Raw genomic sequence first — 54328 nt, 5'->3', positions numbered from 1 at the left:
GCAGGCCGACCCCAGGGCCGAGAGCAAACCGACTTGCCCCGAAATAAGCCAGCTCGCGAAGACTTTCCGCATCTCTGCCGGTTCGCGCAGCAGCAGGTAGCCGCCCTGCATCAGAGTCTGGAGCGACACGGTGGCCGCCAGCACGATGAGGGCGGCCAGGATCGGGTCGCTGCCGCCGACTTCCTGCGTCGCGCGCCTGATGCCGATGGCGGTGAGGGCGAAGAAAAAGCCCGACGCGATGCCGGTCAGCGCGGCGGGCTGACTGAGCGCCTTGAGGAAATCGGCTGGCCCCATGCGCTTGCCGCCGGTCGACAGCAGCATGACTCCGGCAACGCCGCAGCCGATGCCCGCCCAGGCGAGGGGGCTGAGCCGCTCCCCCATCAACAGGAAGGACAGCGCGGCGCCCTGCACCGCCTCCGTCTTGGAATAGGCGGTGCCGACCACGAAATTGCGGTGGGCGAAGGCCATGATCAGCAGGTTGGTGGCGATGATTTGCGCAAGGCCGCCGCCGATGCAGAACAATAGGAAGGATGGGTCGGGGTGAGGCAAGGGCACCCTGCCTATCGAAACATATCCAGTCAGCAGCAACAGCGCGAAGGGCAGACCGTAGAGGTAGCGGACCAGCCCCGCCGCGTTGATCGACAAGCTATGGCTGACCCGCCGCTGCACCGCCGTGCGCCAGGCCTGCATAGCACCCGCGAACAGGGTGGCCGGGAGCCAGATGGGAGAGGTGATCACTTAATCCTCCCCATCGAAAGATGGGGAGGGGGACCATCCGCAGGATGGTGGAGGGGAAAGGCGCGGCAGTTGTTCAGGATATGCCGCATCACGCTATCCAGATCGGTCAGAACATCGATAGCTTTGATCCTCAGAACCTTAATCCCTTGTTCCCTCAGCCAATGATCTCGCCGTTCATCATGAGCAATCTGTTGGGCGTGATCATGCCCGCTGCCGTCCACCTCAACTGCCAGCCGCGCTGAAGCACAGTAGAAATCCAGCACATAAGGCCCGGCTGGATGTTGGCGGCGGAATTTCAATCCGCTTGGCCGTTGCCGCAGCCATTGCCACAGCGCGACTTCTGGTGGCGACATCTCTCGCCGGAGTCCGCGCGCGTTCTCGACCGTCTTCCTTCGCGGAGGCATGGCGCATTTCCCCTCCACCACTCGCTATGCGAGCGGTCCCCCTCCCCATCATCCGATGGGGAGGATTTGGATGCCTCACGCCTTTTCGAGAAGGCCTTCCTTCTTGATCTTCTCCTGCCACACCAGCGGGGCGAGGCGGTGGACGTTCTGGCCTTCGCTGTCCACGGCGACGGTGACGGGCATGTCCTGTACGTCAAATTCGTAGATGGCTTCCATGCCGAGGTCTTCAAAGCCGACTACCTTCGCGCCCTTGATCGCGCGGGCGACGAGATAGGCCGCGCCGCCGACCGCCATCAGATAGGCGCTCTTGTGCTTGGCGATGGAATCGGTCGCCGCCGGGCCGCGTTCGGCCTTGCCGACGCAGGCGGCGAGGCCCTGTTCCAGCATCATGTCCATGAACTTGTCCATGCGCGTCGCGGTGGTGGGACCAGCCGGGCCGACCACCTCGTCGCGTACCGGATCGACCGGGCCGACATAATAGATGACGCGGCCCTTGAAATCGACGGGCAGCTGTTCGCCTGCGGCCAGCATGTCGGCGATGCGCTTGTGCGCGGCGTCGCGGCCGGTCAGCATCTTGCCGTTCAGCAGCAGGCGGTCGCCATGCTTCCAGCTCTGCACGACTTCGGGCGTCAGCGTGTCGAGATCGACGCGGATCGCTTCCTTGCTCGGCTTCCAGTCGACCTGCGGCCATTCGGACAGCTTGGGCGCTTCCAGATAGGCCGGACCAGACCCATCCAGCGTGAAATGCGCGTGGCGCGTGGCAGCGCAGTTGGGGATCATCGCGACCGGCTTGCCCGCCGCATGGCAGGGATAGTCGTAGATCTTGACGTCGAGGATAGTCGATAGCCCGCCCAGCCCCTGCGCGCCGATGCCGAGCGCGTTGACCTTGTCGAAAATCTCGATCCGCAGCTTCTCGATGTCATTCTGCGGGCCGCGCGCCTTCAGCTCGCCCATGTCGATGGGTTCCATCAGCGATTCCTTGGCCAGCGCCACCGCCTTTTCCGCGGTGCCGCCGATGCCGATGCCCAGCATGCCGGGCGGGCACCAGCCAGCGCCCATTTGCGGGATCATTTCCAGCACCCAGTCGACGATCGAATCGCTGGGGTTCATCATCTTGAACTTGGTCTTGTTCTCCGAGCCGCCGCCCTTGGCGGCTACGTCGACGGTCACCTTGTTGCCCGGCACCATTTCGACATTCAGCACGCAGGGCGTGTTGTCCTTGGTATTCTGACGCGAGAAAGCCGGATCGCGCAGGATCGAGGCGCGTAGGCGGTTTTCGGGGTTGAGATAAGCCTTGCGCACGCCCTCATCGACGACGTCCTGCATCGAGCGGCTGTTGTCGTCAAAGCGGCAATCCATGCCCCATTTGATGAAGACATTGACGATGCCGGTGTCCTGGCAGATCGGGCGATGCCCCTCCGCGCACATGCGGCTGTTGGTCAGGATCTGGGCGATGGCGTCCTTCGCCGCCGGATTGGCTTCGGCCTCATAGGCTTTGCCCAGCGCGCGGATATAATCCATCGGATGATAGTAACTGATGAACTGGAGCGCGTCGGCGACGCTCTCGATCAGATCGGCGGTCTTGATGACGGTCATCTTGCCTGCATGTCCCTAATTAGCGCCCGGCCCTGCACGGCGGGTCTTCGCAGGCGCGGCTAATAGGGATTGGGCCGAGAGTCCAGATATCGCGAGCTATCCGTTGGCATAGGGGAACATGTGCCACCAGGGCTCTTTCTCCTCCAGCACCCGGGCAAAGCTGGGCCTTGCCTCCAGCCGGTCGAGATAAGCGGCCAGCGCCGGAAAGCCGCCGCGCATCGGTTCCACCTTGTCGGCATAGAAAAGGGCGGGGGCAGCGGCGCAATCGGCGAGCGTAAAGCTGTCTCCGGCCGCCCATTGGCGCGCGCCGATCCGTTCTTCCAGCAGCGCATAGGCCTTGCCCAGCAGGATGCGCGCTTCGCCCACGCCATGGGCATCGCGCGATTCTTCCGGACGCAGCCGGTCGCCAACAATCTTCTGCATCGCGGTCATGACATAATTGTCGAACAGCCGGTCGATCAGCCGCACCTCCAGTGCTTGGGCGGGATCGGCGGAGATCGGGCGAAAGGCGCCGGGATATTGCTGCCCCAGATATTCGATGATGATGCTCGCCTCGGCGACCGTCTGGTCCCGCGCCTCGTCGCGTAGCACCGGGAATTTGCCCAGCGGCCACAGCGCGAGCCACGCCTCCGCCACGCCGGGGTCCTCCATCATCGCGCGTTCGAATGGCGTGTCATTCTCATAAAAAGCGATCAGCACCTTCCAGCAATAGGAGGAAAGGGGGTGATAATAGAGAATCATCGGCTCTGCCTCTTTGCATGGTCCGGGCGGTAGGATCGTGCCTCTTACCATGGTTTCCGGGTGGTTTCTTGGCGGTTCCTCATCCACAGTTGATCCACATCAGCTTGTGGATAAGTTGTGGCCGAACCACCATCCTTAGCGGAACAGGGCAGGGGTGCTGACCTGATCCCGGCGATTTCGGGCCTAAGCGAAAATTATTTTCGTTCTCAAATTGTTTCCCTTGCCTTTTGCAAGAGCGCCGGAAGTTGGCGCGTCGCTGCAATGCAGGATGACCGCCATGCCATGCAGATGGCATCTCCTGCGCCACCGGGAGTCTTCATACCGTCATTTACCCTCTTGCAAGCATATGAAGCTGTGGCACTATCCCTTGTATCGGGTTAACGGGGGTTACCCAACAGATTGTGATTGTACCGGCCGGACCATTTTCCGGGCGAGAGGCGTTTTGTCTCATGCGATCCGCTGCTGGCGCACCCCGCTGCCGTTCCGGGCGGCCTTACAAGATGAGGCTTGACCGAATCGAACGAAACAGGAACATTCGGGGGCTCGGAATGGATTTTCGTGACAGCGAACAGACAGGTGCAAGTGACGTGGCGACGGTAATCGACGAAGTGGTGGAAGCAGTGGCGGAAAAGAAGGCTGCGCCAGCCAAGGAAGCCGTGCGTTCGTCTTCGTCCATCCAGGCGCGCCGGTTCGACGTGGTCACGGACGAAAGCCGCGATGCGCTGCTTACCGAGTTCGGCAAGGATACGCTGAAGGACCGTTATCTGCTGCCCGGCGAAAATTATCAGGACCTGTTTGCCCGCGTCGCCGCCGCCTATGCCGATGATCAGGGCCATGCCCAGCGCGTCTATGACTATATCTCGCGCCTCTGGTTCATGCCCGCGACGCCCGTGCTGTCGAACGGCGGCACCGGGCGCGGCCTGCCGATCAGCTGCTATCTGAACAGCGTCGATGACAGCCTGGAAGGCATCGTCAACACCTGGAACGAGAATGTGTGGCTCGCTTCGCGCGGCGGCGGCATCGGCACCTATTGGGGCAGCGTGCGCGGCATCGGTGAACCGGTCGGCCTTAATGGCAAGACCAGCGGCATCATCCCCTTCGTCCGCGTGATGGACAGCCTCACGCTGGCCATCAGCCAGGGCAGCCTGCGCCGGGGTTCGGCCGCCTGCTATCTCGACGTTTCCCACCCGGAGATCGAGGAGTTCCTCGAAATCCGCAAGCCCAGCGGCGACTTCAATCGCAAGGCATTGAACCTCCACCACGGCGTCCTCTTGACCGACGAGTTCATGGAAGCGGTCCGCACCGGCGCTGAGTTCTCGCTCAAATCGCCCAAGGACGGCTCCGTCCGCGGCACGGTCGATGCGCGCAGCCTGTTCCAGAAGCTGGTGGAAACCCGCCTTGCCACTGGCGAACCCTATATCGTTTTCTCCGACACCGTGAACAGCATGATGCCCAAGCATCATCGCGATCTCGGCCTTAAAGTTTCGACTTCCAATCTTTGTTCAGAAATCACTTTGCCGACGGGTCGCGACCATCTCGGCAATGACCGGACGGCGGTCTGCTGCCTTTCGTCCCTGAATCTGGAAACCTGGGACGAATGGAACAAGGACCCCGTCTTTGTTGAGGATGTCATGCGCTTCCTCGACAATGTGCTGCAGGATTATATCGATCGTGCGCCGGACGAAATGGCGCGGGCGAAATATTCCGCAGGACGTGAACGGTCAGTGGGCCTGGGGGTGATGGGGTTCCACTCCTTCCTCCAGGCCCGTGGCCTCCCCTTTGAAGGGGCGATGGCCAAGAGCTGGAACCTGCGCATCTTCAAGCATATCAGCGAGAAGGTGAACGACGCCTCGATGCAGCTCGCGGTAGAGCGTGGTCCATGCCCGGACGCAGCCGACATGGGCGTCATGGAGCGCTTTTCCTGCAAGATGGCGATCGCGCCGACCGCGTCGATCAGCATCATCTGCGGCGGCACGTCGGCCTGTATCGAGCCGATCCCGGCGAACATCTACACGCACAAGACGCTGTCGGGCAGCTTCGTGGTGAAGAACCCCTATCTGGAAAAAATCCTGCGCGACAAGTCGAAGGATTCGACCAACGTCTGGAACACGATCCTGGAACGCGGCGGGTCGGTCCAGCATCTCGATTTCCTCAGCCAGGAAGAAAAGGACACGTTCAAGACCAGCTTCGAAATCGACCAGCGCTGGCTGCTCGAACTCGCGGCGGATCGCACGCCCTTCATCGATCAGGCGCAGTCGCTCAACCTGTTCATCCCGGCGGACGTGGAAAAGTGGGACCTGATGATGCTCCACTTCCGCGCGTGGGAGCTGGGCATCAAGTCGCTCTACTATCTGCGGTCAAAGTCGGTGCAGCGCGCCGGTTTCGCAGGCGGGGTGGAAGCCGACAACACGATCGACGCACCGAAATTCGAGCTGGCTGGGGGAAGCACAGACTATGACGAATGTCTTGCGTGCCAATGAGGTAATGGGGGGGATGGGCGCGGCGGTGGCAACACTGACCGCGCCCACACAATCGCCCCCTGAGCCGTCACCCCTCGTCCTGTTCTTCTTCAAAGAGGACAGCGTTGGCACCGGTCGCAGACAGCCTCACAGTGCCATCCTCATCAACCCCGGCGATCAGTCCCTGACTGATATAATGATGATGCCCGGAGTGACTTCCCTGGCCGCTATCCGCCTTGATCAGCTTGATACGCTGATGTCCTTCGGCACCCTCGACATGATCGACAGTGCCGACATGGACGCCATCAGCGCCGATAACCTCAGCATGTTCCTTGATGCTGGTAAGATCAACCATCATATTGCTCCTGTGCCGGGAATGACGGGGACCAAACGTCCCGCGCCCGCGCAGGTTGCGCTTGTCCATTAATTCGCGGAGCCGACCCAATGCCCCTTCTTCAAGCCAGCAAGGTCTACAAGCCTTTCGAGTACCCTTGGGCCTATGAATTCTGGAAGCGTCAGCAGCAACTGCACTGGCTGCCCGAAGAAGTGCCGCTAGGCGAGGATTGCCGCGATTGGGCGCAGAAGCTGTCCGATCATGAGCGCAATCTGCTGACCCAGATCTTCCGCTTCTTCACCCAGGCCGACGTGGAAGTGCAGGACTGCTACCACGAAAAATATGGCCGCGTGTTCAAGCCGACCGAAGTGAAGATGATGCTGACCGCGTTCAGCAACATGGAAACGGTCCATATCGCCGCCTACAGCCACCTGCTCGACACGATCGGCATGCCCGAAACCGAATATTCGGCCTTCATGCAGTATAAGGAGATGAAGGATAAGCATGACTATCTGAGCCAGTTCGGCGTCGATACGGACGAGGATATCGCCAAGACGCTGGCCATGTTCGGCGGCTTTACCGAAGGGCTCCAGCTCTTCGCCTCCTTCGCCATGCTGATGAACTTCCCGCGCTTCAACAAGATGAAGGGCATGGGCCAGATCGTCACCTGGTCGGTGCGCGACGAGACGCTGCACTGCGAAGGCATCATCAAGCTGTTCCACGCCTTCACCAAGGAGCGCGATTGCCTGACGCCGTCGGTCAAGGACGACATCATGGACATGTGCCAGAAGACGGTGCGGATCGAGGACGCGTTCATCGACCTCGTCTTCGAAATGGGTCCGGTCCCCGGCATGACGCCCAAGGACATCAAGAAATATGTCCGCTATATCGCCGACTGGCGCCTGGGGCAGTTGGGCCTGAAGCCCATCTACATGATCGACGAGCATCCGCTCCCCTGGCTGACCCCGCTGCTGAACGGCGTGGAGCACGCGAACTTCTTCGAAACCCGCGCGACGGAATATTCGAAGGGCGCGACGCGCGGCCAGTGGAACGAGGTGTGGGACGCGTTCGACCGGCGGAAGCAGCTTAAGGCTGGCGATGCGGCCAATGCTGACGAGGTGAGCGATCCGGATATGTTCAAGGCTGCGGGGATCGCTGCGGAGTAGGATATGCTCAACCCACTCGACGTTTTGCCCGAAGCCGCCGGAGGGGTAGGGATCATACAAGAGGTTTATAAAGATCTCGCACAACCGGGCGTCCGGCAAGTTGGCAAGGCCTTAAAGACAGTACTTGAGCTGGCAAACAATGCATTATTGCCAGTTCGAATCCTAAATGAGACCGCTCGTCAATTTGAGGAGGCAAAATTCAGAAAGATAAAGGAACGATTTTCTAAAATTCCAGAGGAAAATATTGTCGAAGTCGCCCCGGAAATTGGCGTACCAATAATGGAACGGCTGTCTTTTACATCTGATAAGACCCTGGCGGATATGTTTGTAGAGTTGCTCGCAAAAGCAGCTGAGCTAGGGAAGGTGGATCAGGCTCATCCAAGTTTTGTAACCATTATATCATCGTTGTCGCCAGACGAAGCGCATCTCTTACGCAGCTTGATGGGAAGTCGATATCACCCATTTATATCAATAGATCTTAAGAGCGCAGACGGCGTGGGCACAACGACGCCGCATGAGTTTATTTTAAAACCGCCTCGCACTGTGGTTCATCATCAAAATCTTCCACTTTACCTTTCAAATTTGATAGGATTAGGGTTAATTGAGGCCCGGCGGGGCGTCCATCTTACCGAACCTGGAGCATATGATGAGGTCATCAATTATGCGAAAAAGGTTTGGAACGTCGGGGAAACGATGCGAATAGGTAATGAAGAAAGAAAAGTATCGTACGGGCAGCATGTTTTAGTGATGCTTCCATATGGCGAAGCATTTTTGAATGCGTGCATTACGACGAACTAGCATATATTCTGCACATTCAAGCCGAATTCAGAAAGTCCGATCAAATTCGGAATATGTTAGCTACAGAATTTTTGAGTGAGCATATGCTAAGCTCGTGTACGAGAGTTGAACACCCGTTTTTATTCCGTTCATGCAACGGTCGCCTAGCTCATGTGTTTATCTTCACAGCCTGACAAATATGGCAAGGAGCATCACATGAACTTCTCGATCAAGCGCGCCATTGCCGCTTTTTCGCTGGGGGCGATGACGCTGACTGGCGTTGCTGCGACCCCTGCTTTTGCTCAACCCGGCCACGGTCGATATGATGAGCGCCATGGCGGCAAGCATGACCGCGACTGGCGGGGTGATCGTGGGGACCGCGACTGGAAGCGGGAAGGCCGCCACGACAATGGTCGCCACAAAGGTCATTGGAAGCGTCCCGGTGGCGTCGTCTACAGCTATGACTGGAACCGCCCGGATCGCCGCTATGGCAGCCGCTATCGGCCCGACCGTTATTATCGCAGCGGCTATGAGCCGATCCGCGTGACGCGCGGCACCCGCATCTATCGCGGTTATGACGATCGCTATTATTGCCGCCGTTCGGACGGCACGACCGGCCTGATCGTTGGCGCGGCGCTGGGCGGGTTGCTCGGCGGGCAGCTGGATCGCGGCTATTCCAATACCGCTGGCATATTGATCGGCGCGGGTGCGGGCGCTCTGCTCGGTCGTGAGATTGATCGCGGCGGTCTGACTTGCCGCTAACTACGGCACCATGGCTGGCGCGCTCCGGTCCAGGGGCGCGCCAGACCTTCGGTGACCAGCAATGCACCGATCGACTGGCCCTGCCGCGTCACGATGCGCAGGGTTCGTCCATAGCGATCCCGTTCCCGCTCTACCGGCATAAGGGAAAAGGCGCCTGCATTGAGCAGCGCCCGTAGCCGCTGCGTTGCCCGCATGCCCAGCGCCCCTTCTGCGCTGCAACGCGGGCCGTGGGTTTCCGGCGTGTCGATGTCGGCGATGCGGATTTTGGTCCCCTCCAGCCAGAAGGTATCTCCATCGACCACGCAATCCGGCCCGCCCATGCCGTGGCACAGGCCGAAGCGTGGCAAAGGATTTTCCGCCCGGAGAGGCGCCGCTGATCCGATCAGCAGGATGGGGAGGGCCAGGAGGGGAGAGAGCAGCTTGCATAGGCGGATCATCCCGCCAGCCTAGGCTGCGCTGCTGGCGGCGCGCGGTGAAGCTGATCCGTTTACCCTCCGATATGGCGGCTTTGGGCCTTTGGCGCTTCGTGATCTTTATCTGGATCACTCAATTCCGTTCGGACTGTCCGAACGAGTCACTTGCCTCATTAGGATGTCGAAGCCCTTTTCTTTCAAAAAAAGAAGTAGAACCCTTCGACAGGCTCAGGGCGAACGGTAACAGGGGCAGTGCCAATTTAGGGCCCGACGCTCCAGCGGCTGGAGCCGGAAGGCGCGTGAAGGGGAGCGCGCGCCTGGTCCCGCGTCGGGGCTATTCCTCGTCCTCGGTGCGGCCGAGATATTCTTCTTCGTCGTCCATCTGCGGTTCGCCCGCGAAGGCGTCATTGTCGATCCGTCCGGAACGGTTCATTTCCTCCATCCGCTCGACCAGGTCGGGTGTGTCTTCGGGAATGATCTGCGCGGGGTTTGGGGTTCCGCCCCGTTCGCTGTCCTCCGACAGGTCGGTGCTGCGAGCGCGGGCGTCATCGGCAACATCCTGCGCCTGCGATCCCCGGTCTCTCTGCTCGTCATTTTCCTCGATATCGTCGGGAAAGCGGTCCTTGTCTGACTGATCCTTTGGCTGGTCCATGGCATGTCTCCTTGCCTGCCCAACCGATCAACCGGGGCGCCCGTTCCATGGCTGTCCAAAAGGCGCTGGACAGGGGAGACGGCAGGGGGCAAGAGCCGCCCGATCCCTTTCATCGCTACCCCTTCGAAGGAAATCCCATGTCCCGCAAACTCATCTCCTCGGGTTCGCCTTTCGAGGCGCAGGTCGGCTATTCGCGTGCCGTTGTTCAGGGCGACTGGTGCTTCGTCGCCGGTACGACCGGGACTGACCCTGAAACCAAGACGATGCCTGAAAGCGTCGTCGATCAGGGTGTCAATGCGCTGAAGGTCATTGGCAAGGCGCTGGAGGATGCAGGCTTTTCCTTCGCCGATGTCGTGCGCGTGACCTATTATATCACCGACCCGGCCTATTGGGATGAACTGGGCAAAGCGACCGCGCCCGTGTTCGGTGAGATTCGCCCGGCCGCAAGCTGCGTCGTCGCTGGCCTCATCAAGCCGGAGATGAAGATCGAGATCGAAGTCACCGCGTACCGCGGCTAATTGGGGGCTGACACCCATGATCACCATGTATGGCATCAAAAATTGCGACACCATCAAGAAGGCTCGCAATTTCCTGGATAATGAGCGCGTCGCCTACAGCTTCCACGACTATAAGGTTTCGGGGGTGGATAAGGCGAAGCTGGAGGAATGGGTGATGGAGCATGGGTGGGAAACCATCCTCAACCGTTCCGGCACGACCTTCAAGGCGCTGGACGCGGGCGACAAGGCGCATATCGACGCGGAAAAAGCGATCCTGCTGATGAGCACCAACCCGTCGATGATCAAGCGGCCGATCCTGGATGTTGGCGGGCGGACCGTCGTTGGCTTCAAGGCTACCACCTATGAAGAAGCGTTGAGCAAGGTGAAGGCCTGATCGGCCTCGCGGCGGCTTGTCAAATGAGGCGCGGGGGCGAATAACGGGAATATGCTTTCGCAGAAGACCCGTTACGCCATCCGTGCTCTCCAGCATCTTGCAGACCGCTACCGCCAAGGCCCCGTGCCACTGAACGAAATCGCGACGCGGCAGAATATTCCGGCGAAGTTCTTGACGGTCATCCTGTCCGAACTCTCCCGCGAAGGGCTGGTGGCGACGCAGCGGGGGCGGGACGGGGGCTATTGGCTCGCGCTGGCGCCGGTCGACATCAGCTATGGCGACATCGTGCGGCTGACGCGCGGGTCGCTGGCGCTGACACCCTGTGCCAGCCGATTCGCGCATGAAACCTGCACCAATTGCCTGCCCGAATCGGAATGCAGGTTGCATCGCGTTATGCTGCGCGTGCGGGACGAGACGGCTAAGGTGCTGGACGGCATCAGCCTCGCCGAACCGCTGGGGCTGGAGGAGGTGGGCTAGCTCTTGCGCCTCGCGCCCGGCTTCGCCACATCTCCGCCCATGACCACGCCACCGCTAAAAGCCGCTCTGATTCCCGTCACTCCGTTGCAGCAGAATTGCACGCTCTTCTGGTGCACGGCCACCAATCGGGGCGCTTTCGTCGATCCGGGCGGAGACTTGCCACGGCTGAAGGCCGCCGCCGAGCAGCAGGGCGTGACGATCGAGAAGATATTGGTGACCCACGGCCACATCGACCATTGCGGTGAGGCGGGTACGTTGGCCAAGGAACTCGGCGTACCGATCGAGGGGCCGCATGAGGCGGATCGCTTCTGGATCAGCCGCCTGGAAGAGGACGGCCGCAATTACGGTGTGAACGGAAAGATCTTCGAGCCCGATCGCTGGCTGGCCGACGGCGATCAGGTGACGGTCGGCAATCTGGTGCTGGACGTCTATCATTGCCCCGGCCACACGCCTGGCCATGTCGTGTTCCATCACGCGCCCAGCAAGCTGGCGATCGTGGGAGACGTGCTGTTTCAGGGGTCGATCGGCCGCACGGACTTTCCGATGGGCAATCACCAGCAGCTGATCGACGCCATAACGGGCAAGCTTTGGCCGCTGGGTGGCGACACCGCCTTTGTCCCCGGCCACGGTCCGATGAGCGATTTCGCCCATGAGCGGCGCACCAATCCCTTTGTCGGGGACGCCGTGCTGGCCTGACGCTTTACCGCGCGGCCATGGCTGGCGGCGCAGGCACCGCGCGGGTCGCATGATAGGCAACATAGAGGGCAGCGACCGCTAGCGCTGCCGTCACCACCCAGGTGAGCAGCGCGCCGCCTGCCCGCCAGGCGTTAGGGCGATCCGCGTCCATGCCTATCCCGTGCGAAGCGCGCGCGATGACATAGGTCAGCGCGCCTATCCACAACCACAGCGGCGACCCGATAGCCAATTCGACCAGCGCGAAGAGGATGAGGATGATCGGCGTATATTCGATAAAGTTCGCGTGTGCCCTTATCCGCCGTGCGAGCAGCGGATCGCCGCCATCGCCATGCAGCACCTTGCTGCCGACGCGAATCCGGGCGCAGCGAAATGCGAGCCACAGGTTGAGAAGCGCGCAGGCAGCGGCCAAGGTCAGCGTGATCGGCAACAGCATCGCATGTTCTCCCCATAATTATGTTGGCGGTACAATAGGCGGCCATCGTTTCGGGGCAAGGAAGGACTTGCGCACCTGCCAAAAAACGCTATAGGCGCAGGGCTTCGCGATCACCCGGGCCGCATGGGTCTGCGGCGCCTGTGGCGTCGATGTTCATCGGATTTCGGCCAGTCGCTTAACCAGATCTAATTATGGAATAAGGTGCCGACATGGCTGTCCCCAAGAGGAAAACTTCCCCGTCCCGTCGCGGCATGCGTCGCAGCCACGACGCGCTGCGCGTTGAAGCGTTCCAGGAATGCTCGAACTGCGGTGAACTCAAGCGCCCGCATAATCTGTGCGACGCCTGCGGCCACTATAACGGCCGCGAAGTCGTTGCCGTCGGGGCCTGACGACACACTCCCTCCTGCAAAGGTGTCCTGAAGTGTCCAGTCAACCGCGAATCGCAATCGACGCGATGGGCGGGGATGAAGGTGTGCGCGTGATGATGGCGGGTGTAGCGCTCGCCCGTCACCGCCACGAAGGGCTACGCTTCACCCTTTTCGGAGACGAGGCGCGGATCAAGGCCGCCCTCGACAATCATCCGAATCTGCGTGCTGCTTCCGAAGTGGTGCACGCCAGCGATGTCGTGTCTGCGGGGGATAAACCCAGCGCCGCCATTCGCAAGAAAGCCAGCTCCATGAGCATGGCGATCGCGGCGGTGAAGGCTGGCGAGGCGGGTGCTGCGGTTTCATCCGGCAATACCGGCGCGTTGATGGCGATGGCCAAGCTAGCGCTGCGTACCATGCCGGGGATTGATCGGCCCGCTCTGGCGGCTTTGTTGCCTACGCTCGGCGACAATGACGTCGTCATGCTGGACCTGGGCGCCAATACGGAATGCGACGCCCGCAACCTGGTGCAGTTTGCGGTGATGGGCGCGGCCTATGCGCGCATCGCTTTCGATCTTGAACGCCCACGCGTTCGCATCATGAACATCGGCACGGAAGACATGAAGGGCACGGAAGAAATCCGTGACGCCGCCGCGATCCTGCGCGCGGCGACGAGCCTGCCCCTGTCGTTCGATGGCTTTACCGAAGGCGACAAGATCGGACGTGGCGAGGCCGATGTGATCGTCAGCGACGGTTTTTCCGGCAATGTGGCGCTGAAGACGGCGGAGGGCACGGCCCGTTTCGTCACCGACCTGCTGCGCACGGCCTTTACCAGCTCGATCCGGTCCAAGATCGGGTTCCTGATTTCCAAGCCCGCCATGCATCTGCTCAAGCATCATCTGGACCCCAACAACCATAATGGTGCGGTGTTTCTGGGCCTGAACGGTGTCGTGGTGAAAAGTCATGGCAACGCCAATGACAAGGGCGTGGCCAATGCCGTCCATGTCGCTGCGCGGCTGTTGGAAGAAGATATTACGCGGCGTATCGCCGCCGACATGGCGGGCGTCAGCGCGCTTTCGGCCGTGGCGTCCAAACAGGAGCTCGCCGCAAAGTGATTCGCAGGTCCGTTCTTCTCGGTACGGGGTCGGCTCTCCCGGTTCGTGCTGTCAGCAATGCTGAACTGGCGGAGACCGTGGACACGAGCGACGAATGGATCGTCGAGCGCACCGGCATCCGCAATCGCCACATCGCGGGCGACGGCGAAACAACCGCAAGCCTTGCGACCGATGCTGCTCGCGCGGCACTGGACGCGGCGGGCCTGGCTGCGCAGGATATCGACCTCATCATTCTGGCCACGGCGACGCCAGACCAGACTTTTCCCGCCAGCGCGACCATTGTTCAGGCTGCGCTGGGCATCGATGATTGCGTGGCATTCGACGTCGCGGCTGTGTGCTCGGGCTTTCTCTATGCGGTGACGGTGGCGGACAGCATGATCCGGTCGGGCGCCGCGCAGAAGGCACTGGTGATCGGGTCGGAGACGTTCAGCCGCATTCTCGACTGGGAAGATCGGACGACCTGCGTCCTGTTCGGGGACGGCGCGGGGGCCATCGTGCTGGGCGCGGAGGAAAGCGCAGACGGCGCGCGCGGCATATTGGCTTCCAAGCTGCATGCCGATGGACGCCATAACCAGCTTCTCTATGTCGATGGCGGGCCTTCGACGACGAAGACGGTCGGCAAGCTGCGCATGAAGGGACAGGAAGTCTTCCGCCATGCGGTCGTCAACCTTGCTTCGGTGCTGACCGAGGTCATGCAAATAGCGGGTTTGAGCACGGACCAGATCGACTGGCTCATTCCGCACCAGGCGAATGCGCGCATTCTGGACGCCACCGCGCGGAAGCTGAAGCTGTCGCCGGATCGGATCGTCATGACGGTGGATCGTCACGCCAATACTTCCGCCGCTTCGGTGCCATTGGCGCTTGACCTGGCCATGCGGGATGGCCGGATTCAGCCGGGCGACCTACTCGTGCTGGAGGCGATGGGCGGGGGCTTTACCTGGGGCGCCTGCGTCCTTCGGGTCTAATCCGGGGCATCTCCCCGGAATTCTTTGACTTTCTTGGGCGAGTCATCTTGCCGAATCACTCAGCTTATCGCACAATTTACCATTGTCGTCGGCAATAACCCGGCGGATGAAGGTGGGGACGTTCGATGACTGGCAATGGCACCCTGACACGCGCAGATCTGGCGGAAAGCGTCAATCGTCATATTGGCCTTTCACGATCCGAGGCTGCGGCGCTTATCGAATCCATATTGGAACATATGACTTCCGCGCTGGAACGCGGGGAAAATGTGAAGATATCGAGCTTTGGCACCTTCGTTCTGCGCGACAAGACCCAGCGCATGGGCCGTAATCCCAAGACAGGGGTTGAGGTGCCGATCGAACCGCGCCGCGTGCTGACCTTCCGCGCCAGCCAGACCATGCGGGACCGCGTTGCCGCATCCTGATGGGTTAGGATAGCTGCCAGTTATTCCTGCGCATGGTTGACCTTTGCGCCCTGATAGGTGCAACATCGGACCCATGGAAAAGGCAGAGGGTGCGTTCCTGACGATTAGCGAGCTGTCCGGGGAACTGGGGCTCCCGCAGCATATTCTGCGCTATTGGGAAACGCGTTTTCCCCAGCTGCGGCCTCTCCAGCGGTCGGGCAATCGTCGTTATTACAGGCCAGCGGATGTGGCGCTGGTCAGGCGCATCAATCAGTTGTTGAACGTGGAGGGCTTCACGGTGCGGGGCGCGCAGAAGGCGCTGGCCGATGGTATAGCCGTGGCGAAGCCTGCCGCTGTTCCAGCTCCTGCTGTTTCGGCCAAGCCTGAGCCGGGTGCGGATTTGCTGGATCGGCTTCAGGCGATCCGGGCGGCCTTGGCGCAGGCTATCGGGGAGTAAGTTCAGCGCCTCGTATTTACGTAGTGCTTCGTGCTCTAATTCAGTGCCGCCCTTTAAACCCGTTCGCCCCAAGCTTATCGAAGGGCTTTACTGCCCCTCAAAAAGAAGAGGGCTTCGACAAGCTCAGCCCGAACGGAGGTGGGGGGACGGGTTGAACTCACTCTACGCCAGCAGCCGCCTTGGTCACTTAGAACAGTTGATTTAACGCGATTCTGGACCAAGCGCGGGATCCAGATCGCGCGGGCGGGTGAAGCTGACAAATGATGCCACATCCGGCTTGGCATCTTCCCACCGATCGACATCCAGATCCAGAACCGCGATGCTGGCGGTTGGAAACTTCACTTCGACATCGCTGCGCAGCGGGCTGGCGTCATTGTCCGGCACCAGTTCCAGGATCAGTTCTTCGAGACCAGGATTATGCCCTGCCAGGATCACGTTGCTGGCGGTGTCGGGTAGATCGCGCAGCACATCCAGTAGCGTTGCCACGGACGCCAGATATATGCGGCGATCCCAATGAGGATCGAGTGGCTGGCCGTAGCCTTCAAGGAAAGTATCGAGCGTCTGCACGACCCGGACGGCGGGAGAGGCGACGAGAAAGTCGAACTGCATTTTCCGGTTGCGGGCATATTGACCGATCAGCAGCGCCGCCTTTTCCCCGCGCCGGTTCAGCGGCCGGTCGAAATCCCGCTCTACCGGATCGTCCCAGTCGGACTTGGCGTGGCGCAACAGGGTCAACCGCTTCATCTTTGCTCCAGGTCGGGAATGCCGGATTCGTGTCCCCGTTGCCCTAGCGACATGCCGGCGCCAAGGCCAGCGTGGGAATGGGCGCTGACCGCAATGATCGCTTCGTCAAGGGTAAGGCGGCGAATGGGGGTGCCCGGCGGAAAGGCGCTCAGCAGCCGGCTGGGCATCGCGGCCGATAAGATGACGAAGGCGCCGCGATCCTCGGCGCGGCGGATCAGGCGGCCAAAGGCCTGGGCCAGCCGGGCGCGGATCAGCCGATCGTCATAGGCGGCGCCCCCTCCGGCGAGACGGCGGGCGGCGTGCAGCACTGTAGGCTTCGACCAGGGAACGCCCTCCATCACGACGAGCCGCAGCGAATGGCCGGGCACATCGACGCCGTCGCGCAAGGCGTCGGTGCCGAGCAGCGAGGCACGCGGATCGTCGCGGAAAATGTCGATCAGCGTGCCGGTGTCCATCGGATCGACATGCTGGGCGTAGAGCGGCAGACCCGCCCGTGCCAGACGATCGGCTATGCGGGCATGGACCGCGCGCAACCGCCGTATAGCCGTGAACAGGCCGAGCGTCCCACCGCCCGCGGCCTCGATCAGCCGCCCATAGGCGCCCGACAGTGCGGCAATGTCGCCGCGCTTGATGTCGGTGACGACCAGCACCTCGGCGCGGCCGGGATAGTCGAACGGGCTTGCCGCTTCGAACCGCTGGGCACCGTGCGGGAGATGGCTCGCCCCGCTGCGGCTTTCCGCATTGTCCCAATCGCCGCCGCCCTTGAGTGTCGCGGAGGTTATAAGCACGCCCTGTGCAGGTTTCAGAACGGTTTCAGCGAGGGGACGGGTGGGGTCCAGCCAGTGACGGTGGATGCCGATGTCGAATTCCCGCCCTTCGATGCGGTCGACCGTCATCCAGTCGACGAAATCCGCATCAGCCGGGCCGCCGATCCGCGCGAGCAGCGCCAGCCAGGCGGCGATAAGGTCGCACCGCCAGCCAAGGGAGGCAATCGCGCCTTCGATCCGGGCACGGGCTGCGCCGTCGAGCCAATCGGGCGCATCCTCAATGACTGCCTCCAGCCGTTTGCTGAGCCGGTTCAGCGGCCGCAGCAAAGCGTCGAGGGCCAGCGCCGCCTCCTGCGCGGCTTCGACCAGCGGGCCGTCGGGTTCGGCAACTTCCGTTTCGAGGCCATAGCCCGCGTCCGCTTCCCCCACGTCGGCGGCGCGGGCATAGACCGTGCCACGCACGGCTGCGAGCAGCTGTTCTAGTGGTCCGAAGGGCTCTCCTGCGACGATCCGCTTCAGCCACTCATCGGCTGGCAGCGCGCGCGCGGCGTCCGCCGCTGCGCGGATCGCCTGGCCGCCTTCCTCGTCATAGCTGGCCAGATCCGACAGGCGGGCGGCAAGGCCGCGCCGACGGCCACGCGAATTGCCTTCGGGTCCCATGACCCAGCGGCGCAGCTCGATGGCTTCCTGCCCCGACAAGGCGACGGAAAAGGTGGAGTCGGCGGCGTCGAAGAGGTGATGGCCCTCATCGAAGATGATGCGCTGGGGGCGCTGGCCTGTCTCACGGCCACGCGCGGCGTTGATCATGACGAGGGCGTGATTGGCGATGACGATGTCCGCGTCGGCCGAGGCGCGCGCCGACCGTTCGATGAAGCATTTGCGATAATGCGGACAGCCCGCATAGATGCATTCGCCCCGGCGGTCGGTCAGCGCTGTCGATCCGTTGCGGCGGAACAATGTCGGCAGCCAGCCGGGCAGGTCGCCGCCGACCATGTCGCCATCCTTGCTGAACGCCGCCCAGCGCGCGACAAGTTGGGCGAGGATCGCTGCCCGGCCGGAAAAGCCGCCCTGTAGCGCATCCTCAAGGTTCAGCAGGCAGAGGTAATTTTCGCGCCCCTTGCGTACGACGATGCGCCGCGCTGCCGTTGCCGGATCGGGGAAGAGGCGAAGGCTTTCGCGATCAAGCTGCCGTTGGAGCGCTTTGGTATAGGTCGATATCCAGACCGTGCCCTGCGCTTCCGAAGCCCAGAGCGAGGCCGGGGCGAGATAGCCCAATGTCTTGCCGATCCCGGTGCCAGCCTCCGCCAGCAGCATGTTGGGTTGATCCCGATGCTGGCGCGGGCGGAAGCTTTCCACGGCTGCCGCCGCATAGGCGCGCTGGCCGGGTCGTGCTTCTGCCGCGCTACCGGTCAGATGCGCCAGCCGCTCCAATACCGCCTCTTCATCGAGGGAGATGGTGCGTGGCGCTGGACGCGGCGGCGTTTCCTCCCATTCGGGCAAGCGAGAAAATAACCAGCGCTCTGCTTCGGGCGGTCGGCTTATCCGGGACGCGATGAGCGGCGCCCATGGCCAGCGGAGGCGGTGCAGCGTCTGGGCGGAAGTCCAGCCGCCCTCCCGCTCGGTCCATGAAGGCGATCCGAGCATGCCCAGCAGCGCGGCGGTGGCGGCTTGCAGCAGCTGCGGAATGTCCGCTTCGCTGCCCGGCCGTTCCAGGCCGAGTGCTTCGGCGAGGCCCTTGGGCGTGGGGACAAGAAAGCGAGCGGGATGGACGAAAGCCCAGAGTTCCAGCAGGTCCAGGCCGTTAAGTTCAGGATAGCCGAGCCTTTGCCCCGTCAGCGGCGCATTGAGCAGCAAAGTGGGCGTCTCTGCGGCGCAGGCTATGGCCGCTCCCTTTGCTACCGCCCGGGTGTCTTCACCCTCGCGCAACCAGATCCCACCATGGCTGGCATGAAGGGCGGGCAGGGCAGTGGGGTCGATCACTCCAATCGCTTAGGCGACCGGGAACAAAAGGGAAACCGGAAAAAGGCTCAACTCAGCTTGCGCGGCGGCCAAATCCGGTTGGTGGTGAGGAAAAGGTGCGCGGGGCAAAGCCGCGTCCGCCATGTCTATCCGTCAGTGGCAAGCGCAGGCGGGTGCGCGCCATCTCCAGCAAGTCGAACAGCGGGCCTTCGACCAGTTCATAGGGAAAGCGAACCCCGATGCGGTCGGGTTCGGACCATTGCACCGTTCCGAAAACGATCTGTCCTTCAAACCCGATCTGGCACTGGCTTCGTGCGGGCAGGGTGCAGCCACGGATCTGCGCACCTCCTTCGCTAAGATCGACGATCGTCCCCTCCAGGCTGTCGAGCACGGTTGTGACGACAACGCTGATATCGACCCCAATGCGTTGACGGCTACGTGGTATCTGCATGGTGCCCGCAATCCCCTTTCCGGCGGCTATCAGCGATAAATGTGCCGCATTAAGGTTAATCAAGGTTAAACATAATCTCTCGGCAGTGCGGCCGGTACGCGCGCCGCTGTGCGGAAAGGCGTTCCATTTCCGGCCTTCCAAGGCTAGGGGCGTGTGCATCATGACCGTGTCCGATATCCTCCGCACCGCCGCTCAGGCGTCCAAGGCCTGGCCCTATGAAGAAGCGCGCAAGCTGCTGAAGCGCTATCAGAACGGCGCTCCCGACAAAGGCCATATCCTGTTCGAGACCGGCTATGGCCCGTCCGGCCTGCCGCACATCGGCACCTTCAACGAAGTGTTGCGCACGACGATGGTGCGCAACGCCTATCATGCGCTGTCCGACATACCCACGCGCCTGATCGCGTTTAGCGACGATATGGACGGGCTGCGCAAGGTGCCCGACAATGTGCCGAACCAGGCGATGCTGGCGGACCATCTTGGCAAGCCGCTGACTCAGGTGCCCGATCCGTTCGAGAAGTTCGAAAGCTTCGCGCACCACAATAACGCCATGCTGCGCGAATTTCTGGACCGCTTCGGGTTCGATTATGAGTTCGTGTCCACGACCGACCGGTACAAGTCCGGCGCGTTCGACGATGCGCTGAAGAATGTCCTGCGTCACTATCAGGACATCATGGACATCATGCTGCCGACGCTGCGCAAGGAGCGGCAGGCGACCTATTCGCCGGTGCTGCCGGTCAGCCCGAAGAGCGGCATCGTCCTTCAGGTGCCGATCGAGGTGTTGGATGCCGACGCCGGGCTCGTCCGGTTCGAGGATGAGGGCGAGATGGTTGAACAGTCGATCCTGTCCGGCGGCGCGAAACTGCAATGGAAGGTCGACTGGGCGATGCGCTGGGTCGCGCTGGGCGTCGATTATGAGATGGCGGGCAAGGATCTGATCGATTCGGTGACCCAGTCATCCAAGATCTGCCGCGCGCTGGGCGCGCGCCCGCCCGAAGGTTTCAACTATGAGATGTTCCTGGACGAAAAGGGGGAGAAGATCTCCAAGTCCAAGGGCAATGGCCTGAGCCTTGAGCAGTGGCTGACCTATGGGCCGCAGGAAAGCCTGGCCTTTTACGCCTATCGGGAGCCCAAGAAGGCCAAGCAGCTGCACATGGGCGTGATCCCGCGCGCGGTGGACGAATATTGGCAGTTCCGGGTGAACTATCCCAACCAGCAGGTCGAGCAGCAGCTTGGCAATCCGGTGCATCATATCCATGATGGAAAGCTGCCCGACGGCAAGCTGCCGGTGACCTTCGGCCTGTTGCTCAATCTGGTCGGCGTCATGGGCGACGCCAGCCGGGAACAGGTGTGGGGATATCTGCAAAATTACGTCCCTGAAGCGAGCGCGCAGACTTATCCTGAACTGGATGCGCTGATCGGGCATGCGCTCGCCTATCATCGCGACTTCGTGGCGCCGACGCTGAAGCGTCGCGCGCCGGAGGCCCATGAAGCCGAGGCGCTGCGCAGGCTGGACGCGGAACTGGCGGCGCTGGGCGATGACGCCACCGCCGAAGATATCCAGAATATCGTTTATGCGATCGGCAAGGACGAGGCCTTTGGCTTTGCTGAACTGCGTGACTGGTTCAAAGCGCTGTATCAGACGTTGCTAGGTGCCGATCAGGGGCCTCGCATGGGCAGCTTCATCGCCCTTTATGGCGTGGCAAACAGCCGCCGCCTGATCGCAGAAGCACTAGGTTAACGCAGGGGAACATTAGCCTCCGCTAAGCGTTCCTATTCCGGTCCACCCCCTTTCGGACTGATGGTGCGCCCAGTGCGTGCCATCGGCCGCGCCTGCTCGGAGACGGGCGGCGCGGCCAAGGGGATTTCCGAAAATTGAGGTAGTAGCAGGGGCTGCACCGCGACCGCTCTTCTGTGTCGAAAAAATAGCGAACGGCCCCGAACCGAAGTCCGGAGCCGCCGCGTCGTCGTTAGTCCTGCGTTACCAGAAGAAGCCGCGATGGACCTGCATTACGCGCCCGCTGCGGACGTTGACCAGCAGCACATCGTTATAATGCCTTACCCAGCGTAGGTTGCGGTTCGCGGGCCGGGGCAGGCGATAGCGATAGGGATCGCTGATATAATAGCGGGAATTATAGAAGCTCGGACGCAGTCGAGACCCGACTTCCCAGCGATTGTAGCGGAAGGGCGCGCGCCAATTGCCGCCGCGATAGACGTCGCGGTGCGAACGGCGATAGTCGCGCCAATCTTCGCGCAGTTCCTGCCGGGCGTCGCGTACGTCGCGGCGCTGTTCGCGCACATCGTGACGCGAGCCATAGCGTTGCGCGTCGCGCAGTTCGCGCTGCTCCTGACGCAGGTCCCGCGCACTGTCGCGCACTTCGCCGCGCGACTGGGCCATGACCGCGCTTGGCATCGCAGTTGCCGCGATCAGGCCGAGGATGATTAGTTTACGCATATATTTTCTCCCATCAGCTTGGCGGCCTGAACCGGCTGGGATCAAACTTTCATCCCGTAGGCCGGTTCCGTCACCAACAATGGGGTTATGCATCCCGGCCGCTGAACCGTCAGGGAACGGCGCTGTCAGGAATCAGTCATTTATGTCGCAACTTGTATCATGGACATGAAGGGCCGAGGCTGCGGTCAGGCCGTCCAGCGCCGCTCCCGAAACCATTTGGTCACGACATATTTGACGCCGCTTTCTACCGGCCGGGCGGCATGCAGGCTCATCGGATTGGGTGAACCGTCGGCCTTCAGGTTGTTCCAGATCAGGATCATCCCCGCAACGGGAGGCACCATGAACTCGCAATGGGGAAAATGCGTCTCCCCGCCCGCCGCGACGGGCGACAGATAGATCATCGCCGTCCAACTGCGCTGCCCGCCTTTTTTCATCATTGCGGGCCAATAGTCGGCGGTTACCGGGAAATAATCGCAATGCGCCTTATATTCCTGACCAACCGCATAGCGTTGACCCTGCAAGGTTTCGCCATTTTCGGGCGGCAACCCGGTCAGCGCGCAAATCTGGCGGCTGATGCCATCGACCAGTGGGTGCCAGGGGCTAAGGTTGCAGCTGTGGCTGGTGCGGTAATCGGCATTCGCGCTGCCGGAAAACAGCGTGGAGGGCTGGGCGTCCGCGTCGATCAGCGCGCGCAAGCCTTCGCATTCCTCGGCACTGAGGAAGTCATGGCGACCGTAGATTTCAAGGTTCGCGGCGTCGATCCGGCTGACCAAGGGGTTGCGGTCCAGCTTTGCGCGCACCGCATCGCCGATCTTCGCCCGAGTGGCCGAAGCGATGCCGCCATCATCAATCACGTCCGTCATGCCCGCTTCCTGCCGCCCTCGTCCCGCCGGTGCAAATGAAAAGGGCCTGACGCACATGGCGCCAGGCCCAGATGAAATCAGCGGATATGATCCTGCGCTTACCAGAAGAAGTCGCGGATCACATCTACGACATAGCCGTCCCGGATATCGACCAGCAGGGCATCGTCATAATAGCGCACCCAACGCAGCGTGCCGTAGGCAGGCGGCAGGCGATAGGACCATGGATCGTTGATCCAATAGTTGTTCGAGAACAGCAAGCTGTTCAGGAAGATGCCTGTAGAGAAGCTTCTGTAGCCATAGCTCCATCCGCGCGGCGCATAATAGCGGCCCATCCGGTAGCGGTCGCCATAGCGTGAGCGATAGCTGCGCCAGTCATAGCGGCGGTCCTGCCGCCAGTCATTGTCCCAGCGACGCTGACTGTTCCAGCGGGTGCGATCCTCAAACCGGCGATTGCCCGCCAGGCTGCCACGCCAGTTGTTGCCGCTGTCGAGGCGTCCTTCCGGGCGTCCATCCCGGCGACCATCACGCCAGTCCTGACGCCGGTCGTCGCGATTGCCGCGCCACTCCGCCCGGTTGTTGTCCCGGCGGTCATCCCGCCACTGCGGACGATCGCCAACGGCCCGTTCCCTGATGCGCGCATCGTTGCGCTGCGCATTGCGAGCAGCATCGGCGCGTGATTCCGCAGCACGCCACTGGCGATCGGGTCGTGCCGGAGCGGTTTGTACCCGCGCGCGATCATTTACGCGCTCTTGCCAACGCTGGGTGGAAGCCTGATTACGCACGCGGGCGTTTGCGCGATCGCCATCCTGCCCGCCGCCCCGGGATGCCCGGCCGTCGTTCCGGCCAGACTGTTCACTGCCGCGATCGCGCCATCCGTCCTGCCCGCGTTGCGCATAGGCAGGGGCCACGCCGCCAAGAACTGTCGCGGTCATCAGCCCCGCCAACATCATTTTCCTCAACATGGTCTTTTCTTTCCAAAGGGGCGCCATGCCCCGCATGATTTCCCTTTTATGTCTGCCGCCATGTCGCGACGCTGAACTCGTTCGTCAGCGATTTGAAAGAATCTCACAAATATAGATGGTCATTGGGACCTAGCGTACACAAATCGATTATCTAAGTAGAAAATCGACCAACCGCCGCCGTCGAGCTTAAAAGCTGATCCAGATCAGTGCGCGCCTCGGTGACAGCCTTTAGGAACGACGAGTGAAAAGAACGTCCAACGCCGGCCGAATTCGACAGGCCTTAAGAAAAGCGACGATGGAAAACCATCAGCGGGTGGATGATCTTTTTTCCGGCTTTTCACTGGATTCCCCTGCGGAATATGGTGCCTTTCTGAAAGCGCATGCACGTGCGCTCATGCCGCTGGAGCAGTTGGCGTTGCCCGATTCTCCGCGCTTGCCCCAGTTGATGGAAGACCTTGCTCTATTGGGCGAAACGCTGCCGGAGCCACTGGAAACAACGGCGCATGCGGGCGAAGGGTTTCGATGGGGTGCGCTCTACGCCCTGGAAGGTTCGCGGCTGGGTGGTGCCATGCTGGAGCGGCGCGTGCCTGCCGGGTTGCCCAGGGCCTATCTCAACTCTGTCCACGGCCAGGGAAGCTGGATCGCCTTTCAGCAAGCGCTGGACGAGGCGGCGGATGGTGGTGGCCAGGATTGGATCGACAACGCGATACAGGGAGCGCAAGCCGCCTTCGCTCTGTTCGCGGCAGGTGCTGCGGCGGAACGGGTGAGCAGTCATGGCTGAACGCGATGGACGGGAGATGGCCGACTTCGCCGTCGACATCAGCAATTGCGATCGCGAACCGATCCATGTGCCGGGCACCATACAGCCTTTCGGCTTTCTGGTTGCGCTGACCGCCGACTGGCTGGTTTCCCGTGTCTCGGCAAATTGTGAACAGTTCATCGGGCTGACGCCTGAGCAGATGTTGGGAAAGCCGATCAGCGGCCTGTTCCGGGACGATGCCATCCATTCGCTGCGGAACCGCATCACGCTGCTGCGTGGCCCGGACGCGGTCGAACGAATGTTCTCGCTGGTGTTGATCGACGGCGTTCCGCCCTTTGACATTGCCGTTCATTTTTCGGGCTCGCTGGTGGTGATCGAGGCCGAACCTGCTTTCGCGGACGAGATCGAGGCGACCAGCATGGTGCGCTCCATGGTCGCACGGCTTGCTCAAACGGACAGCATGGCAGCCTTCCTGCGCGATGGGGCGAGGCAGGTGAGGGCCTTGACCGGATTCGACCGTGTCATGGTTTACCGCTTTGCCGATGGTGGCGACGGCGAAGTCGTGGCCGAAGCGCTGCGGCCGGGCATCGACAGCTTTTTCGGGCTGCATTATCCAGCTTCGGACATTCCGACGCAGGCCCGGGCGCTGTACCTGCGCAACATTTTCCGCGTCATCGCGGACGTACAGGCAGAGCCGGTTCCGGTGATCCCCGTGCTTGATCCCACTGGCGCGGCGCTCGACATGTCGTTGTGCCTGCTGCGCGCGGTTTCGCCGATTCACATCGAATATCTCGGCAATATGGGCGTGGGGGCTTCGCTTTCCATCTCGATCATTGTCGAGGGGCGCTTGTGGGGTTTGTTCGCCTGCCACCATTATGGCCCGCGCCTGCCGACCTTCGCGCAGCGTAGCGCGGCTGAGCTGTTCGGACAGATCTTCTCCATGATGCTGGAAAGCCGCGAGCGGGCGGAGACGGCGGATTATGAAGGGGAGGCGCGGCAAGTTGCCGACCGCCTTATGTCCGCCGTGGCGCAGGATCATGATCTGCTGTCCAACGCCCGTTGGCTGGGTGACGTCATCTTCGACACCGTGCCTGCGGATGGCGTCGGCGTGTATATCGACGGGGACGTGACGCTGGCCGGTTTGACGCCGGACAGGTCCGCTTTTGCGGCGATCGTCTCGATGCTCAATCGTGCGGCAGCCAGCCAGGTGTTCGCGACCGACTGCCTCGGCCGGGTGATGCCGGAGGCGGAAGCCTATGCCGATCGCGCTGCGGGCCTGCTCGCCATTCCGCTATCACGGCGACCCCGCGACTATGTCGTGCTGTTCCGCGCCGAGCAGATGCGTTCGGTGCGCTGGGCAGGTAATCAGGAAAAGCATATCGAATATGGCCCCAACGGGCCGCGCCTGACCCCGCGCAAGAGTTTCGAGGAATGGTCGCAATTGGTGAAGGGTAGGTCGGTGCCTTTCACCCCGGCAGAATTGCGCGTCGCCGAAGCACTGCGGACGGCTCTGCTGGAAGTGGTGCTACGCCTTTCCGATTCCGCCAATGAGGAACGGCAGAAGGCGCATGAAAAGCAGGAACTGCTGATTGCCGAGTTGAATCATCGGGTCCGCAACATATTGTCGCTGATCCGTGGGCTTTTGTCCCAGACGCGCGACAATGCCCGGTCGGTGGACGAATTCATCGCCACGTTGGAAAGTCGTGTGCATGCCCTCGCTCGCGCTCATGATCAGATCACGGCGGATCGCTGGGCACCGGCACGGTTGCAGGACCTGATCGAGGTTGAGGCCGGGGCCTATCTGGGTGAGCGGCGCGACCGGGTCAAACAGACCGGCCCCAATGTACTGCTGACGCCGTCGGCCTTCACCGTGCTAGCACTGGTGATACATGAGCTACTGACCAACGCCGCCAAATATGGCGCGCTTTCCGATGGTGGCACGGTTGCGATCGACTGGCGTGTCGATGCGGAGGGCAGCTTGCTGCTCGACTGGAACGAAAGCGGTGGCCCGGCCGTCGTCGCCCCGACCCGCCGGGGTTTCGGGTCCACGGTCATCGAACGGTCGATCCCGTATGACCTGGATGGCAAAGCCGAGATTACCTACCGCCTTTCCGGGCTGGAGGCGCATTTCTGCATCCCATCCCAGCATATCGTGTCGGTTCTGCCGGACGTCACCGTTGGGGAAAGATCGAAGCCCGCGCCCGCGCCTGCTCCCGGCTTGCTCAAGGGGCGCAATGTCCTTCTGGTCGAGGACAATATGATCATAGCGATGGATGGTGAGGATGCGCTGCGCGACCTGGGCGCGGACGTGGTCACCGCCGCCAGTGTCGGCCGGGCACGTGAAGCCATCGATCTGCACGCGATCGATTTCGCCGTCCTGGATTTCAACCTGGGCAATGAAACCAGCCTGCCCATCGCCGACATGCTCACGGAAAATGGCGTCCGCTTTCTGTTCGCGACCGGCTATGGCGATGGCCTGGACCTGCCTGAGCGGTTCAGCGGCGTCACTTTGCTGAAGAAGCCCTATTCCGGCGTCACGCTGGCGCAGGCGATTGCTCCTATTATCGAGGCGAGCGAAGCGTAGGACGGCGAAACGCACTGTTTCATGCCGCTCACTTGCATGGTGAGGGGCGGCGCGCGATCTAACGGTCATGAAACAGCCCAGCCTTTATATCCCGCACGGTGGCGGTCCTTGCTTCTTCATGGACCCCGCAGACCCTGACCGCCCCCACAGCGACCCGATGTGGCAGACGATGCAGGACTATCTGACGCAACTGGTCGAGAGCCTGCCCGAACGGCCGCGCGCGATGTTGATCGTGTCGGCGCATTGGGAGGAGCCGGTCCTTACCGTACACAAGGGGGATCGCCCGGACCTTCTGTTCGATTATTATAATTTCCCGCCGCACACCTATTCGCTGAAATGGGATGCGCCGGGAGCGCCCGCCGTCGCCGACCGCGCTGCCGAACTGCTGCGTGATGCTGGCTTCCCCGTGGCCGAGGAGTATGAACGTGGATGGGACCACGGCGTCTTTATCCCGATGAAGGTCACGCGGCCGCAGGCCGACATTCCTGTCGTGCAACTGTCGTTGAGAAAAGACCTCGACCCACAGGCGCATATCGCGGCGGGCCGCGCGCTTGAACCGTTGCGGGATGAAGGGGTCGTAATCATCGGGTCGGGGATGAGTTTCCACAATATGCGGGTCCAGGATTCGCAGGCGCGAACACCATCGCTATTATGGCATGAGGCTTTGACTGACGCGGTAACGGACCCGGACTCCCAACGACGATCGGCTCGCGTCGCTGCGTGGGAGACTTTGCCGGAGGCGCGCTTCGCCCATCCTCGTGAAGAGCATCTGCTGCCGCTGATGGTGGCGCTGGGCGCGGGCGGCGATGATGTCGCGCAGGTTGACTATGACGACGCCGTGCGGGGATGGCCGGTATCGGCCTATCGTTTCGGTTAAAGTAGAGTGCTTTTAATCTGAATCACTCACCCGTTCGGGCTGAGCCTGTCGAAGCCCTTCTCTTCGTGAAAAAAGTAGAGCCGTTGGCTTCGCCGGCCTTCGGCTCGACAAGCTCAGGGCGAACGGTATTGAGATGTTTCCAATTTAAAGCACGAAGCTCTAGGGACGGCGGAGCGCGGGGACTACGTGCGCAGCCTCTTCAGGCGATACGCCGGGGGGCGGGGCTGCCTCGACCTGCTCCTCCCCGCGCATCACCTTCCCGGCACGTTTGATGGCGCCGCGCAGGCGGGGGTAGATGCCGCAACGGCATATGTTGGTGATGGCAGCGTCGATATCCTCGTCACTCGGATCGTTGTTGCGCTTCAGCAGAACCGATGCCGCCATGAGGATGCCGGGGACGCAATAGCCGCACTGCGACACATTGTCGGCCGCGAAGACCTGTTGCAGCGGGTGGCCGCGATCGGGGGAAAGCGCTTCTATGGTGGTGACGAAGCGCCCTTCGGTCTCCCTAATGCTGACTTGGCATGAGCGCACCGCCTGCCCATCGATATCAACCGTGCAGGCGCCGCAATCGCCCGTCCCACAACCATATTTGGTGCCGGTCAGGTTGGATGCGTCGCGCAGCGCCCACAGTAGCGGCGTGTCGGGGTCCATGCGATATTGGACTGGCCGGTCATTGACCGTGAATTTGGTCATGCGCCGTCTTCCCCCTCCACCTTGTGATAGAGCACTTCGTTGCGGATGTGGATGGTGCGCGATGCCAGACGGATTTCCTGGATGAACGTCGCGAATCCTCCCGCCTGAAGCAGCATGGCAAGACTGAACAGAATGGCGATGGGCGTGCCAAGGTGCGCGCCGAACAAATTGCCCGCAAACAGCAGGATGACGACCAGACAGACCGCGCAGGCGGACGCCACGGAAAGGAAGATCGCGACATTGACCACGCTCATGCGCCGGTCCAGCACGCGGATCTCACCCACCAGGCGGTCATGTTCCTTGCCGCGCGACATGAGTATCTTTTCTTCGACACGTCTGGCCCTGTCGATAATCCGGGCAAGGCGCCCCGTGCAGACGTTAAGAAACGCGCCGATGCCCGCGAGCAGGAACACCGGCGCCAAAGCGAGCTGGATCGTCTGCGCGACCTGCGAAACCTGGGGCAGGGGGATTGTCGAGTGAAGCGACACGCCTAGACTCGCTGCCCCTCCGTCAGGCCGCGCCCTTGGCGGGCGTATTGATGCCCATGGACTTCAGATACTGCTTGATGTTGCGCGCCGCCTGCCGCAGCCGCTGCTCATTTTCCACCATGGCGATGCGCACGAAGCCTTCGCCATCCTCGCCATAGCCGACGCCGGGCGCTACCGCGACCTTGGCGTGGGTGAGGAGCTGCTTGGAAAATTCCAGGCTGCCCATGTCCTTGAGCGCGGGGGGCAGCGGCGCCCAGGCGAACATCGACGCCTTGGGCGCCGGAATTTCCCAGCCAGCGCGGCCGAATGCCTCGACCATCACATCGCGACGCTTGTGATAGAGTTCGCGATTCTTCTGAACAATATCCTGCGGCCCGTTGAGCGCCGCGCAGGCCGCAGCCTGGATCGGCGTGAATGCGCCATAATCGAGATAGGATTTTACCCGCTTGAGCGCCGCGATCAGTTTCCGGTTGCCGACCGCGAAGCCGATGCGCCATCCCGCCATCGAATAGGTCTTGCTGAGCGAGGTGAATTCGACCGCGACATCCTTGGCTCCTGGAACCTGCAGGATCGAAGGCGTCGGATTGCCGTCATAATATAGCTCGGAATAAGCAAGGTCGGACAGGACCCAGACGTTATTTTCCTTCGCCCAGGCGACCAGCCGCTCGTAAAAGGCAAGATCGACCGTTTCGGCCGTGGGATTGCTGGGATAGCCGACGACCAGAATGGAGGGGCGCGGTACGGTGAAAGCCATCGCGCGCTCCAGCGACTTCCAGTAATTTTCGTCCGGCGTCGTCGGAACCGAGCGAATGGTCGCGCCAGCGATGATGAAGCCGAACATGTGAATCGGATAGCTGGGGTTGGGCGCCAGAACGACGTCGCCGGGCGCGGTGATCGCGGTCGCGAGGCTGGCAAGCCCTTCCTTCGACCCCATGGTCACGACGACCTCGGTCTCCGGATCCAGGTCTACGCCGAAGCGGCGGCCATAATAATTGGCCTGCGCCTTGCGAAGCCCCGGGATGCCCATCGACTGGGAATAGCCGTGGGCGCTCGGTTTTTGCGCGACTTCGCACAGCTTGGCGATGACATGGTCGGGCGGCGGCAAATCAGGATTGCCCATGCCCAGGTCGATAATGTCCTCACCCGCGGCTCGCGCGGCGGCCCGCATCGCATTGACTTCAGCGATGACATAGGGTGGCAGGCGCTTCATGCGGTAGAATTCTTCGGACATTATAGGGCTTTCCTGAAAGGTCTCCATGAGGAATAGTGCTGCACGCACTTTCGCGCGATGCGCTCTGGCTATAGCCCGCCAGATTGGCTCACGCCAGCGAAAGCGGCGGACATGAAGGATGCCAAGGGGAGGAAGGTGGCCATGGAAGCGCAGAACCTCAACGAGCCTCATCTGCCGACGCTGGAACAGATGCAGCAATGGACAGAAGTTGTCGGCCGGGCGCAGCAGCTCATTCTGGAGCAGGCTGCCGGGGCCACGGGGAGGGCGATGCCGTTCGATCCGGATGCGGTGGCGCGCATCCAGACAGGCTTTGCCAATGAAGGTCTGGCCCTGTGGCAGCGTTTTCTTGACGCGGGGGGCATGCTTCGCGACCAGCCGGACGCGCCGCCTCCCGAAAGCCCAGCCGCGCGCAAAGATCGCCGCTTTGCCGATCCTGCCTGGACCAAGCATCCTTTCTACGACCTGATCCGGCAAAGCTATCTGCTGATGTCGGACTATCTGCTGAAATTGACGGACGCGGTCGATGGGGTCGATCCCAAGCAAAAGGCAAAGCTGCGTTTCGCCACCAGCGGCATGCTGGACGCGGTGGCGCCCAGCAATTTTCCGCTGACCAACCCCCTCGTCATGGAAAAAACCCTGCAAAGCGGGGGCGAAAATCTGGTCAAGGGCCTCCAGCACATGCTGGCGGACATGGAAAAAGGTCAGCTGACCCAGACGGACGGCACCGTCTTTGAGCTTGGCCGGAACATCGCGACCACCCCCGGCAAGGTGATCAAGGAAACGCCGCTTTATCAGCTGATCCACTATGCGCCGACCACGGACAAGGTGCTGGAAACGCCCCTCGTCATCTTCCCGGCGTGGATCAATCGCTTCTACATACTCGACCTGTCACCGGAAAAAAGCTTCGTCAAATGGGCGACCGACCAGGGGATCAGCGTCTTCCTGCTGTCCTGGAAATCCGCCGATGCGTCGATGAAGGACCTGCTGTGGGATGATTATATCGTCCGGGGCCAGATCGACGCGATCGACACCGTGCGCGAACTGCTCGGCGTACCGAGCGTTCATACGATCGGTTATTGCGTGGCGGGCACCACCCTTGCTGCGACCCTGGCCTATCTTGCCGAACGTGGCGAAGCCGACAAGGTGGCGAGCGCGACCTTCTTCACGGCGCAGGTGGACTTCACCGAGGCAGGGGACCTTGGCCTGTTCGTCGATGATGAGCAGATGAAACTGGTTGACCAGCTTTCGACCGGGGGCTTCCTGGATGGGCGCTATATGGCCGCGACGTTCAACCTGCTGCGCGGCCGCGACCTGATCTGGAACTATGTGGTCAATAATTACCTGCTGGGGCAGGATTATCCACCGTTTGACCTGCTATATTGGAATGGCGACACCACCAATCTTCCTGCCCGCTGGCACAAAAATTACCTGACGCAGCTTTATCGGGACAACCAGTTGGTGGTGCCGGGTGCGCTGACCATCGACGGAACGCCGCTTGATCTGAGCAAGGTGAAAACGCCCGCTTATGTCCAGGCGGGACGGGAAGATCATATCGCCCCTCCGGAAAGCGTGTGGAAAATTACTTCTCACTTCGCCGGGCCGATCCGGTTCCTGCTGGCGGGGTCGGGCCATATCGCGGGCGTGGTCAATCCTCCGGCGGCGAATAAATATCAATATTGGGCATGCGAGGAACTGCCTGCCAGCCTTGCCGACTTCGTGGCGAACGCGAAGGAGACGAAGGGAAGCTGGTGGCCGGACTGGATCGAATGGATTCGCTCTCATGGTGATTCGATGGTCTCTGCCAAAGACGGTGGGCGCGTGCCTGGTGCCGGTTCTCTGAAGGCCATAGAGGATGCGCCAGGCCGCTATGTTAGAGAGCGCTAAGCCTCACAAAACACGCTGATTTCAGGCGGGTAGAACAAGGACCGATTTCTCCGCCAATCTCATTTTGCTGCACTGCACAAAAATTCTTGCGTTTGCGTTTTGAATTATATATTGTGCACTGCAGCAACGGAGAACCTTTTATGCCAGTCACTCCAAAGCCTGCTCGCCGCAAGGCAGCGGCCAAGACGCCCGGCTCTACATTGTCGGCGGCTGAAGCATTGAAGGCTGCGGAAGAAGCGGTGAGTGTCAGCCCGAAGGTTGCGCCAGCGCGGAAGGCCGTGGCGGTCAAGAAGGCGGCGGTTAAAGCCGCAAAGCCTGATCCGGTCGCGATCGTCGCCGCCACCACGGCGGTCGATGCAGCGCCTGAACCGGCTGCTCCGCCAGCAATTGAACCGGCCCCTCATGCACCAGCGCCGCTGGTCGAAGAGGTTGCCATCGAAATCGAAGAAACCAAGAGCCTTTCGTCCGAGGCCGGGCCGGTAGAGCCCACCATGCTGCCTGCCACAGAAGGAACCAAGATGATGAACGACGTGATCGAAACCGGAAAGAAGTTCGCTGAAGAGACCAAGGCCAAGTTCGAGACGGCCTATGCCGGTCTGAACGAGAAGGCCAAGGCTGGCGTCGAAAAGTCGACCAAGGCCATCGAAGAGCTGAGCGACATCGCCAAGGGCAATGTCGAAGCGCTGGTCGAATCGGGCAAGATCGCTGCCAAGGGCATTGAGACCCTGGGCCAGGAAGCTGTCGATTACAGCCGCAAGAACTTCGAGAAGGCGACTGCCTCGCTCAAGAGCTTCTCGACCGTCAAGACGCCGACGGAATTCTTCCAGCTGCAGAGCCAGCTTTTCTCGAGCAGCTTTGACGAGCTGACCAAGGAAGCCGCGAAGAGCAGCGAAGCGCTGATCAAGCTGGCTGGCGAAGTCGCCCAGCCGCTGACGGCGCGGGTTACCGTTGTCACGGACAAGGTAAAGTCGCTCGCCGCCTGATCGGCGGTAAAAGACTAGAAAGAATGAAGCGGCTCTCACCCTGGGGTGGGGGCCGCTATTCTTTTGCGCCGCCCTCCTTTGCACGATGACCTGCAATCTGTGCCCCTTGCCTTGAGGGCCGGAATCGCCATATCCTCACCCGTCATGAGCAGCATCAGCATATATCGGGAGAAGATGGCGGGCCGGGACCAGGATGATCAGGGTGAAGGCCCTGGCGGTCCCAATGTCGGCATCGCGACGCGCACTCGCGCCCGCACAAAGAAGCCGTCTCTCTACAAGGTATTGATGCTGAACGATGACTACACGCCGATGGAATTCGTCGTGCATGTCCTTCAGCAGTTTTTCCGCATGGACATGGAAGAAGCCACCCGCGTGATGCTCCACGTGCATCAGCGCGGCGTCGGCGTTTGCGGCATTTTCAGCTATGAAGTGGCGGAGACAAAGGTGAACCAGGTGATGGACTTCGCCCGGCAGAACCAGCATCCGCTGCAATGTACGCTGGAAAAGGCCTGAACTGCCGCCTGAACCGCCGAAAGCACGCCTGCCCAAATTGTAAGATGATGAAAGTGATGCTTTTGTCGTCGTCCGGCGCCGCTCATGGTTATTATATATTAAGGATGGTTGCTTAGGCAGAGGGCGTCATGCCTGCCATTCTCCGTTCTCCTTCTTCCAGACTGACGCCGCTGGTTGCTGGCATTGCCTATTTCCTTATGGCGACGCTGGCGATGCTATGCTCGCGGTTCGAAGGGGGGCTCGCGTTTGTATGGGCCGCCAACGCGTTGCTGATGGCGGAATTGCAGACATCGGAAACCAGCTATTGGCCGCGCGTAATCGTGGCTTGCGGCATTGCCAGCATCATATCGACGACGCTGTTTGGCATGGGGCCATGGGCAGCCCTGCCCATGGCGTTTATCAATATCGCCGAATCGCTGATCGTCGCAATCCTGTGCCGTCGGTTCATTCCCGTCCACCTGAGTGACGGGTCGAAGCGCTCCCTCCTCGTCTTCATCCTCGCACTTTGCATCCCTGCCAATATCATCGCGGCTACCGGTGCGGCGTTTGTCGCCTCGACCCTTACGCCCGTGTCCTTCGGCCCTTCATGGCTACAATGGTATAGTGGCCATGTGCTGGGCGGCCTGGTCTGCACGCCGATCCTGACGATGCTGTTGCAGGGGCAGGTTGGCACATGGGCTCGGGAGACATCCGGCAAGCAGAAGCTGGAGGCCTTGGCACTTCTGGCTATTTTCGCGGCCGTGATCGTCCATATATTCTATTTCGCGCATTACCCGTTGCTGTTCCTGCTGCTGTTGCCGCTGGTCGCGATCGCGTTCCGCATCGGGTCATTGGGAACGGCGGCCGCCGTCGTGCTGCTTGCCGTGATCGGCGGGGCAGCGACCATAACGGGCCATGGACCGGTGAACATGTTGGCCGGTAGCGTCGGTGAACGGACCCAGTTGTTTCAGTTCTTCCTCGCCTTCACTTTCCTTCTGTCCATGCCGATTGCAGCCGAACTGAACGGGCGCCGCCGCTTGTTCCAGATGCTGCAGGCGAGCGAGGCCCGATATCGGGCAATAGCCGAACATAGCGGCGACCTGGTGTTGAACGTCAGCGTTGACGGAGTCATCCAATATGCTTCGCCTTCAGCGGCCGAGCAGATCGGCTGCGCGCCCGCTATGCTCGTCGGCCGTTCGGCCGACATCATGGTCGATCCCAAGGATCGCGCGGAGGTTCACGATGCTCATCAGCGTGCTCTGGCACGGCCGGGCGACGTGCAGACAGTGGAGTTCCGCCCGGCAGCTTTCACGGACGGGGTGGATTGGTGCGAGATGGTCACCCGCGCCGTGTTGGACGAACAGGGCCTTCCCATCGGAGTGGTCAGCACGATCAGGGATATGTCGCGGCACAAGGCACGGCAGAGGGCGTTGCAGCGCGTCGCCGCCGTCGATACGCTGACCGGCGCCGACAGCCGCTGGGCCTTCGTCGAAAAACTCGATCAGGAAATCAAGCGGGTGGCGCGAGGCGCAAATGCCTGTTTGCTGATGATCGACATTGATCATTTCAAGTCGGTCAATGATCGCTACGGCCACGGGGTAGGGGACAAGGTGCTCTCCAGCTTCGTCGAGCGCCTGCGTCCTGGCTTGCGCGGCGGGGACAGTATCGGAAGGCTAGGTGGAGAGGAGTTCGCGATCCTTCTGACTGGCACCGATATCCAGCGTGCCAGCATGGTGTGCGAGCGGCTGCGGAAGATGGTGTCTGCCCAGCGGATCAGCACCGTAGGCAGCGAATCGATCGCCATTACCTTCAGCGCAGGGCTTGTCGAACTCGACGGACGGGCCAGCAGGGCGGATCTCCTCGATGCAGCGGACAAGGCACTTTACCGAGCCAAAAATAGCGGGCGGAATTGCCTGCGGCTTGCCGCTTGAACTAGCTGCCCGGTCTCGCGAAAACGCATCGTTGATCCTCACGAATTTGTCAGATGATATGTTGTAACTTCATCTTGTCTGGCCTATGTACTGGTCACCATGCCAACCAGCATCCGCTCCCGCCTGCAAAATGGCCGCATTGATCGCATTGCGATTGCGCTGTCGGGCATGTGCGTCGCGCATTGCATCGGCACGGCTGTGCTGCTTGGCGTTCTGGCGTCGGCGGGCGGGATATTTGAGAATCCTTTATTCCACGAAGTCGGGCTCGTGCTCGCCATCCTGCTGGGCGCGGTGGCGCTCGGGCATGGGGCGATGGAACATGGCTTCATGATGCCAGCGGCCGTCGGCTCGCTGGGTCTGGGCATCATGGCGGGCGCGTTGACGTTGGATCATGGATGGCAGGAAAGCGCTTACACCTTGCTGGGCGTGGTAACACTGGCTCTGGGTCACGATCTCAATCACCGGGCTGGCCGCTGAGGCAGCCTGACTGGAGCGCATAGAAAAGGGGGCTTGATGCCCCCTTTTTCGTTACCGGCCTTCCCATTCTGGTCAGAAATGCTTCCTGTCCAGATGATGCTCGCCCTTGACCCAGCGAACCGTCCCGGTGCTGGCGCGCATCACGACGCTATCCGTGGTCAGCTTGCCGCCGGGCAGCCGCTTGACGCCCGCGAGCAGGGAGCCGTCTGTGACGCCGGTCGCCGCGAAGATGCAGTCACCCTTTGCGAGCTCCTTAAGGTCATAAACCTTATCGAGGTCGGTGATGCCCCACTTGAACGCGCGGGCCCGCTCATCGTCATTGCGGAACAGCAGCTTGCCCTTGAACTGGCCGCCGACGCAGCGCAGTGCCGCGCACGCCAGTACGCCTTCAGGCGCGCCGCCCGAACCCATATAGATATCGATATTCGTTTCCGGATCGGTGGTGGCGATCACACCGGCGACGTCGCCGTCGGGGATCAGCATGATGCCGCATCCGATCGCGCGCAGTTCCGCGATCAGCTTTTCATGCCGGGGCCGGTCAAGAACGCAGACGATGATCTCATGAGGATCGACGCCCTTTGCCTTCGCCACCGCTTCGACATTCTCCCTCACCGGCTTGTTGAGGTCGATGATGTCATCGGGATATCCGGGGCCGATCGCCAGCTTTTCCATGTAGACGTCGGGCGCGTTCAGCAAGCCGCCTTCTTCCGAAATGGCGAGAACCGCGAGCGCGTTGGGACCGGCCTTCGCCGTGATCGTCGTCCCTTCCAGCGGATCGAGAGCAATGTCGATCTTCGGGCCTGTTCCGATCGCGTTGCCGACCTTCTCGCCGATGTACAGCATCGGTGCTTCGTCGCGCTCACCTTCGCCGATGACGACGGTGCCGTCCATGTAGAGGTCGTTGAATGCCATGCGCATCGCTTCGACAGCGGCAGCGTCAGCCGCCTTTTCGTCGCCGCGTCCAATCAGCTTTGAGGCGGCGATGGCGGCCGCTTCGGTGACGCGCACCATCTCAAGCACCAGGACACGATCGAGAACTGAGCTAGCCTGCACCATGATAATCCCTCTGCTGTCTCTTTGTGAACAGCGCGATAGGAGGTCATCCCCGCCTTGTCGAGCCATCCACCCGGCCTCAGCCTGCTTTTCGCGGCGCCAATGCAACGGAAGGTCGTCTGTGGCGTTAAAAGGCCAACAAAGACAAGGGGTCGAAATGATGATCGCCGCGCTGCTTGCTGCCAGCCTAGTTCAGCCCGCGGCTTATCCTCCTCAACCTATCTCGGCCAAGGTAGCGCCATGCCAGGCGGTGCCGACGCTGTGCATGTCCGGTCGACCGACTTCGCGCCGCCTGCCGTTGGAAGGCAGCCCAAGACCCGCGGACAACAAGCTGAGCGCCTATCGTTTCGACGCGCGGCCATGCCGGATAATCGGTAACATGGGTTGTCCAAAACAGGCCCGTCTGCGCCTGTTCAAACTTGGCGAACCTTTGCGCGAGACTTTGATGCGCAGCTTCGCGCCTCGTTAAATGGCATCCATTTTCAGTCGAGAATATGCATGACCATCGGAGCCTGGAGCAGGCTGTCCGATCCCGCGAGCCGCCGAAGCGTATCGAGGACGCAGCGCTCTTCCCCGGCATGGGTGACGATCGCCATCAGTACGCTGTCATCATGGCTTGCGCCGCGCTGGATCATGCTTTCGATCGACACACCGGCGTCGCGCGTCGCAGCGGCGATCTCGGCAAGGACGCCGGGGCGGTCCTGTACTTTGAAGCGCAGATAGCTGCGGCCAATCCGCGCGCCTGCGTCGGCTGCCGGTTGCCGCGCCAATGCCGAGACCGGCATCGCCAGCGCATCGCCATATTCATCACGCGCGACGTCGATCAGATCTGCGACCACGGCCGACGCCGTGGGGCCATCCCCTGCGCCCCGGCCCTGGAAGAAGAGGCGGCCGACGAAATTGCCTTCGGCCACAACGGCGTTGAGTGAGCCATCGACGTGAGCAAGCGGATGGTCGAGGGGGACGAGCATGGGGTGAACGCGCTGGAACAAGCCACCCGGCCCATTTTCGGCCATCCCGACCAGGCGAATGCGATAACCCATAGCCGCTGCTTCGGCGATGTCGGCGGCGATGACGTGGCGGATGCCCGTTACCGCGACGCTGCCAAAGTCCAGTTCCGTCCCAAAGGCGAGGCTGGCGAGTATGGTCAGCTTGTGCGCGGCATCGACGCCGTCGATGTCGAAGCTGGGATCGGCTTCTGCATAGCCAAGCTCCTGCGCTTCCTTCAGCACATCGTCGAAACCGCGCCCTTCCTTCTCCATCGTGGTCAGGATGTAATTGCAGGTGCCATTGAGGATGCCATAGACGCGGCTGATCTCATTGGCGGCGGCGCCTTCGCGCAGGCCCTTGATGACCGGAATGCCCCCGGCAACAGCAGCTTCATATTTGAGGGCGATGCCGGCTTTCTCCGCCAGCGTGGCGAGGTCGAGGCCGTGATGGGCCAGCATGGCCTTGTTGGCCGTAACGAATGGCTTACCGGCCGAAAGGCACTGGCGGGCGAGGGTGAGCGCGGGGCCGTCGGCGCCCCCGATCAACTCCACCACCACATCTATATCGTCGCGGCCGGGCAGGGTGGTCATGTCGTCCACCCATTCATAGGGCGACAGGTCCACGCCCCGGTCCTTGTTGCGGTCACGCGCGGAAATGGCGACGATCTGAATCGGGCAGCCAGCGCGGCGTGCGATCAGGTCTGCATTTGTCTGTAACAGCCGGATCACGCCACCGCCCACCGTGCCAAGGCCGACAAGCGCGACGCGCAGCGGGGCATGGCGGTGAAGATTGGTCATGATAGTGGCTGTCCTCAGGCTGATATAATGCCGCGCTGATAGCCGCCAACGCGCCGCTGTCCAAGAAAAAGGACAAGGACGACGCGTTCGAGGGCGTCAACGCGCGGAACGGGTGCGGCCGCAATTGCCGAGGGATTGGATGACAAAGGCATAATCGATCCGAGCCGCCTCCGCATCGATAGGCGCGAGCGCGCGAACCGAGGATCCCGGCAGGGTGGGCGGCAGGCTGCAAGCCAGCCGATACCAGAGAAGGCTTCCCGGTGCAGGCGGCCGCGCCGCTTCATCGACGATTTCGCCCAGGGCAACGGCCCATTTCGGCTGCTGTCCGGGGCGACGCAGGATGGAAAGCGACACCGGATCGCCCGTGGCCGTCCGCAGGAAAATCTGTGTCTCGCCTTCGCCCGCAACGGTGCCTGCGACGTGGAATGCGTCGCCAGGCCCTATGATGCGAGGCGGTGCATTGGAAGCTACCAGTTCGGACAGGATGACCTTCATCTGCTCGACCGCCGCAGCCGTGGCAGGAATTTGAGCGTCGCCCGCCACCAGCTGGATTTCTCCCGGCCGTCCTCCTGGGCGAGCAAACAGGATGACCTCGGTTTTCTTCAGCTTGGGAAGCTTTCCGCGAGCATTGAGCGGCGCATCGTAAAGATAGCGGACGCGTGGACTGATTCCCCCTTCGCCGCGAATCAGTGACGTGACTTCGGCCTCGACAAAGATCCGTTTTTGACCGGTCGGCACATTTTGGACCGTTTTTTCAGGTAGTGCAATTATGCTGCTGATGCGTGCCACGGCCACCAGCGGAGCCGCGTCTGCCAAATCCGCAAGATCGGCGTAGGAAAGGGTGGCGGACTTTGTGCCAATACTCGGCTGGGCCGCTGAAACCAGCGGAGATGCGGCGAAAATGAGGCATGTTGCAGCAGTTGTTTTGAAGGTCATGGAGGATTTTCTTTGCATGTTCGTCCTGCCTAAAGTCATCCGTGACAATGTTGTCACAGGCAAGTCATTCTGTATTAAAATGCTAATCGGAAATGATCCTGTCGATAAAGCGTTTGCGTGCCACGATGCGCCGCGATAGGAGTTTGCGCGGTAGCAAATGCGCGGAAGGGGGCCAAAGGTGGCCAGGGACGACCTGGTCAACTAGGGCCATTTTTGGCTTGTTTGCTTATAACAATGGTAAGTTGAGTTAAGGAGTGTCGTTGCCGAATGGCCTATGCTGACCACTCGCAAGGATCGAGTCGTACGATCTCGATCGTCATCGTCGCCCTGATTCACGCTGTTCTGGGTTATGCCTTTGTTACCGGCCTTGGCATGAAATATGTCAAAAAGGCGGCGGAACAGCTGAACGTGATCGACGTGAAGGAGGAACCACCGCCACCGGATGAGGAGCCGCCGCCGCCGCCGCCAGACCAGCCGGTCGAGCCGCCGCCAGTCGTCGCACCTCCGCCGATCGTTCAAACGCCGGCTCCTGCGCCGCCAATCCAGACGGTGCGCACGCCGCCGCCGGTTTTCAATCCGGTTCCGGTTGCTGCTCCACCACCGCCACCGCCGCCACCGGCAGTGCCTGCTTCGCGTGCAACGCCGCGCAGTTCGCCCGGTAGCTGGCTCAGCGATGCGGACTATCCAAGCCGTGCGCAACGCGAGGAGCGTTCCGGTACGGCGGGTTTCCGGCTTGAAATCGGACCTGATGGCCGTGTCACGAGCTGCACCGTCACCTCTTCTACTGGTCATTCCGACCTTGACGAGGCGACCTGTCGGCTCCTGCCGCGCCGGGCGAGGTTCAAGCCCGCTACCGCAGCCGGGGGCGGACCTATGTCCGACACCTACAATGGTCGCATTACGTGGCGACTGCCTGAATAATTGTAACGGGAAGGCTGGCGCCGCTGCCGCCTTCCCCTTTTATTGATCCTTTTGAGAGGGAAGTCTTGAAAATGTTGATGTATCTCGCAGCAGCTGCGGCGCCCAAGCCGGAGAATCCGTACGGCCTCATGGAAGCCCTGGAGCAGGGCGGCACCATCGCATGGACCGTGTTCATCATCCTGGTCGGCATGTCGGTAGGCACCTTCTACATCCTGTTCACCAAGCTGATCGAACAGCAGAAGGTTCTCAACCAGGGCAAGAAGGTCCGTGCGACCTTCTGGCGCGCGGCTACCCTCAAGGAAGGTTCGGCCAAGCTCGAAAAGAACTCGGCCTACAAGCAGATCGTCGATGACGGCATCAAGGCTCAGGAAGAACACACCAAGCTGACCGATCCGGTTGAGGCGCATGACTGGCTGCACGGTTCGCTCGCCCGTTCGGAAGCCTCGATCAACTCGAAGCTGGGCGGTGGTCTGGCGTTCCTCGCGACCGTCGGTGCGACTTCGCCGTTCATCGGTCTGTTCGGTACGGTTATCGGCATCTATCGCGCGCTCATCAAGATCGGCGCTGCCGGTCAGGCCTCGATCGACGCCGTTGCCGGTCCGGTCGGTGAAGCTCTGATCATGACCGCGCTGGGTCTGGCCGTGGCCGTTCCCGCCGTGCTTGCCTACAACTTCCTGCAGCGTCGCAACAAGTCGATCGCCGAACAGCTGAACGGCTTCACCGTCGATCTGCTGGCTCACCTGGTGTCGAACGGCGCTGTTAAGCCTTCGTTCGCGACTGCCCCGGCTGCGCCTGCCGCCAAGACGGCTGCTGCTCCGACCAAGGCCTGATTGGGTCAAGGAGCCGGTGTGGGGGTTAGTGGACGGCTGCGACCGCTGCTTCCCCACCGGCCATGGGTCCCGAATAACGGGGCGCCATCGACACGCATGTTAGGAAATTATCAATGGCAATGAGTGTTGGCTCCGACGGCGGTGAAGACAAGCCGATGTCCGACATCAACACGACGCCGCTCGTCGACGTCATGCTGGTGTTGCTCATCATCTTCCTCATCGCGGTTCCGGTCGTCGTCCAGACGGTTCAGCTACAGCTCCCCAAGGTCGCATTCGAGCCGACGACGACGAAGCCGGAGAATGTGTCGCTATCGATCACGCAGGCTTCTGATGGCAGCTGTGCGGTTTACTGGAATCTGACCAGGGTGTCTTCGGACGAACTTCTCGACCGCGCGGTCGCGAAGCTTGAGGCGGACATCAAGAAGGCAGGTGGCGTTGAGAACATGACGCCTGAGGATCTGCCGGAAGTGCATATTCGTGGGGACATCAATACCCCCTACCGGTGCATCGGCGGCACCATCTACACGATGCAGCGCGCCGGTTTCCCGAAGGTCGGCTTCATCTCCGAACCCGAACCGGGTTCGACGGTGCAGCGGCTCTAAGTTTTTAGGAGTATCGCCCCATGGCAATGAGCGCCGGAAAAGATGATGGCGAGCCGATGATGGAAATGAACACGACGCCGTTGATCGACGTCATGCTCGTTCTCCTCATCATGTTCATCATCACGATCCCGATCCAGACCCACGCGGTCAAGATCGACCTACCTCAGAATGCGCCGCCCACGGACAGCGTCATCGACCCTGTCAAGAACAAGGTCGCGATCGATCCTGGCGGCATAATCACCTGGAATGGTTCGGCCATCGACCTGCTGACCCTGCGTCAGTATCTGCAGCAGTCGCTGCGGTTGCCGGTCGAACCCGAATTGCAGTTCCAGCCCGATGCCGCGACCCGCTATGTCGTCGTTGATCAGGTTCTGGCCGAGATCAAGCGTGCTGGCGTCACGAAGCTGGGCTTCGTGGGCAATGAACAATATGGAAACTTCTAAGAGCTGGCTACGCCGCCGCTGTCTGGCCGGGAATGTTCGACTTCCCGTTTCCGGGCGCGGGCTGGGGTGACGCAATCAGCTTTTGGTTATCTACGGGGTCGCTTCGGCGGCCCTTTTTTTGGTCCCTGCCTCAACGGTTCCTTAACCGTAATGTGAGATGTTCCGCACAAAGGAACGCATTAGATCATGGGCGCTGAATTGCACTTGGACCTGAACCAAAAGCGCGGTCGCCAGACTGATCGGCGCTATATTCAGGTGCCCGTCAAGGTCAGGCGGCCAAGCGAAAACTGGTTCAAGAGCAGCGTAGCCGACTTGTCTGTTAATGGCTTCCTCCTGCAGAGCTTCATGAAGCTGGCCGCAGGTGATTCCCTATGGGTCATGCTGCCTGGCTTCGAGGGCCGACGCGCTCATGTCCTCTGGACACGGGGCCATGAAGCAGGTTGCCGGTTCGAACGGCCCCTGCACCCTGCCATCCTTGATCATATCGTCAGGATCAGCGGATAATATAGCTTTGAAGGCCGACCGGCCTCAGGCCGCTGGTGCATCCTGAAACTGAAGTGTCGCCAGACGCGCGTACAGACCCTTTTCGGTCATCAGTGCGGCATGATTGCCCTGTTCCACGACGCGACCATTATCGAGTACGATGATCCGGTCAGCAGCGCGAACCGTTGCCAGCCGATGGGCGATGACGATTGTCGTGCGCCCTTGCATCAGGCGCGCCAGTGCGTCCTGGACCAGCCGCTCCGATTCCGCGTCCAGCGCAGAGGTCGCCTCGTCCAGCAACAGGATCGGCGCATCGCGGAGCAAGGCGCGCGCGATCGAAAGGCGCTGCCTTTGACCCCCGGATAGCCGGGCTCCACCTTCGCCCAAAAATGTATCCAGCCCCTCGGGAAGCGCGCGCAGGAACGTCTCTGCATTGGCTGCGCGCGCTGCTCCCCAAATCTCCTCGTCCGACGCGTCCCAGCGGCCAAAGCGCAGATTGTCCCGCGCCGATGCAGCAAAGATGACGCTGTCTTGCGGCACCATCGCCATCATATTCCGAACCGTCCCCGGGTCGGCATCCCTCAGATCGACGCCATTCAGCCGGATGGCCCCGGTGTCAGGATCATAGAAGCGTAGCGCAAGTTGGATCAGCGTGGACTTGCCCGCGCCTGACGGCCCAACGACTGCCACTGTTTCACCCGCTGCGATGTCGATAGAGATGCCATGCAGCGCGGCTTCGCCCGGTCGCGTCGGATAGCTGAAATGCACCCCGTCGAACTGGATGTCCGCGCCATGCGGAAGCTGGGGAATCGGCTTGGGCAAAGCAGGAGCGACGATTTCGGGCTTTGCCGTCATAAGCTCATGCAAGCGGCTCGCCGCGCCAGCCCCCCGGAGCAGGTCGCCCCAGGTTTCGGACAGCGCGCCAAATGCGCCCGCGACAAGGCCTCCGGTGAGAACGAACGCCGCGATGCTGCCGCCTGAAAGCCTGCCCGCCGCAACATCCAACGCGCCTTGCCACATGACCGCGGTGATCGATCCAAAGACCAGCGCGATGACAACGGCTGTCATCGCCGCGCGGAGGAGGATGCGGCGCCGGGCTGTCGCAAATCCTGCTTCCACCGTGGTGTCGAAGCGCGCGGATTCCCGCGCTTCCTGCCCGAATGCCTGAACGATCTTCATGGCTCCCAGCACTTCGGACGTTACGCTGCCAACGGCCGCCAGCCTGTCCTGGCTGGCGCGGGAGAGAAGCCGTACACGGCGGCCCAGGCTGATCATCACGACCAGAATGATAGGGATGCCAAGCACCAGAAGGCCCGCGAGCTTGGGCGCGAGCGCGAACAGGTAGATGAGGCCACCAACCCCGGTGACCAGATTACGCAAGGCGACAGACACAGTCGAGCCGACGATCTGGTCGATGATGGCGGTGTCCGCCGTCATGCGTGATGCGATTTCAGACGGCCGGTTCTCTTCAAAAAAACGGGGTTCGAGGCGCAGCAGATTGGCCTGCGTTGCCGATCGGATATCGGCCACCACCCGTTCCCCAAGCCAGGACACAAAGTAGAAGCGTGCCGCTGTCGCCAGGGAAAGGATCAGCACGATCAGAGCCAGATACTGAAACCAACGACTGATATCGCCGCCACCCATGAATCCGCGGTCGATGACCAGGCGGAAGCCGCTGGGGATAGCGAGCGTCGCGGCGGATGAGACGATCAGCGCGGCGAGCGCGGCCGCGATACGTCCGGGATAGCGCGTGGCGAAGCGCCACAACATGGCAAGGCTGCCAAGGGACGAACGCGCGCCGCCGCGCGGCATGGGCTTTTCCGCATCTTGCATGGGCGCGCGCTTAGCAGCCCCCGTCCCAAGCCTCAACGAGGATCAGCGGTGCCGCGTCAGCTGGCAGGTGTAATCTCCGCCGCCAGCGTCATGATGCGGCGGGCGGCCGTGCGCCCGGTCAGCGCGTAGGCCATGTCGCCAGCTTCCCAATAGGCGATGATATCGGTTGCGCGCCGGGCGATCAGGGGACGTCCTTCCGCAGGCGTTTCGGCCTTGTCCGCAAAGAAGGAGAGTTGTTCGCCTGCCGGTGTCACAATCGAGATGGCTATGGCCGGGCTGTCGGGCGTCGGAAAGAGCTGAACGTCGGTAACACGCCAGCTGCCGGGAAAGGATGGCAGGATGATCCCGGTTGAACGGCGTATCTCCTCGCCGTTGAGGGTCGCGCTTTCCACCTGAGACGCCATATTTTGCCGCAACAGGCCCGCACGGTGGGACGCCGCTGCTTCGTCGAGGAAGGGACTGGCCTGCGCGGCCTGTGGAAACTCGCCCAACGCACCCCGGGCAACCCAGCCGATCGCTAGCAGCCCCGCGATCGCGGCTGTTCGGCGCAAATGCTGCCACCCGCGCCCGCTTTCATTATCGTTGGCGACCGGGATCGACATGTCACGCCTGCGCCCTACCAGCGTGCCCTTGGTGCCGTCATGCATCAGGCGAAAATCGATGTGCGGCCAGCGTTGACGCCAGCGTTGCGCCACGATCCGCTCGCCCGGCCGCGCCGCGTCATCCAGCAAGACAACGGCGTTGGGCGACAGCCGTGCAAACAGGCTGTCCGCAGCACCCCGCACCAGTGGATGGACCGACCATGGCGGCCCGTCGATGATCAGGAGGTCGATGCGCTCAGGCAGGTCGTCCAGCGCATACCAGCGCCCCGGCCAATCGCTGCTCTCCGATGCCAGCGGCGCATGGCGCAAGTCGGCTTGTAGACCATGATCGCAGAGCCAGTTGCGGGTAGCATCGACAAAGCCGCCATGCTGGTCAAAGCTGGTCAGGCGGCCTCCGCCATGCATCGCCAAGGCCTTGGCCGCGACCAATGTGGAAGCGCCTGCGCCAAGTTCCACGACCTGCGCAGGCCGCAAGCGCGCAATCTCCCGCACGATATGGCGCAGAAAGCCGACATCCGCCTTCCAGCTGCCAAGATGGGGAAGCGCATCATGGGGCAGGTTCAACTCATCCATCAGGGCGCGTTTGTCGGCTTTGCGCCCACCCGACAGACTGGCGAGCAGCCACGGCCAACTGATCGCCCCAAAACCGATGCGCCATGCCAGGTCGGACATCCGGCGTTGTGCCGCACCGTCCTGCTGTTCGGCGAGGGAAAGAAAGCCGGTCAATTCGCGGGAAGTCACGATGCACCCATCCTTATATAAGATCTGGCGGGACTATGCGGCGGCCCGCGATTTTCGCATAGAGCCTGTGTCCGCTCCTTAAATTGCCGATCAGGAAACGTCGATGACACGTATAATTTCCGCCACCATCGAACGCTGGCCGGTAGCGGGCGCCTTCATTATCAGCCGGGGCGCCAAAACCTCTGTGGACGTCGTGGTCTGTACCGTGAGCGATGGCATACATATGGGCAGGGGCGAAGGCACGCCGATTTATTACGAAGGTGAAACAGCCGAAGGCTGTGCCGCCGCCATCAACGCCTATCAGGGGCCGCTGGATCGCGAGGCGCTGCTGGTAGCGATGCCTCGAGGCGCGGCGCGCAACGCGCTTGACTGCGCGTTATGGGACCTGGAGGCCAGACAGGCGAGCATTCCCGTTTGGCAACTGGCGGGCGTTCAACCTCCTGCACCGCTGCCCACTGCTTTCACCATCAGCCTGAATGACCCGGACCAGATGGAAGCCGACGCCAGTGCTGCGGCGGGCAGAGGCTTTGCCCTGTTGAAATGCAAGCTGACGGGTGAGGGGGACAGGGACCGGATTGCAGCGGTTCGTGCCGGGGCGCCAGGCACGCGGCTGATCGTCGATGCCAATGAAAGCTGGCACGATCTCGACATCGCTGCGGAAGCGGGCGCTCTGGCCGAACTCGGTGTGGAAATGGTCGAGCAGCCGGTTTTTCACGGGCGTGAGGACAGGCTGGCGGGGGTCAAGGCGCCGCTCCCCCTTTGCGCGGACGAAAGTTGCCACACGCGTGCCGACCTTGATCGACTGGGGGACTTTGACGCGGTCAATATCAAGCTGGACAAGGCGGGCGGTTTGACCGAGGCGCTGGCTCTTGCCCGGGCTGCGAGGGCGCGGGGCTTCCGCATCATGGTCGGCTGCATGCTCGGCACGTCGCTCGGGATTGCCCCTGCGGCGCTGGTCGCGCAGGGCGCCGACTGGATAGACCTTGATGGCGCCCTGCTCCTCGCCAAGGACAGGGATGGCGCCCTCGCCTTGCAAGACGGCATGCTCCAACCGGGCACGCTTTGGGGCATGGGTCAGTAGCCGAGCGTCAGGCCCACGGCATAATATTTAGGGCCGACATTGCCCTTCACGCGCAGCTTCGGAACGATCGGCATCGCGATGGTGGCATAGGGTCGGCTGTTGTCACCGCTGAACCGGATGCCAGCGCCGATCGTCGCAAAGGCTGGCAGGCTGTAGGTTGCCTCGACCCGGCCATACAGCTTTGCCTCGCCATCGCGCAGGTAAACGCCCGCACCGGGGGTCAGGCTGAAACCCGCCACGTCCAGTGCATAGCCAGCGCCGATTTCGGTGCCCCAATGACCATTCGCCCGGCCGTAATTGACTTCGGCTCCAAGTCCTTCGGCATGCGCCGCAGGAGTCATGGCGAGAGAGCCCAGCAGTGCAGCGGCGGCGAGTTTGGCGCGTGACAACATCTTCAATCCCCAATCAGCGATGCTGCTGCCTGACCAGCTGACACAGCCTAGGCAAGCAAGGGGTAGGTGAAGCGAATCGAAAACCCGATCAGGTGAGCCGCGCACTCCCTTCATGATCGATGTGGATGGGATCGGGATAGGGCATGATCGTCCGCCCGTCCGGCGCTGCGGTAAAACTCGTCTGGGTGGGATAGGCGAATTCAATGCCTTCCGCCTTGAACCGCTTCCAGATCGCAAGGCCGATGCGATGGCGCGACTGGAAATAATCATGCTGGTCAGGGTAGGGGACGTCGAAGTTGAGCTCATAATCCAGCGAGCTCGCGCCGAAGCGAACCAAGCCCGCATTGACGAAGTTCATGCCTTCCGCTGTCACGATTTCTTCAAGCAGCTCCGGAATGGCGTCGGCCTTCTCATCGGCGGTCTGGTAGATGATGCCGATTGCGAACGTCACGCGGCGCTGCTCCAGCGTTTGAAGGCTGGTGATCTCCTTCTGCAGGAGGTTGGCGTTGGAGATGACCTTCTTCTCGCCCGTCATGGCGCGCAGGCGCGTGCTCTTGAGGCCGATGCGTTCGACCCGTGCAGTGGTCAGGTCATAGGTAATCACCTCGCCCCGGCGGAAGGGCTTGTCGAAGATGATCGACAGCGCCGCGAACAGGTCCGAGAAGATGCCCTGCGCCGCGAGGCCGATGGCGATGCCGCCGATGCCAAGGCCCGCGACCAGACCCGTTACGTTGACGCCAAGATTGTCGAGTACGACCACCAGGGCGATAGCGAACAGGCCGAAAGTCACGAGGACGCGGATCAACCCCATGGCGTTGGCGAGGGTTTCGCCATGAGCGTCCTCGCCAACGGTCTTGCGTTCAACGAGGCCCAGGATGATCTCGCGCGCCCAGATGGCGGCCTGGAAAACGGCGGCGATGGTGAAGAGGAAGATCACGGTCTTCATCACCATCTGCGGAGGATTGGCGTAGCTGACCACCAGCCGCGCGGCAACCAGGGCCATGAAGAAGTGGGTGGTCCGGGCGATAGCACGCCCAACGAGGTTGGAAACGCCGAGCGTGCTGCCCGGCTTGCCCCTGAACCGCTTTCCGAATTGCCGCAGCGCGGCGAGGGCGAGATAGATGGCGACGCCGATCCCGACGGCAATCACTATCTGCAAAGAGTGAATGGCAAACCAGTTCGCCGTGGCGTGCCACATTTCCGAAAGGTTAGGAGCGCGAACCGTGAAGGCCGGGTCATTCTTTGCAGCCATGGGGATCCCTGAAAATGTAAGCGGTCAGGCCGCCAGAGGAAGAGAGGAGCTTGCCCCGCATTCTTCCAGAAAGGCGATCAATCCGCGTTCGTAGCGGGTGAGATAGCGCGTACTGCGCGGCAAGCGAAGCCCTGCCCGCCATTCATCCTGCCCCGACTTGCACAATTCGATCAGTGCCGGATGGATATAGCTTTTACGGCTGATGGCGGGCGTGTTGCCGAGCGCTTCGGCCACTGGCGCGACCATCTGCGCGAGCGATACGGGGCCGGAGGCCAACGCCTCGAAAGCGACGGCCGAAGCCCCCCATGTACGGAAATGCTTGGCCGTGAAGTCATGCCGCATCGCGTCCGCAATATAGGCGTTCACGTCTCCGGAAGTGATCGGCCGGGCGATCCCTTCCTCGTCCAGATATTGGAACAGATGCTGCCCGGGCAGGTCCTGCATCGCGCGTACGAAGCGGAGCAGACGCCGGTCGCTGATCGTCAGGTCATGTTCGCGCCCCGACTTGGCGCGATAGCGCAGCCGCAGCTTCTGTCCGGTAAGATCGACATGGCGGCGGCGCAGGGTCGTGGCGCCGAAGCTCTTGTTCGCTGCCGCATATTGTTCATTGCCCACGCGCACCTTGGCAAGGTCGAGCAAGCGCACGACTGCGGCCAAGGTCCTTTCCTTGCGCAGGCCACGTATCGACAAGTCCGCCTCTATGCGCGCGCGCAGGCGGGGGAGCGCGCGGCCGAACAAGGCGCAGCCGCCATATTTCTCCGCCTCTCGCGCGGCGCGGAACTCGGGATGATAGCGATATTGCTTGCGGCCCCGGTCGTCATAGCCGGTCGCCTGGATATGGCCATGCGGCAGCGGGCAGAACCAGCAATCACGGTAAGCGGGCGGCATGCCGATGGCGTTCAGCCTGTCGATCTCGTCCCGGTCGGTGATCCGCGTGCCATCGGGGAGGAAATAGGCCCATCCCCGTTTCAATGGGCGGCGCGCTATTCCCGGCAGGCTGTCATTGGCGTGGACGAGGCGTTGCGGCATTTGGCTCCTTCTCAAGAGCCATTAACCCGCCTTACCGCGCTTGCGTTCCCGGCCTTGGCGCGTCGGGTCAGGATCGGCCGGGCTGTGAGCCGGTCAAGCGCCAACGAAATGTTCCGCTGCTGCGCAACCGCCAATGCTCTGGATGGCGGCGGATGACCGATAGGTGCGCGAGAGTGAGGGTCGCGGCCAATATCGCGGCGGGCATGGCGATCATCGCCGTACCGGGCAAGAGCAGTGCGATCGTGAAGAAGCCCACGGCTGTGGCTCCGGCGATCATGGTGGACCGTGCTTCACCGTCCGGCCCGCGCATCCAGAATATGCAGCCGCTCATCCCTAGCGCGAAAGCCATGGCGAGCCGGGCAGGCTGACCCTGTCCCGCAAGGCCGCAGCCGATGAGCAGAAGAAGGATGAGGAGCGCGATCCCGGCACGGGGCAGGCGACCAAGCAGATAAGCTCCGGCAGGATAAAGCAGCAACTCCGCCATCAGCACCGCCGCCAATATCGATCCGGCGAGCGCCGACTGCTCTGGTCCCGCGATAACCGCCACCACCGCCGTGGCAGCCCACGGAACGAGGCGTCCGGGCGCCATGCGAATATGGCTGACCCAGCCGCGCAGGCCCGCGCGGGTTTCCCATCGCCGGTCGGCAAGCCGCAGCTGGAAAGCTGCTATGATGAACAGCGCTTCCACGCCCCAGGGCAGGAACTCCCTGCCGATCATGGGCGACGCCAGCACCAGTCCGAGCAACAAGCCATGGGCGATGCCCAGAATGCGGAGTTCTCCGCTCATCATACTCCCCCTGTGATCGGCTTTAAGGGCCGCAACGGAATGGCCGGGGCTCGCGCACCTTCCCGCTGCTTGCGCGTGAGATAGGTGTCGAGGCCGATTTGCAGCGATAGCATCATGAAGATGAAGGGTTGGTAAGCGATGCCGACGAACAGCGAACCGATCATGTAGATGACATGGCCTTGCTGAAGCGCCAGCGCGAAAGGCGCGACCCATGCCTCGCCCGGACCATCGCGGCCGCGATAACGACGCCTTATGGCCTCGGTGCGGATGAAACAGATGAGATGAATCAGCAGCCACAGCGCAAAGCCGAAATAGCCCTGCTCACCCAGCATCTCGAAATAGGCGCTGTGGTAGGCGCGGCCCTTGTCGGTGACGAGCCGCCGCTCCATGCGCGACCCACCGCTGTCGGTCACCCGTTCCTGCATGAAATAGGTGAAGCTGTTCTGGAGATAATTGTCGAAGCCGCCCCCGCCGGGATGTTCCTTCACATAGTCCAGCGTCCACTTCCAAACGGCAAGGCGGGTGGAAGCGCTTTCATCGCCCTGATGATTCTCGATGGTCGACATGCGCTGGGTGAAGCTGGCGGGCAGGAAGGGGATGGCGGCCAGCGCGGCCACAGCCAGCAATGGGCCATAGATAAAGCGCCGCTTCGACCGCATCAGCATCATGCCAGCGAGAATGACGATGCAGACGAGCCCCGTGCGCGCTTCGGTGCCGATCGGCATCAGCAGGCAGGCAAGGCACAGCGCATAAGCAAAGCCGCGCACCCGCCAGTCCGGCGGAAAGATCGTCCCATGCTTTGCTAGCCAAAGGATGAGCGGGATCAGCGAGATGGCGACGCAGCTGATAATGCTGCCTTCATAAAGGCCGCTATTATTGTCCACCATCAGGTTAAGGACGCCATAACCGCCGCCCGACAGCGCCGTCTTCATGCCGCCATTGATGATGATTGTGCTCGCACACAGCACCATGAAGAGCGCCAGTGCCTCAAGCCGCAGCCGCGTACGCAAAGTGAGCGGCAGGAAGATCGCAAAGATCATCGCCTTCCACACCCATTCCCACTTGGTATGGGCGTTCAGCGGAAAATCTGCCGTCGCGGTCGTATAGCCGCACCAGGCCAGCAGGATCAGCAACAACAGCTGGCGCATGGAAAAGCGGCAGTCCGTTTTCTTGTCCACCAGCAGCCACGCGCCCACCGCCAGAGCAAAGGCGATCGCGGAGATCGGAATGCGGTTTAGAAGAAAGTAGGACAGCCGCTGCGGCGAGACGATGTCGATATAGGCGTAGACGGCCACGAGCAGGAATGGACGCCGCAGCCCTAGCAGGAGGAAGGCGCCGAGAAAGGCGAGGAAGAACAGGTCACGCATCGCGCGATTGCTCCACCTGAGATTCGTCATCCAGATCGGCACGCGGCAGCAGGCGCCAGGCCGCCAGCATGATCACGCCATGGCTGATCAGCAGAGAAAGGGCGTCAATCATCGCGCGAAGGGTTCTTCTGTGGCCACGGCCTTTCCCTAGCGCGGCAGAGTTGACGGGCCGTTAAACCTTTTCCGGCACAAGAAGCGCATGACTCGGATACTCCATGTGCTCGATCACAGCCTGCCGATGCATAGCGGCTACACCTTCCGCACGCGTGCGATCCTGCGAGCGCAAATGGCGCAGGGGTGGGACGTGCGGGGAATCACCGGATTGCGTCACGGCGCCAAAGGCCCGGCAGAAGAAGTCGTCGATGGCCTTCATTTTCATCGCACGCCGGGCACACCGGCAACCGGCAATCCGTTGCTGCGCGAATGGCGGGACATTGCGGCGCATGCGGATGCCATCGATTCGCTGATCGCGGAGTGGCGGCCGGATGTGATCCACGCCCATTCGGCCGTGTTGAACGCCATGGCGGCGCAACGCGCGGCCAAGCGGCACGACATTCCCATGATCTACGAAATCCGCGCCTTCTGGGAGGATGCAGCGGTCGGAAACGGCACCGGCGCCGAGGGCAGCCCCCGCTATTGGCTGACCCGGCAGCTGGAAACCCATGCGGTGCGCGCGGCCGATGCCGTCGCGGTCATCTGCGAAGGGTTGCGCGGCGACCTGGTGGCGCGCGGGATCGACCCGGCCAAGATCATCGTCTCGCCCAACGGCGTGGACATGGAGCAATTCGGAACGCCAGTGCGCCGCGATCCGGCGCTCACCGCACGGCTGGGGCTAGAGGGCGCCGACGTGGTCGGCTTCATCGGCAGCTTCTATGATTATGAAGGTTTGGACGACCTCATCGCCGCCATGCCCCGGCTGGTGCGCGCACGGCCCAAGGTCAAGCTGCTGCTGGTAGGCGGCGGCCCGCGCGAACAGGCGCTGCGGGATCAGGCGACGGCCTCGCCCTTCGCCGACCATATCGTCTTCGTAGGGCGCGTCCCTCATGATGAGGTCGAGGATTATTATGCACAGGTCGATGTCCTCGCTTATCCGCGCAAGGCGATGCGGCTCACCGATCTTGTAACCCCGCTCAAGCCGCTGGAGGCGATGGCGCAGGGGCGGCTGGTGGCTGCCTCCAACGTCGGCGGTCATCGCGAACTGATCGAACATGGAGTAACGGGCACGCTGTTCGCGCCCGGCGATCCGGCGGCGATTGCGGCCGCTTTGGCAGAGATGTTCGCTGATCGTGGTTTCTGGGACGATCGGCGGGCGACGGCTCGCACCTTTGTCGAACGCGAGCGTAACTGGTCGTCAAATATTCTGCGTTATGGGCCTGTCTATGAGCGGTTGCTGGCGCAGCGGATCGCGCGCATTCGCGCCGCCGCCTGAACTGGAACATGACGGTGGTTCGACTTCATAGGGCGATGACCCCCGCCGTGCTGGCGGGGGTGGCGGTCGCGCTGATCCTGTTGGCGATGCCCGTGGGACTGGTCGAGACAATCGTCGCGTCGAGCGGGCTGAGCGAAGCCTTGCCAGCCGCCGCGCCGCCACTGGGATTGAAGGCACGCCTGCTCGTTGCGGGCTTCGGCGCGCTGATGGCGATGGGCTTTGTAAGTTTCAACGCGGCGCCCGTGCCGATGAAAAAGGATCGACGCTCTCGCAGCGTTACAGGAGTGAGTGATATGGGTTTTGCATTGCCGAAGCTG

At 61.8% G+C, this 54328-nt stretch carries 58 protein-coding genes (2 of these 58 only partly in view); 31 read left to right on the top strand and 27 right to left on the bottom strand.

What is annotated here, in order from left to right:
* From ACZ5U1_RS09735 to ACZ5U1_RS09720, 4 genes are all read right to left on the bottom strand, one after another.
* Positions 1–738, bottom strand: partial view of a DMT family transporter gene (locus tag ACZ5U1_RS09735; RefSeq protein ID WP_464778234.1) — the 5' portion only. The gene continues 180 nt to the left of window position 1, outside the view; the window shows 738 of its 918 coding nt (coding positions 1–738); its start codon is at positions 736–738; its stop codon lies beyond the left edge, outside the window.
* On the bottom strand, positions 735–1091 hold the full coding sequence (locus ACZ5U1_RS09730; protein ID WP_464780014.1) for an endonuclease domain-containing protein: 357 nt from the start codon (positions 1089–1091) through the stop codon (positions 735–737). Before ACZ5U1_RS09730 ends, ACZ5U1_RS09735 begins: the two co-directional genes overlap by 4 nt.
* Positions 1092–1217: 126 nt before the next feature.
* Positions 1218–2738: a fumarate hydratase gene (locus tag ACZ5U1_RS09725; protein ID WP_464778233.1), complete on the bottom strand. Its 1521-nt coding sequence runs from the start codon at positions 2736–2738 to the stop codon at positions 1218–1220.
* Positions 2739–2834: 96 nt separating this feature from the next.
* Complete coding sequence (locus ACZ5U1_RS09720) at positions 2835–3479, bottom strand: glutathione S-transferase family protein (protein WP_464778232.1); 645 nt, start codon at positions 3477–3479, stop codon at positions 2835–2837.
* A gap of 548 nt (positions 3480–4027) precedes the next feature.
* Between ACZ5U1_RS09720 and ACZ5U1_RS09715 the strand changes: the two genes are divergently transcribed.
* On the top strand, positions 4028–5959 hold the full coding sequence (locus ACZ5U1_RS09715; RefSeq protein WP_449474250.1) for a ribonucleoside-diphosphate reductase subunit alpha: 1932 nt from the start codon (positions 4028–4030) through the stop codon (positions 5957–5959).
* A gap of 67 nt (positions 5960–6026) precedes the next feature.
* Here the strand turns inward: ACZ5U1_RS09715 and ACZ5U1_RS09710 are convergent, their stop codons facing one another.
* The gene (locus tag ACZ5U1_RS09710; protein ID WP_464780013.1) at positions 6027–6293 is read right to left on the bottom strand and encodes a DUF2171 domain-containing protein; all 267 of its coding nucleotides are present in this window, start codon (positions 6291–6293) and stop codon (positions 6027–6029) included.
* Between the two features lie 89 nt (positions 6294–6382).
* Between ACZ5U1_RS09710 and ACZ5U1_RS09705 the strand changes: the two genes are divergently transcribed.
* The 3 genes from ACZ5U1_RS09705 (at position 6383) to ACZ5U1_RS09695 (ending at position 8977) form a co-directional block, all read left to right on the top strand.
* A complete protein-coding gene (locus tag ACZ5U1_RS09705; RefSeq protein ID WP_449474249.1) occupies positions 6383–7438 on the top strand; it encodes a ribonucleotide-diphosphate reductase subunit beta in 1056 nt (351 codons plus the stop codon).
* 3 nt (positions 7439–7441) lie between these two features.
* Complete coding sequence (locus ACZ5U1_RS09700) at positions 7442–8236, top strand: DUF4393 domain-containing protein (RefSeq protein WP_464778231.1); 795 nt, start codon at positions 7442–7444, stop codon at positions 8234–8236.
* A 195-nt stretch (positions 8237–8431) separates the two neighbouring features.
* The gene (locus ACZ5U1_RS09695) at positions 8432–8977 is read left to right on the top strand and encodes a glycine zipper 2TM domain-containing protein (protein WP_464778230.1); all 546 of its coding nucleotides are present in this window, start codon (positions 8432–8434) and stop codon (positions 8975–8977) included.
* Here the strand turns inward: ACZ5U1_RS09695 and ACZ5U1_RS09690 are convergent.
* Positions 8974–9414, bottom strand: a complete 441-nt coding sequence (locus ACZ5U1_RS09690) for a thermonuclease family protein (RefSeq protein ID WP_464778229.1) — start codon at positions 9412–9414, stop codon at positions 8974–8976. The genes ACZ5U1_RS09695 and ACZ5U1_RS09690 overlap by 4 nt on opposite strands.
* Positions 9415–9724: 310 nt before the next feature.
* A complete protein-coding gene (locus ACZ5U1_RS09685) occupies positions 9725–10042 on the bottom strand; it encodes a hypothetical protein (RefSeq protein WP_464778228.1) in 318 nt (105 codons plus the stop codon).
* A 137-nt stretch (positions 10043–10179) separates the two neighbouring features.
* Between ACZ5U1_RS09685 and ACZ5U1_RS09680 the strand changes: the two genes are divergently transcribed.
* From ACZ5U1_RS09680 to ACZ5U1_RS09665, 4 genes are read left to right on the top strand one after another with little or no spacing between them, the layout of a single operon-like run.
* Entirely contained in the window at positions 10180–10560 is a 381-nt protein-coding gene (locus ACZ5U1_RS09680) for a RidA family protein (RefSeq protein ID WP_464778227.1), read from the top strand.
* 16 nt (positions 10561–10576) lie between these two features.
* Entirely contained in the window at positions 10577–10933 is a 357-nt protein-coding gene (locus ACZ5U1_RS09675) for an ArsC family reductase (RefSeq protein WP_464778226.1), read from the top strand.
* 51 nt (positions 10934–10984) lie between these two features.
* Positions 10985–11410 carry an RrF2 family transcriptional regulator gene (locus ACZ5U1_RS09670; RefSeq protein WP_464778225.1) on the top strand — a complete coding sequence of 142 codons (426 nt, stop codon included), beginning with the start codon at positions 10985–10987 and terminating at the stop codon, positions 11408–11410.
* Between the two features lie 39 nt (positions 11411–11449).
* On the top strand, positions 11450–12106 hold the full coding sequence (locus ACZ5U1_RS09665; RefSeq protein WP_464780012.1) for an MBL fold metallo-hydrolase: 657 nt from the start codon (positions 11450–11452) through the stop codon (positions 12104–12106).
* Between the two features lie 4 nt (positions 12107–12110).
* Here ACZ5U1_RS09665 and ACZ5U1_RS09660 read toward each other — a convergent pair whose 3' ends face one another.
* Complete coding sequence (locus ACZ5U1_RS09660; protein WP_464778224.1) at positions 12111–12539, bottom strand: MAPEG family protein; 429 nt, start codon at positions 12537–12539, stop codon at positions 12111–12113.
* A 209-nt stretch (positions 12540–12748) separates the two neighbouring features.
* Between ACZ5U1_RS09660 and rpmF the strand changes: the two genes are divergently transcribed.
* The 5 genes from rpmF to ACZ5U1_RS09635 all read left to right on the top strand — a co-directional run bounded on the left by rpmF (position 12749) and on the right by ACZ5U1_RS09635 (position 15842).
* A complete protein-coding gene (gene rpmF, locus ACZ5U1_RS09655) occupies positions 12749–12928 on the top strand; it encodes a 50S ribosomal protein L32 (protein WP_081570365.1) in 180 nt (59 codons plus the stop codon).
* Positions 12929–12993: 65 nt separating this feature from the next.
* Positions 12994–14019 (top strand): phosphate acyltransferase PlsX, encoded by a 1026-nt coding sequence (plsX, locus tag ACZ5U1_RS09650; RefSeq protein ID WP_449474679.1) that lies wholly within the window; start codon positions 12994–12996, stop codon positions 14017–14019.
* On the top strand, positions 14016–14984 hold the full coding sequence (locus ACZ5U1_RS09645; protein ID WP_464778223.1) for a beta-ketoacyl-ACP synthase III: 969 nt from the start codon (positions 14016–14018) through the stop codon (positions 14982–14984). Before plsX ends, ACZ5U1_RS09645 begins: the two co-directional genes overlap by 4 nt.
* A 125-nt stretch (positions 14985–15109) precedes the next feature.
* Positions 15110–15406, top strand: a complete 297-nt coding sequence (ihfA, locus tag ACZ5U1_RS09640; RefSeq protein WP_449474233.1) for an integration host factor subunit alpha — start codon at positions 15110–15112, stop codon at positions 15404–15406.
* Positions 15407–15479: 73 nt separating this feature from the next.
* The gene (locus tag ACZ5U1_RS09635) at positions 15480–15842 is read left to right on the top strand and encodes a MerR family transcriptional regulator (protein WP_464778222.1); all 363 of its coding nucleotides are present in this window, start codon (positions 15480–15482) and stop codon (positions 15840–15842) included.
* A gap of 201 nt (positions 15843–16043) precedes the next feature.
* On the opposite strand, the gene ACZ5U1_RS09630 is transcribed toward ACZ5U1_RS09635, so the two are convergent.
* From ACZ5U1_RS09630 to ACZ5U1_RS09620, 3 genes are read right to left on the bottom strand one after another with little or no spacing between them, the layout of a single operon-like run.
* On the bottom strand, positions 16044–16586 hold the full coding sequence (locus ACZ5U1_RS09630) for a SixA phosphatase family protein (protein ID WP_464778221.1): 543 nt from the start codon (positions 16584–16586) through the stop codon (positions 16044–16046).
* Positions 16583–19333, bottom strand: a complete 2751-nt coding sequence (locus ACZ5U1_RS09625; protein WP_464778220.1) for an ATP-dependent DNA helicase — start codon at positions 19331–19333, stop codon at positions 16583–16585. Before ACZ5U1_RS09625 ends, ACZ5U1_RS09630 begins: the two co-directional genes overlap by 4 nt.
* Before the next feature lie 52 nt (positions 19334–19385).
* A complete protein-coding gene (locus tag ACZ5U1_RS09620) occupies positions 19386–19763 on the bottom strand; it encodes a PilZ domain-containing protein (protein ID WP_464778219.1) in 378 nt (125 codons plus the stop codon).
* 160 nt (positions 19764–19923) lie between these two features.
* Between ACZ5U1_RS09620 and ACZ5U1_RS09615 the strand changes: the two genes are divergently transcribed.
* Positions 19924–21501 carry a lysine--tRNA ligase gene (locus ACZ5U1_RS09615; protein ID WP_464778218.1) on the top strand — a complete coding sequence of 526 codons (1578 nt, stop codon included), beginning with the start codon at positions 19924–19926 and terminating at the stop codon, positions 21499–21501.
* A 240-nt stretch (positions 21502–21741) separates the two neighbouring features.
* Here the strand turns inward: ACZ5U1_RS09615 and ACZ5U1_RS09610 are convergent, their stop codons facing one another.
* The 3 genes from ACZ5U1_RS09610 to ACZ5U1_RS09600 all read right to left on the bottom strand — a co-directional run bounded on the left by ACZ5U1_RS09610 (position 21742) and on the right by ACZ5U1_RS09600 (position 24010).
* A complete protein-coding gene (locus ACZ5U1_RS09610; protein WP_464778217.1) occupies positions 21742–22215 on the bottom strand; it encodes an RcnB family protein in 474 nt (157 codons plus the stop codon).
* Between the two features lie 185 nt (positions 22216–22400).
* The gene (locus ACZ5U1_RS09605) at positions 22401–23078 is read right to left on the bottom strand and encodes a prolyl hydroxylase family protein (protein WP_464778216.1); all 678 of its coding nucleotides are present in this window, start codon (positions 23076–23078) and stop codon (positions 22401–22403) included.
* Positions 23079–23176: 98 nt separating this feature from the next.
* The gene (locus tag ACZ5U1_RS09600; RefSeq protein WP_464778215.1) at positions 23177–24010 is read right to left on the bottom strand and encodes an RcnB family protein; all 834 of its coding nucleotides are present in this window, start codon (positions 24008–24010) and stop codon (positions 23177–23179) included.
* 325 nt (positions 24011–24335) lie between these two features.
* Between ACZ5U1_RS09600 and ACZ5U1_RS09595 the strand changes: the two genes are divergently transcribed.
* From ACZ5U1_RS09595 to ACZ5U1_RS09585, 3 genes are all read left to right on the top strand, one after another.
* Positions 24336–24821 carry a biliverdin-producing heme oxygenase gene (locus tag ACZ5U1_RS09595; protein ID WP_464778214.1) on the top strand — a complete coding sequence of 162 codons (486 nt, stop codon included), beginning with the start codon at positions 24336–24338 and terminating at the stop codon, positions 24819–24821.
* Entirely contained in the window at positions 24814–27384 is a 2571-nt protein-coding gene (locus ACZ5U1_RS09590; RefSeq protein WP_464778213.1) for an HWE histidine kinase domain-containing protein, read from the top strand. Before ACZ5U1_RS09595 ends, ACZ5U1_RS09590 begins: the two co-directional genes overlap by 8 nt.
* A 67-nt stretch (positions 27385–27451) precedes the next feature.
* Positions 27452–28261: a DODA-type extradiol aromatic ring-opening family dioxygenase gene (locus tag ACZ5U1_RS09585; RefSeq protein WP_464778212.1), complete on the top strand. Its 810-nt coding sequence runs from the start codon at positions 27452–27454 to the stop codon at positions 28259–28261.
* Positions 28262–28420: 159 nt separating this feature from the next.
* On the opposite strand, the gene ACZ5U1_RS09580 is transcribed toward ACZ5U1_RS09585, so the two are convergent.
* Genes ACZ5U1_RS09580 through ACZ5U1_RS09570 form a run of 3 tightly spaced genes read right to left on the bottom strand, consistent with a single transcriptional unit; the run spans position 28421 to position 30676 of the window.
* Entirely contained in the window at positions 28421–28957 is a 537-nt protein-coding gene (locus ACZ5U1_RS09580; RefSeq protein WP_464778211.1) for a (2Fe-2S)-binding protein, read from the bottom strand.
* Positions 28954–29445, bottom strand: a complete 492-nt coding sequence (locus tag ACZ5U1_RS09575) for a DUF2721 domain-containing protein (protein ID WP_464778210.1) — start codon at positions 29443–29445, stop codon at positions 28954–28956. Before ACZ5U1_RS09575 ends, ACZ5U1_RS09580 begins: the two co-directional genes overlap by 4 nt.
* Positions 29446–29467: 22 nt before the next feature.
* Positions 29468–30676, bottom strand: coding sequence for an LL-diaminopimelate aminotransferase (locus ACZ5U1_RS09570; protein WP_196224609.1), 1209 nt, complete (start codon positions 30674–30676; stop codon positions 29468–29470).
* Positions 30677–30817: 141 nt separating this feature from the next.
* Between ACZ5U1_RS09570 and ACZ5U1_RS09565 the strand changes: the two genes are divergently transcribed.
* The 5 genes from ACZ5U1_RS09565 (at position 30818) to ACZ5U1_RS09545 (ending at position 36443) form a co-directional block, all read left to right on the top strand.
* The gene (locus ACZ5U1_RS09565) at positions 30818–32560 is read left to right on the top strand and encodes a PHA/PHB synthase family protein (RefSeq protein WP_464780011.1); all 1743 of its coding nucleotides are present in this window, start codon (positions 30818–30820) and stop codon (positions 32558–32560) included.
* Between the two features lie 140 nt (positions 32561–32700).
* Positions 32701–33543 carry a phasin family protein gene (locus ACZ5U1_RS09560; protein WP_464778209.1) on the top strand — a complete coding sequence of 281 codons (843 nt, stop codon included), beginning with the start codon at positions 32701–32703 and terminating at the stop codon, positions 33541–33543.
* 144 nt (positions 33544–33687) lie between these two features.
* Complete coding sequence (clpS, locus tag ACZ5U1_RS09555) at positions 33688–34056, top strand: ATP-dependent Clp protease adapter ClpS (RefSeq protein ID WP_464778208.1); 369 nt, start codon at positions 33688–33690, stop codon at positions 34054–34056.
* A 128-nt stretch (positions 34057–34184) separates the two neighbouring features.
* The gene (locus ACZ5U1_RS09550) at positions 34185–35966 is read left to right on the top strand and encodes a sensor domain-containing diguanylate cyclase (protein ID WP_464778207.1); all 1782 of its coding nucleotides are present in this window, start codon (positions 34185–34187) and stop codon (positions 35964–35966) included.
* 99 nt (positions 35967–36065) lie between these two features.
* Positions 36066–36443 (top strand): MerC domain-containing protein, encoded by a 378-nt coding sequence (locus tag ACZ5U1_RS09545; protein WP_464778206.1) that lies wholly within the window; start codon positions 36066–36068, stop codon positions 36441–36443.
* A gap of 72 nt (positions 36444–36515) precedes the next feature.
* On the opposite strand, the gene glpX is transcribed toward ACZ5U1_RS09545, so the two are convergent.
* A complete protein-coding gene (glpX, locus tag ACZ5U1_RS09540; RefSeq protein WP_464778205.1) occupies positions 36516–37499 on the bottom strand; it encodes a class II fructose-bisphosphatase in 984 nt (327 codons plus the stop codon).
* 154 nt (positions 37500–37653) lie between these two features.
* Between glpX and ACZ5U1_RS09535 the strand changes: the two genes are divergently transcribed.
* A complete protein-coding gene (locus ACZ5U1_RS09535; RefSeq protein ID WP_464778204.1) occupies positions 37654–37965 on the top strand; it encodes a hypothetical protein in 312 nt (103 codons plus the stop codon).
* Between the two features lie 13 nt (positions 37966–37978).
* On the opposite strand, the gene ACZ5U1_RS09530 is transcribed toward ACZ5U1_RS09535, so the two are convergent.
* Both ACZ5U1_RS09530 and ACZ5U1_RS09525 read right to left on the bottom strand, forming a co-directional pair.
* Positions 37979–39283 (bottom strand): homoserine dehydrogenase, encoded by a 1305-nt coding sequence (locus ACZ5U1_RS09530; RefSeq protein WP_464778203.1) that lies wholly within the window; start codon positions 39281–39283, stop codon positions 37979–37981.
* A gap of 96 nt (positions 39284–39379) precedes the next feature.
* Complete coding sequence (locus ACZ5U1_RS09525; RefSeq protein ID WP_464780010.1) at positions 39380–40237, bottom strand: hypothetical protein; 858 nt, start codon at positions 40235–40237, stop codon at positions 39380–39382.
* 249 nt (positions 40238–40486) lie between these two features.
* Here ACZ5U1_RS09525 and ACZ5U1_RS09520 point away from each other — a divergent pair, with 249 nt between their 5' ends.
* The 5 genes from ACZ5U1_RS09520 to ACZ5U1_RS09500 all read left to right on the top strand — a co-directional run bounded on the left by ACZ5U1_RS09520 (position 40487) and on the right by ACZ5U1_RS09500 (position 43519).
* Positions 40487–41140, top strand: a complete 654-nt coding sequence (locus tag ACZ5U1_RS09520; RefSeq protein WP_464778202.1) for an energy transducer TonB — start codon at positions 40487–40489, stop codon at positions 41138–41140.
* 71 nt (positions 41141–41211) lie between these two features.
* Positions 41212–41970 (top strand): MotA/TolQ/ExbB proton channel family protein, encoded by a 759-nt coding sequence (locus ACZ5U1_RS09515; protein WP_464778201.1) that lies wholly within the window; start codon positions 41212–41214, stop codon positions 41968–41970.
* Positions 41971–42083: 113 nt separating this feature from the next.
* Positions 42084–42572, top strand: a complete 489-nt coding sequence (locus ACZ5U1_RS09510; RefSeq protein ID WP_464778200.1) for an ExbD/TolR family protein — start codon at positions 42084–42086, stop codon at positions 42570–42572.
* Positions 42573–42592: 20 nt separating this feature from the next.
* Complete coding sequence (locus ACZ5U1_RS09505; protein ID WP_464778199.1) at positions 42593–43015, top strand: ExbD/TolR family protein; 423 nt, start codon at positions 42593–42595, stop codon at positions 43013–43015.
* Between the two features lie 186 nt (positions 43016–43201).
* Positions 43202–43519, top strand: coding sequence for a PilZ domain-containing protein (locus ACZ5U1_RS09500; protein WP_464778198.1), 318 nt, complete (start codon positions 43202–43204; stop codon positions 43517–43519).
* Between the two features lie 24 nt (positions 43520–43543).
* On the opposite strand, the gene ACZ5U1_RS09495 is transcribed toward ACZ5U1_RS09500, so the two are convergent.
* The gene (locus tag ACZ5U1_RS09495; RefSeq protein ID WP_464778197.1) at positions 43544–45331 is read right to left on the bottom strand and encodes an ABC transporter transmembrane domain-containing protein; all 1788 of its coding nucleotides are present in this window, start codon (positions 45329–45331) and stop codon (positions 43544–43546) included.
* Between the two features lie 56 nt (positions 45332–45387).
* Entirely contained in the window at positions 45388–46674 is a 1287-nt protein-coding gene (locus ACZ5U1_RS09490; RefSeq protein WP_464778196.1) for a class I SAM-dependent methyltransferase, read from the bottom strand.
* Between the two features lie 103 nt (positions 46675–46777).
* Here ACZ5U1_RS09490 and dgcA point away from each other — a divergent pair, with 103 nt between their 5' ends.
* A complete protein-coding gene (dgcA, locus tag ACZ5U1_RS09485) occupies positions 46778–47755 on the top strand; it encodes an N-acetyl-D-Glu racemase DgcA (protein ID WP_464778195.1) in 978 nt (325 codons plus the stop codon).
* Here dgcA and ACZ5U1_RS09480 read toward each other — a convergent pair.
* From ACZ5U1_RS09480 to ACZ5U1_RS09460, 5 genes are all read right to left on the bottom strand, one after another.
* Positions 47749–48147, bottom strand: a complete 399-nt coding sequence (locus ACZ5U1_RS09480; RefSeq protein ID WP_464778194.1) for a hypothetical protein — start codon at positions 48145–48147, stop codon at positions 47749–47751. The genes dgcA and ACZ5U1_RS09480 overlap by 7 nt on opposite strands.
* Positions 48148–48235: 88 nt before the next feature.
* Positions 48236–49399 carry a mechanosensitive ion channel family protein gene (locus ACZ5U1_RS09475; RefSeq protein ID WP_464778193.1) on the bottom strand — a complete coding sequence of 388 codons (1164 nt, stop codon included), beginning with the start codon at positions 49397–49399 and terminating at the stop codon, positions 48236–48238.
* A 24-nt stretch (positions 49400–49423) separates the two neighbouring features.
* Positions 49424–50428: a DNA topoisomerase IB gene (locus tag ACZ5U1_RS09470; protein WP_464778192.1), complete on the bottom strand. Its 1005-nt coding sequence runs from the start codon at positions 50426–50428 to the stop codon at positions 49424–49426.
* A 67-nt stretch (positions 50429–50495) separates the two neighbouring features.
* Positions 50496–51215: a hypothetical protein gene (locus ACZ5U1_RS09465; protein WP_464778191.1), complete on the bottom strand. Its 720-nt coding sequence runs from the start codon at positions 51213–51215 to the stop codon at positions 50496–50498.
* On the bottom strand, positions 51215–52582 hold the full coding sequence (locus ACZ5U1_RS09460) for a putative O-glycosylation ligase, exosortase A system-associated (RefSeq protein WP_464778190.1): 1368 nt from the start codon (positions 52580–52582) through the stop codon (positions 51215–51217). The genes ACZ5U1_RS09465 and ACZ5U1_RS09460 overlap by 1 nt, the downstream gene beginning before the upstream one ends.
* Before the next feature lie 199 nt (positions 52583–52781).
* On the opposite strand from ACZ5U1_RS09460, the gene ACZ5U1_RS09455 reads away from it, so the two are divergent.
* Both ACZ5U1_RS09455 and ACZ5U1_RS09450 read left to right on the top strand, forming a co-directional pair.
* Positions 52782–54011 (top strand): TIGR04063 family PEP-CTERM/XrtA system glycosyltransferase, encoded by a 1230-nt coding sequence (locus tag ACZ5U1_RS09455; protein ID WP_464778189.1) that lies wholly within the window; start codon positions 52782–52784, stop codon positions 54009–54011.
* 14 nt (positions 54012–54025) lie between these two features.
* Positions 54026–54328, top strand: partial view of a hypothetical protein gene (locus ACZ5U1_RS09450; protein ID WP_464778188.1) — the beginning only. 534 nt of this gene lie beyond the right edge of the window; only the first 303 of its 837 coding nucleotides appear in the window; its start codon is at positions 54026–54028; its stop codon lies off the right edge, out of view.

The organism is Sphingobium sp. TomTYG72 (genome assembly GCF_055394715.1).
The sequence above is the reverse complement of the archived record's forward strand: the minus strand, read 5'-3'. Positions and strand labels throughout refer to the sequence as shown.

Bases quoted from the DNA above. Each gene is read 5' to 3' on its own strand.
- ACZ5U1_RS09730 (WP_464780014.1), bottom strand. From the start codon at position 1,091: ATGTCGCCACCAGAAGTCGCGCTGTGGCAATGGCTGCGGCAACGGCCA.
- ACZ5U1_RS09725 (WP_464778233.1), bottom strand. From the start codon at position 2,738: ATGACCGTCATCAAGACCGCCGATCTGATCGAGAGCGTCGCCGACGCG.
- ACZ5U1_RS09720 (WP_464778232.1), bottom strand. From the start codon at position 3,479: ATGATTCTCTATTATCACCCCCTTTCCTCCTATTGCTGGAAGGTGCTG.
- ACZ5U1_RS09715 (WP_449474250.1), top strand. From the start codon at position 4,028: ATGGATTTTCGTGACAGCGAACAGACAGGTGCAAGTGACGTGGCGACG.
- ACZ5U1_RS09710 (WP_464780013.1), bottom strand. From the start codon at position 6,293: ATGGTTGATCTTACCAGCATCAAGGAACATGCTGAGGTTATCGGCGCT.
- ACZ5U1_RS09705 (WP_449474249.1), top strand. From the start codon at position 6,383: ATGCCCCTTCTTCAAGCCAGCAAGGTCTACAAGCCTTTCGAGTACCCT.
- ACZ5U1_RS09700 (WP_464778231.1), top strand. From the start codon at position 7,442: ATGCTCAACCCACTCGACGTTTTGCCCGAAGCCGCCGGAGGGGTAGGG.
- ACZ5U1_RS09695 (WP_464778230.1), top strand. From the start codon at position 8,432: ATGAACTTCTCGATCAAGCGCGCCATTGCCGCTTTTTCGCTGGGGGCG.
- ACZ5U1_RS09690 (WP_464778229.1), bottom strand. From the start codon at position 9,414: ATGATCCGCCTATGCAAGCTGCTCTCTCCCCTCCTGGCCCTCCCCATC.
- ACZ5U1_RS09685 (WP_464778228.1), bottom strand. From the start codon at position 10,042: ATGGACCAGCCAAAGGATCAGTCAGACAAGGACCGCTTTCCCGACGAT.
- ACZ5U1_RS09680 (WP_464778227.1), top strand. From the start codon at position 10,180: ATGTCCCGCAAACTCATCTCCTCGGGTTCGCCTTTCGAGGCGCAGGTC.
- ACZ5U1_RS09675 (WP_464778226.1), top strand. From the start codon at position 10,577: ATGATCACCATGTATGGCATCAAAAATTGCGACACCATCAAGAAGGCT.
- ACZ5U1_RS09670 (WP_464778225.1), top strand. From the start codon at position 10,985: ATGCTTTCGCAGAAGACCCGTTACGCCATCCGTGCTCTCCAGCATCTT.
- ACZ5U1_RS09665 (WP_464780012.1), top strand. From the start codon at position 11,450: ATGACCACGCCACCGCTAAAAGCCGCTCTGATTCCCGTCACTCCGTTG.
- ACZ5U1_RS09660 (WP_464778224.1), bottom strand. From the start codon at position 12,539: ATGCTGTTGCCGATCACGCTGACCTTGGCCGCTGCCTGCGCGCTTCTC.
- rpmF (WP_081570365.1), top strand. From the start codon at position 12,749: ATGGCTGTCCCCAAGAGGAAAACTTCCCCGTCCCGTCGCGGCATGCGT.
- plsX (WP_449474679.1), top strand. From the start codon at position 12,994: ATGGGCGGGGATGAAGGTGTGCGCGTGATGATGGCGGGTGTAGCGCTC.
- ihfA (WP_449474233.1), top strand. From the start codon at position 15,110: ATGACTGGCAATGGCACCCTGACACGCGCAGATCTGGCGGAAAGCGTC.
- ACZ5U1_RS09635 (WP_464778222.1), top strand. From the start codon at position 15,480: ATGGAAAAGGCAGAGGGTGCGTTCCTGACGATTAGCGAGCTGTCCGGG.
- ACZ5U1_RS09630 (WP_464778221.1), bottom strand. From the start codon at position 16,586: ATGAAGCGGTTGACCCTGTTGCGCCACGCCAAGTCCGACTGGGACGAT.
- ACZ5U1_RS09620 (WP_464778219.1), bottom strand. From the start codon at position 19,763: ATGCAGATACCACGTAGCCGTCAACGCATTGGGGTCGATATCAGCGTT.
- ACZ5U1_RS09615 (WP_464778218.1), top strand. From the start codon at position 19,924: ATGACCGTGTCCGATATCCTCCGCACCGCCGCTCAGGCGTCCAAGGCC.
- ACZ5U1_RS09610 (WP_464778217.1), bottom strand. From the start codon at position 22,215: ATGCGTAAACTAATCATCCTCGGCCTGATCGCGGCAACTGCGATGCCA.
- ACZ5U1_RS09605 (WP_464778216.1), bottom strand. From the start codon at position 23,078: ATGACGGACGTGATTGATGATGGCGGCATCGCTTCGGCCACTCGGGCG.
- ACZ5U1_RS09600 (WP_464778215.1), bottom strand. From the start codon at position 24,010: ATGACCGCGACAGTTCTTGGCGGCGTGGCCCCTGCCTATGCGCAACGC.
- ACZ5U1_RS09595 (WP_464778214.1), top strand. From the start codon at position 24,336: ATGGAAAACCATCAGCGGGTGGATGATCTTTTTTCCGGCTTTTCACTG.
- ACZ5U1_RS09590 (WP_464778213.1), top strand. From the start codon at position 24,814: ATGGCTGAACGCGATGGACGGGAGATGGCCGACTTCGCCGTCGACATC.
- ACZ5U1_RS09585 (WP_464778212.1), top strand. From the start codon at position 27,452: ATGAAACAGCCCAGCCTTTATATCCCGCACGGTGGCGGTCCTTGCTTC.
- ACZ5U1_RS09580 (WP_464778211.1), bottom strand. From the start codon at position 28,957: ATGACCAAATTCACGGTCAATGACCGGCCAGTCCAATATCGCATGGAC.
- ACZ5U1_RS09570 (WP_196224609.1), bottom strand. From the start codon at position 30,676: ATGTCCGAAGAATTCTACCGCATGAAGCGCCTGCCACCCTATGTCATC.
- ACZ5U1_RS09565 (WP_464780011.1), top strand. From the start codon at position 30,818: ATGGAAGCGCAGAACCTCAACGAGCCTCATCTGCCGACGCTGGAACAG.
- ACZ5U1_RS09560 (WP_464778209.1), top strand. From the start codon at position 32,701: ATGCCAGTCACTCCAAAGCCTGCTCGCCGCAAGGCAGCGGCCAAGACG.
- clpS (WP_464778208.1), top strand. From the start codon at position 33,688: ATGAGCAGCATCAGCATATATCGGGAGAAGATGGCGGGCCGGGACCAG.
- ACZ5U1_RS09550 (WP_464778207.1), top strand. From the start codon at position 34,185: ATGCCTGCCATTCTCCGTTCTCCTTCTTCCAGACTGACGCCGCTGGTT.
- ACZ5U1_RS09545 (WP_464778206.1), top strand. From the start codon at position 36,066: ATGCCAACCAGCATCCGCTCCCGCCTGCAAAATGGCCGCATTGATCGC.
- glpX (WP_464778205.1), bottom strand. From the start codon at position 37,499: ATGGTGCAGGCTAGCTCAGTTCTCGATCGTGTCCTGGTGCTTGAGATG.
- ACZ5U1_RS09535 (WP_464778204.1), top strand. From the start codon at position 37,654: ATGATGATCGCCGCGCTGCTTGCTGCCAGCCTAGTTCAGCCCGCGGCT.
- ACZ5U1_RS09530 (WP_464778203.1), bottom strand. From the start codon at position 39,283: ATGACCAATCTTCACCGCCATGCCCCGCTGCGCGTCGCGCTTGTCGGC.
- ACZ5U1_RS09525 (WP_464780010.1), bottom strand. From the start codon at position 40,237: ATGCAAAGAAAATCCTCCATGACCTTCAAAACAACTGCTGCAACATGC.
- ACZ5U1_RS09520 (WP_464778202.1), top strand. From the start codon at position 40,487: ATGGCCTATGCTGACCACTCGCAAGGATCGAGTCGTACGATCTCGATC.
- ACZ5U1_RS09515 (WP_464778201.1), top strand. From the start codon at position 41,212: ATGTTGATGTATCTCGCAGCAGCTGCGGCGCCCAAGCCGGAGAATCCG.
- ACZ5U1_RS09510 (WP_464778200.1), top strand. From the start codon at position 42,084: ATGGCAATGAGTGTTGGCTCCGACGGCGGTGAAGACAAGCCGATGTCC.
- ACZ5U1_RS09505 (WP_464778199.1), top strand. From the start codon at position 42,593: ATGGCAATGAGCGCCGGAAAAGATGATGGCGAGCCGATGATGGAAATG.
- ACZ5U1_RS09500 (WP_464778198.1), top strand. From the start codon at position 43,202: ATGGGCGCTGAATTGCACTTGGACCTGAACCAAAAGCGCGGTCGCCAG.
- ACZ5U1_RS09495 (WP_464778197.1), bottom strand. From the start codon at position 45,331: ATGCAAGATGCGGAAAAGCCCATGCCGCGCGGCGGCGCGCGTTCGTCC.
- dgcA (WP_464778195.1), top strand. From the start codon at position 46,778: ATGACACGTATAATTTCCGCCACCATCGAACGCTGGCCGGTAGCGGGC.
- ACZ5U1_RS09480 (WP_464778194.1), bottom strand. From the start codon at position 48,147: ATGTTGTCACGCGCCAAACTCGCCGCCGCTGCACTGCTGGGCTCTCTC.
- ACZ5U1_RS09475 (WP_464778193.1), bottom strand. From the start codon at position 49,399: ATGGCTGCAAAGAATGACCCGGCCTTCACGGTTCGCGCTCCTAACCTT.
- ACZ5U1_RS09470 (WP_464778192.1), bottom strand. From the start codon at position 50,428: ATGCCGCAACGCCTCGTCCACGCCAATGACAGCCTGCCGGGAATAGCG.
- ACZ5U1_RS09465 (WP_464778191.1), bottom strand. From the start codon at position 51,215: ATGAGCGGAGAACTCCGCATTCTGGGCATCGCCCATGGCTTGTTGCTC.
- ACZ5U1_RS09460 (WP_464778190.1), bottom strand. From the start codon at position 52,582: ATGCGTGACCTGTTCTTCCTCGCCTTTCTCGGCGCCTTCCTCCTGCTA.
- ACZ5U1_RS09455 (WP_464778189.1), top strand. From the start codon at position 52,782: ATGACTCGGATACTCCATGTGCTCGATCACAGCCTGCCGATGCATAGC.